Annotated in this window: 52 protein-coding genes, 1 tRNA gene and 2 pseudogenes (2 of these 55 only partly in view); 28 read left to right on the plus strand and 27 right to left on the minus strand. The window is 62.6% G+C overall.

Features of this window, described 5'->3' with window-relative positions:
* The 5 genes from D3227_RS21530 to argH all read right to left on the minus strand — a co-directional run.
* Positions 1–1,762: the 5' portion of a TIGR02302 family protein gene (locus tag D3227_RS21530; protein WP_120016321.1), read on the minus strand. The gene continues 827 nt to the left of window position 1, outside the view; only the first 1,762 of its 2,589 coding nucleotides appear in the window; its start codon is at positions 1,760–1,762; its stop codon lies off the left edge, out of view.
* 113 nt (positions 1,763–1,875) lie between these two features.
* Positions 1,876–2,817 carry a threonine/serine dehydratase gene (locus D3227_RS21535; protein WP_120016322.1) on the minus strand — a complete coding sequence of 314 codons (942 nt, stop codon included), beginning with the start codon at positions 2,815–2,817 and terminating at the stop codon, positions 1,876–1,878.
* Positions 2,818–2,864: 47 nt separating this feature from the next.
* Positions 2,865–4,133 carry a diaminopimelate decarboxylase gene (gene lysA / locus D3227_RS21540; protein WP_120016323.1) on the minus strand — a complete coding sequence of 423 codons (1,269 nt, stop codon included), beginning with the start codon at positions 4,131–4,133 and terminating at the stop codon, positions 2,865–2,867.
* A 52-nt stretch (positions 4,134–4,185) separates the two neighbouring features.
* Complete coding sequence (locus D3227_RS21545) at positions 4,186–4,392, minus strand: hypothetical protein (protein WP_120016324.1); 207 nt, start codon at positions 4,390–4,392, stop codon at positions 4,186–4,188.
* A gap of 88 nt (positions 4,393–4,480) precedes the next feature.
* Positions 4,481–5,881 carry an argininosuccinate lyase gene (gene argH / locus D3227_RS21550; protein WP_120016325.1) on the minus strand — a complete coding sequence of 467 codons (1,401 nt, stop codon included), beginning with the start codon at positions 5,879–5,881 and terminating at the stop codon, positions 4,481–4,483.
* 35 nt (positions 5,882–5,916) lie between these two features.
* Here argH and tlpA point away from each other — a divergent pair, with 35 nt between their 5' ends.
* Positions 5,917–6,603 (plus strand): thiol:disulfide interchange protein TlpA, encoded by a 687-nt coding sequence (gene tlpA, locus D3227_RS21555; protein WP_120016326.1) that lies wholly within the window; start codon positions 5,917–5,919, stop codon positions 6,601–6,603.
* Here the strand turns inward: tlpA and D3227_RS21560 are convergent.
* Entirely contained in the window at positions 6,595–9,030 is a 2,436-nt protein-coding gene (locus tag D3227_RS21560) for a sensor domain-containing diguanylate cyclase (protein WP_120016327.1), read from the minus strand. The two genes, tlpA and D3227_RS21560, sit on opposite strands and share 9 nt — an antisense overlap.
* Before the next feature lie 487 nt (positions 9,031–9,517).
* On the opposite strand from D3227_RS21560, the gene D3227_RS21565 reads away from it, so the two are divergent.
* The 5 genes from D3227_RS21565 (at position 9,518) to D3227_RS21585 (ending at position 14,789) form a co-directional block, all read left to right on the plus strand.
* The gene (locus tag D3227_RS21565; RefSeq protein ID WP_120016328.1) at positions 9,518–10,870 is read left to right on the plus strand and encodes an extracellular solute-binding protein; all 1,353 of its coding nucleotides are present in this window, start codon (positions 9,518–9,520) and stop codon (positions 10,868–10,870) included.
* Between the two features lie 106 nt (positions 10,871–10,976).
* Entirely contained in the window at positions 10,977–11,861 is an 885-nt protein-coding gene (locus tag D3227_RS21570; RefSeq protein WP_120016329.1) for a carbohydrate ABC transporter permease, read from the plus strand.
* Positions 11,862–11,868: 7 nt separating this feature from the next.
* Complete coding sequence (locus tag D3227_RS21575; RefSeq protein ID WP_120016330.1) at positions 11,869–12,783, plus strand: ABC transporter permease subunit; 915 nt, start codon at positions 11,869–11,871, stop codon at positions 12,781–12,783.
* 19 nt (positions 12,784–12,802) lie between these two features.
* The gene (gene ugpC / locus D3227_RS21580; protein ID WP_120016331.1) at positions 12,803–13,903 is read left to right on the plus strand and encodes a sn-glycerol-3-phosphate ABC transporter ATP-binding protein UgpC; all 1,101 of its coding nucleotides are present in this window, start codon (positions 12,803–12,805) and stop codon (positions 13,901–13,903) included.
* An 82-nt stretch (positions 13,904–13,985) separates the two neighbouring features.
* Complete coding sequence (locus D3227_RS21585; RefSeq protein ID WP_120016332.1) at positions 13,986–14,789, plus strand: phosphodiesterase; 804 nt, start codon at positions 13,986–13,988, stop codon at positions 14,787–14,789.
* Positions 14,790–14,818: 29 nt separating this feature from the next.
* Here D3227_RS21585 and D3227_RS21590 read toward each other — a convergent pair whose 3' ends face one another.
* The 3 genes from D3227_RS21590 to D3227_RS21600 form a co-directional block, all read right to left on the minus strand.
* Positions 14,819–15,901, minus strand: a complete 1,083-nt coding sequence (locus tag D3227_RS21590) for an ABC transporter ATP-binding protein (RefSeq protein ID WP_120016333.1) — start codon at positions 15,899–15,901, stop codon at positions 14,819–14,821.
* Complete coding sequence (locus tag D3227_RS21595; protein ID WP_120016334.1) at positions 15,898–17,484, minus strand: ABC transporter permease; 1,587 nt, start codon at positions 17,482–17,484, stop codon at positions 15,898–15,900. The genes D3227_RS21590 and D3227_RS21595 overlap by 4 nt, the downstream gene beginning before the upstream one ends.
* A gap of 175 nt (positions 17,485–17,659) precedes the next feature.
* The gene (locus D3227_RS21600) at positions 17,660–18,667 is read right to left on the minus strand and encodes an iron ABC transporter substrate-binding protein (RefSeq protein WP_120016335.1); all 1,008 of its coding nucleotides are present in this window, start codon (positions 18,665–18,667) and stop codon (positions 17,660–17,662) included.
* 205 nt (positions 18,668–18,872) lie between these two features.
* Here D3227_RS21600 and D3227_RS21605 point away from each other — a divergent pair, with 205 nt between their 5' ends.
* The 3 genes from D3227_RS21605 (at position 18,873) to D3227_RS43800 (ending at position 22,220) form a co-directional block, all read left to right on the plus strand.
* Positions 18,873–19,409, plus strand: a complete 537-nt coding sequence (locus D3227_RS21605; RefSeq protein WP_120016336.1) for a sigma-70 family RNA polymerase sigma factor — start codon at positions 18,873–18,875, stop codon at positions 19,407–19,409.
* A 1-nt stretch (position 19,410) separates the two neighbouring features.
* Entirely contained in the window at positions 19,411–20,049 is a 639-nt protein-coding gene (locus tag D3227_RS21610) for an NrsF family protein (protein WP_120016337.1), read from the plus strand.
* Positions 20,050–20,246: 197 nt separating this feature from the next.
* The gene (locus D3227_RS43800; protein ID WP_120016338.1) at positions 20,247–22,220 is read left to right on the plus strand and encodes a PAS domain S-box protein; all 1,974 of its coding nucleotides are present in this window, start codon (positions 20,247–20,249) and stop codon (positions 22,218–22,220) included.
* A 46-nt stretch (positions 22,221–22,266) separates the two neighbouring features.
* Here the strand turns inward: D3227_RS43800 and D3227_RS21620 are convergent, their stop codons facing one another.
* The 7 genes from D3227_RS21620 to D3227_RS21650 form a co-directional block, all read right to left on the minus strand.
* Complete coding sequence (locus D3227_RS21620; protein ID WP_120016339.1) at positions 22,267–23,145, minus strand: 3-hydroxybutyryl-CoA dehydrogenase; 879 nt, start codon at positions 23,143–23,145, stop codon at positions 22,267–22,269.
* A gap of 120 nt (positions 23,146–23,265) precedes the next feature.
* Positions 23,266–24,195 carry an electron transfer flavoprotein subunit alpha/FixB family protein gene (locus D3227_RS21625; RefSeq protein WP_120016340.1) on the minus strand — a complete coding sequence of 310 codons (930 nt, stop codon included), beginning with the start codon at positions 24,193–24,195 and terminating at the stop codon, positions 23,266–23,268.
* A gap of 24 nt (positions 24,196–24,219) precedes the next feature.
* A complete protein-coding gene (locus D3227_RS21630) occupies positions 24,220–24,969 on the minus strand; it encodes an electron transfer flavoprotein subunit beta/FixA family protein (protein ID WP_120016341.1) in 750 nt (249 codons plus the stop codon).
* Between the two features lie 172 nt (positions 24,970–25,141).
* Positions 25,142–25,945, minus strand: a complete 804-nt coding sequence (locus D3227_RS21635) for a rhomboid family intramembrane serine protease (protein WP_120016342.1) — start codon at positions 25,943–25,945, stop codon at positions 25,142–25,144.
* A gap of 34 nt (positions 25,946–25,979) precedes the next feature.
* Positions 25,980–26,561 (minus strand): cob(I)yrinic acid a,c-diamide adenosyltransferase, encoded by a 582-nt coding sequence (locus D3227_RS21640; protein ID WP_120016343.1) that lies wholly within the window; start codon positions 26,559–26,561, stop codon positions 25,980–25,982.
* 23 nt (positions 26,562–26,584) lie between these two features.
* Positions 26,585–26,776, minus strand: coding sequence for a twin transmembrane helix small protein (locus D3227_RS21645; protein WP_120016344.1), 192 nt, complete (start codon positions 26,774–26,776; stop codon positions 26,585–26,587).
* A gap of 22 nt (positions 26,777–26,798) precedes the next feature.
* Entirely contained in the window at positions 26,799–27,665 is an 867-nt protein-coding gene (locus D3227_RS21650; protein WP_120016401.1) for an SDR family oxidoreductase, read from the minus strand.
* Between the two features lie 57 nt (positions 27,666–27,722).
* On the opposite strand from D3227_RS21650, the gene D3227_RS21655 reads away from it, so the two are divergent.
* Positions 27,723–28,574 carry a YihY/virulence factor BrkB family protein gene (locus tag D3227_RS21655; RefSeq protein WP_120016345.1) on the plus strand — a complete coding sequence of 284 codons (852 nt, stop codon included), beginning with the start codon at positions 27,723–27,725 and terminating at the stop codon, positions 28,572–28,574.
* Here D3227_RS21655 and D3227_RS21660 read toward each other — a convergent pair.
* Positions 28,544–29,446: a DMT family transporter gene (locus tag D3227_RS21660; RefSeq protein ID WP_120016346.1), complete on the minus strand. Its 903-nt coding sequence runs from the start codon at positions 29,444–29,446 to the stop codon at positions 28,544–28,546. The two genes, D3227_RS21655 and D3227_RS21660, sit on opposite strands and share 31 nt — an antisense overlap.
* A 203-nt stretch (positions 29,447–29,649) precedes the next feature.
* On the opposite strand from D3227_RS21660, the gene D3227_RS21665 reads away from it, so the two are divergent.
* A complete protein-coding gene (locus D3227_RS21665) occupies positions 29,650–29,937 on the plus strand; it encodes a hypothetical protein (protein ID WP_120016347.1) in 288 nt (95 codons plus the stop codon).
* A 155-nt stretch (positions 29,938–30,092) separates the two neighbouring features.
* Here the strand turns inward: D3227_RS21665 and gluQRS are convergent, their stop codons facing one another.
* Positions 30,093–30,968, minus strand: a complete 876-nt coding sequence (gluQRS, locus tag D3227_RS21670; RefSeq protein ID WP_120016348.1) for a tRNA glutamyl-Q(34) synthetase GluQRS — start codon at positions 30,966–30,968, stop codon at positions 30,093–30,095.
* A 74-nt stretch (positions 30,969–31,042) separates the two neighbouring features.
* Here gluQRS and D3227_RS21675 point away from each other — a divergent pair, with 74 nt between their 5' ends.
* Together D3227_RS21675 and D3227_RS21680 are read left to right on the plus strand one after the other, a co-directional pair.
* A complete protein-coding gene (locus D3227_RS21675) occupies positions 31,043–31,684 on the plus strand; it encodes a DNA-3-methyladenine glycosylase family protein (protein ID WP_120016349.1) in 642 nt (213 codons plus the stop codon).
* A gap of 128 nt (positions 31,685–31,812) precedes the next feature.
* Entirely contained in the window at positions 31,813–32,370 is a 558-nt protein-coding gene (locus tag D3227_RS21680) for an HNH endonuclease (RefSeq protein WP_006199900.1), read from the plus strand.
* A 154-nt stretch (positions 32,371–32,524) separates the two neighbouring features.
* On the opposite strand, the gene D3227_RS21685 is transcribed toward D3227_RS21680, so the two are convergent.
* From D3227_RS21685 to pstS, 4 genes are all read right to left on the minus strand, one after another.
* Positions 32,525–33,043: a disulfide bond formation protein B gene (locus D3227_RS21685; protein WP_120016350.1), complete on the minus strand. Its 519-nt coding sequence runs from the start codon at positions 33,041–33,043 to the stop codon at positions 32,525–32,527.
* 26 nt (positions 33,044–33,069) lie between these two features.
* Entirely contained in the window at positions 33,070–33,657 is a 588-nt protein-coding gene (locus D3227_RS21690; protein WP_006199903.1) for a YqaA family protein, read from the minus strand.
* A 278-nt stretch (positions 33,658–33,935) separates the two neighbouring features.
* Positions 33,936–35,666: a Na/Pi cotransporter family protein gene (locus tag D3227_RS21695; RefSeq protein WP_120016351.1), complete on the minus strand. Its 1,731-nt coding sequence runs from the start codon at positions 35,664–35,666 to the stop codon at positions 33,936–33,938.
* Between the two features lie 95 nt (positions 35,667–35,761).
* Positions 35,762–36,649 (minus strand): phosphate ABC transporter substrate-binding protein PstS, encoded by an 888-nt coding sequence (gene pstS / locus D3227_RS21700; RefSeq protein ID WP_245451823.1) that lies wholly within the window; start codon positions 36,647–36,649, stop codon positions 35,762–35,764.
* A 753-nt stretch (positions 36,650–37,402) separates the two neighbouring features.
* Here pstS and D3227_RS21705 point away from each other — a divergent pair.
* The 4 genes from D3227_RS21705 to D3227_RS21720 all read left to right on the plus strand — a co-directional run bounded on the left by D3227_RS21705 (position 37,403) and on the right by D3227_RS21720 (position 40,298).
* Positions 37,403–37,487 (plus strand) — tRNA-Leu (locus D3227_RS21705).
* 93 nt (positions 37,488–37,580) lie between these two features.
* Positions 37,581–37,898, plus strand: a complete 318-nt coding sequence (locus D3227_RS21710) for a hypothetical protein (protein ID WP_147377651.1) — start codon at positions 37,581–37,583, stop codon at positions 37,896–37,898.
* Positions 37,899–38,154: 256 nt separating this feature from the next.
* Positions 38,155–38,577, plus strand: a complete 423-nt coding sequence (locus tag D3227_RS21715) for a hypothetical protein (RefSeq protein WP_120016353.1) — start codon at positions 38,155–38,157, stop codon at positions 38,575–38,577.
* A gap of 1,088 nt (positions 38,578–39,665) precedes the next feature.
* The gene (locus D3227_RS21720; RefSeq protein ID WP_245451824.1) at positions 39,666–40,298 is read left to right on the plus strand and encodes an ankyrin repeat domain-containing protein; all 633 of its coding nucleotides are present in this window, start codon (positions 39,666–39,668) and stop codon (positions 40,296–40,298) included.
* 559 nt (positions 40,299–40,857) lie between these two features.
* On the opposite strand, the gene D3227_RS41185 is transcribed toward D3227_RS21720, so the two are convergent.
* A complete protein-coding gene (locus D3227_RS41185) occupies positions 40,858–41,337 on the minus strand; it encodes a cytochrome C (protein WP_147377652.1) in 480 nt (159 codons plus the stop codon).
* 139 nt (positions 41,338–41,476) lie between these two features.
* Between D3227_RS41185 and D3227_RS21730 the strand changes: the two genes are divergently transcribed.
* Complete coding sequence (locus D3227_RS21730; RefSeq protein WP_120016354.1) at positions 41,477–42,367, plus strand: FHA domain-containing protein; 891 nt, start codon at positions 41,477–41,479, stop codon at positions 42,365–42,367.
* Between the two features lie 30 nt (positions 42,368–42,397).
* Here D3227_RS21730 and D3227_RS43805 read toward each other — a convergent pair whose 3' ends face one another.
* Both D3227_RS43805 and D3227_RS21740 read right to left on the minus strand, forming a co-directional pair.
* Positions 42,398–42,520 (minus strand): hypothetical protein, encoded by a 123-nt coding sequence (locus tag D3227_RS43805; protein ID WP_281034931.1) that lies wholly within the window; start codon positions 42,518–42,520, stop codon positions 42,398–42,400.
* Positions 42,521–42,658: 138 nt separating this feature from the next.
* Positions 42,659–43,138, minus strand: coding sequence for an Lrp/AsnC family transcriptional regulator (locus D3227_RS21740; RefSeq protein WP_120016356.1), 480 nt, complete (start codon positions 43,136–43,138; stop codon positions 42,659–42,661).
* Positions 43,139–43,339: 201 nt separating this feature from the next.
* Between D3227_RS21740 and D3227_RS21745 the strand changes: the two are divergent.
* The 7 genes and pseudogenes from D3227_RS21745 to D3227_RS21775 form a co-directional block, all read left to right on the plus strand.
* Positions 43,340–43,516: pseudogene (locus tag D3227_RS21745) on the plus strand (aspartate aminotransferase family protein); the annotation flags it as partial.
* A 56-nt stretch (positions 43,517–43,572) separates the two neighbouring features.
* A complete protein-coding gene (locus D3227_RS21750; protein WP_120016403.1) occupies positions 43,573–44,349 on the plus strand; it encodes an amino acid ABC transporter ATP-binding protein in 777 nt (258 codons plus the stop codon).
* 39 nt (positions 44,350–44,388) lie between these two features.
* Complete coding sequence (locus tag D3227_RS21755) at positions 44,389–45,207, plus strand: transporter substrate-binding domain-containing protein (protein WP_120016357.1); 819 nt, start codon at positions 44,389–44,391, stop codon at positions 45,205–45,207.
* Between the two features lie 58 nt (positions 45,208–45,265).
* Positions 45,266–45,979 (plus strand): ABC transporter permease, encoded by a 714-nt coding sequence (locus D3227_RS21760; protein ID WP_120016404.1) that lies wholly within the window; start codon positions 45,266–45,268, stop codon positions 45,977–45,979.
* A gap of 1 nt (position 45,980) precedes the next feature.
* Positions 45,981–46,673 carry an ABC transporter permease gene (locus D3227_RS21765; protein ID WP_120016358.1) on the plus strand — a complete coding sequence of 231 codons (693 nt, stop codon included), beginning with the start codon at positions 45,981–45,983 and terminating at the stop codon, positions 46,671–46,673.
* 10 nt (positions 46,674–46,683) lie between these two features.
* The gene (locus tag D3227_RS21770) at positions 46,684–47,037 is read left to right on the plus strand and encodes a cupin domain-containing protein (RefSeq protein ID WP_120016359.1); all 354 of its coding nucleotides are present in this window, start codon (positions 46,684–46,686) and stop codon (positions 47,035–47,037) included.
* A 39-nt stretch (positions 47,038–47,076) separates the two neighbouring features.
* Positions 47,077–48,411, plus strand: coding sequence for an NAD(P)/FAD-dependent oxidoreductase (locus D3227_RS21775; protein WP_120016405.1), 1,335 nt, complete (start codon positions 47,077–47,079; stop codon positions 48,409–48,411).
* Positions 48,412–48,818: 407 nt separating this feature from the next.
* Here the strand turns inward: D3227_RS21775 and D3227_RS21780 are convergent, their stop codons facing one another.
* Entirely contained in the window at positions 48,819–49,679 is an 861-nt protein-coding gene (locus D3227_RS21780; RefSeq protein WP_245451825.1) for a DUF1194 domain-containing protein, read from the minus strand.
* Between the two features lie 181 nt (positions 49,680–49,860).
* Here D3227_RS21780 and D3227_RS21790 point away from each other — a divergent pair, with 181 nt between their 5' ends.
* The 3 genes and pseudogenes from D3227_RS21790 (at position 49,861) to D3227_RS42810 (ending at position 54,656) form a co-directional block, all read left to right on the plus strand.
* Entirely contained in the window at positions 49,861–53,538 is a 3,678-nt protein-coding gene (locus D3227_RS21790; protein WP_245451826.1) for an nSTAND1 domain-containing NTPase, read from the plus strand.
* Positions 53,535–53,600 (plus strand): annotated as a pseudogene (locus D3227_RS44350) (hypothetical protein); the annotation flags it as partial. The gene D3227_RS21790 and the pseudogene D3227_RS44350, both read left to right, overlap by 4 nt.
* A 45-nt stretch (positions 53,601–53,645) precedes the next feature.
* Positions 53,646–54,656 (plus strand): WD40 repeat domain-containing protein, encoded by a 1,011-nt coding sequence (locus D3227_RS42810; protein ID WP_245451827.1) that lies wholly within the window; start codon positions 53,646–53,648, stop codon positions 54,654–54,656.
* A 733-nt stretch (positions 54,657–55,389) separates the two neighbouring features.
* Here the strand turns inward: D3227_RS42810 and D3227_RS21795 are convergent.
* On the minus strand, positions 55,390–56,609 hold the 3' portion of the coding sequence (locus tag D3227_RS21795; protein ID WP_120016360.1) for a LuxR C-terminal-related transcriptional regulator. The gene runs 157 nt beyond the window's last position; the window shows 1,220 of its 1,377 coding nt (coding positions 158–1,377); the start codon falls outside the window, past its right edge; the stop codon is at positions 55,390–55,392.

Genomic DNA, 56,609 nt, shown 5'->3' on the forward strand with positions numbered 1-56,609 from the left:
TCTCGATTTCGTCCATCATGCGATCGATGTCGCTCTGGCGCAGCTCCTGGCCGTTCTGCTGCATCTGCGGTGCGTTCGGGTTCTGCTGGGCGCGCTCGGCAAACTCCTGCAGGAACTGGTTCATCGCCTCGCGCAGTTCTTTCATCAACTTGTCGATCTCTGCGTCGCTGGCGCCGTTCTTGATAGCGTCCTGCAACGCCTGCTGTGCCTGGCGCAGCCGCCTTTCGGCCGCCGACAGATTGCCTTCCTCGATGCCGAGCGCGATCTCCCAGAGATAGGACACGACGTTGCGCAACTGGTCGTCGTTGCCGGCCATCTTCAGCCGGCTGTGGGCGCTCATGATGGCGAGGTAGTGTGCCATATTGTCGAAGGTGTCTTCGGGGCGCAGCGTGATGGCATCCATCAGGTCGAGCACGCGCGGCTTGGCATTGGCATCGAGCGCCAGCATGCGGCGCTGCTCGATCACGGCTCTCGCCAGCGGATTGGAGAAGGGCCGTTCCGGCATCACCAGCGTCTTGGTTTCGCTGCTTGCGGTGTGTCCGGCGTCGTCGGTGGCGACGAGCGTCAGCTTGATGTTGCTACCGGCCCAGACGTGCTCGGTCAGGTCCTTGCTGGTCTTGGCGGCATTGCCCTTGCCGCCGCGGCGCGGCAGCACTAGCGGCAGATCGGGCGGGCCATAGAGCGGATGCGCATTCGGCGCCTGCGGGTCGGCGGGCACGAAAACCGCCTTGGCGGAGGCGGCGCCATAGTCGTCGTCGATCTGGTAGTTGAGCTCGAAGGCACCGTTGACAGCACGCTTGGGTTCGCCGACGAAGCGGATCGTCGGCGGTTTGTCCGGGATCACCGCAAAGGCCCATTGGCCGAGGTCGTCCTCGCCCGACTTCAAAGTCAGCGTGCCGTCGCTGGTCAGCTTGCCGGTGAACTGGCGCACCTTGGGCGCCGCCGTGTTCGCCACGGGCTTGGCTGCTTGCGGCCCGGCCGGGTCTATGGCGCGGGCATTGCCATTCTTGTCGGCGTAGGCAAGCGTTTCCTCGCCCGAGCCGCCGGTGACGCGCAGCGAGACATCGCTGCCTTGCGGAACGGTGAAGGTGGGAGCGGCCTGGTTGGCGTCGGCGGTGAGGAAGATCGGCGGCTTGCCGGTATAGGCAGGCGGCGTCACCCAGGCATCGATGCGCGGCGGAACAGTGTCGCGCGCCGCGCGCGCCACGAAGCCGTCACTCAACGTGCCGCCGGAGGGGCCGAAGGAGAAGGCGAAGGCGGTGACCAACAACAGCAACGCCACGGCGCGCAGGCCCCAGCGGTCGCGCTCCGGCACGCGTGTGCGCGGCCGGTCGGCGCCAAGGTTGCCCAGCCGCTCCGCCATGCGTTTCTGGTGTTCGCGCCACAGCGCCTGCGAAAAGATACTATCGCGGCCGCTCGGCCGGTCGGTCTGCACCAGAACCGGGCTGTGCAGAAGCTCGTTGGCCGCTTCGATGCGCCGATCAATCTCGGCGGCGGACGGCAGGCGGAAGAAACGCAGCGGATAGAGGGCGGCAAGGGCAGCGATGGCGAACGCCGCAAGGAGGCCGATGCGTGCCAGATCGGGCAGAAGCGGGAACAGGCCGAGCCATGAAACACTGAGGAACAGGCTGGCGACAATGATCAGCGGCAGAAGTAATGGCCAGCCGCGTTCGACAACCATTGCGACCCGCGTCGCCAGCCGGCTCAAGGCAAGACGCCCGGCCAGTCCGCGATCGCCGCTGGAAGTGGGTCGTTCCGTCATCGGCCCTTCCTGTCCGGGCGGGATAGCCCGAACCTCACGAGTCGAAGTTTACCAGCAAACACGGCAAAGGCGAGGCGGTTCCGAAAACGAGAAGAATTCTTGACCGGTTATGGTCAGAATTTTGCGGGATTGGCGTTCGCACCGCACACCAGAACCGCGACACGCTCGCCCGGCGCTGGCTGGTAGCGGCCGGACAGAACCGCCGCGAAGGCCGCCGCACCGCCCGGCTCGGAGATGATTCGCACCCGATCCCACAGCGCCTTCTGGGCGGCGATGATGTCGTCGTCGCTGACCAGGAGGGAACGCTCGACATAGGCCTCGGCGATCGGGAACATCATTTCACCCACCCGCTTCGGCGCCAGCGAATCAGCGGCGATGCCTTCGGCCGGCGCGTCGACGGGCCGTCCGGCCTCGAAGGCGAGATGCAGCGTCGGCGCGCCTTCTGGCTCGACGGCGACGATCCTGATGCGGCCGGCAAACCAGGCGGCGATGCCGCCGATCAGGCCACCGCCACCGACGGCGACCAGCAAGGTGTCGATCTCGGGCAGGTCGGCCTCAATTTCGAGACCGAGCGTGCCTTGCCCGACCAGCGTCTCCTCCTGGTTAAAAGCGTGGATCTGCAACGCGCCGGTTTTCTCGGCGAAGCTTTCGCTGGCGGCCAGTGCCTCGGCATAGCGGGCGCCGCCGACGATCAGTTCGGCGCCGTAGCCGCGGATGCGGTCGAGCTTGGCCGGCGGGCTGACTTCCGGAACGAAGATGGTGGCCTTGTGGCCAAGCCGCATGGCGGCATAGGCGACCGCCGCGCCGTGATTGCCGCCCGACGCGGCGACGACGCCGGCCGCGGGCACGGGACGTTCGAGGAGGTTGGTGAAGGCACCGCGTGCCTTGAACGAGCCGGAGTGCTGCAGGCATTCGAGCTTGAGGTCGACGGCCAGGGGCGAGCGGCCGAAATCGGCCTTGTCGACGCGCAGCACCGGCGTGTGGCGCACGAAGGGACGGATGCGCGGCTCCATCGCGGCAATGCGTTCGCGGGTGATCAAGATGCCGTCGGCCATGGCTTGCTCCTCGGGATCGAAGCGGACGTTCGTTTCGGGACGACGGCCTATTTCAACCAGTCGGGCACCGAATCCAGTCCGATCAGTTCGTCATAGGTCTGGCGCGGGCGCACGACATGGAAACGGTCGCCGTCGACCAGCACTTCCGGCACCAGGAGCCGGGTGTTGTAGGTTCCGGCCTGGACCGCGCCATAGGCGCCGGCGGTGGAAATCGCGATCAGGTCGCCGGCCTTCAGCCTGGGCAGGTCGCGATCGAGGCCGATATAGTCGCCGGTCTCGCAGACCGGGCCGACCACGTCGACCGTCATGCGCGGTGCCGCCGCCGGCTGCTGCACCACCGGCCTGATGTCGTGGAAGGCGTCGTAGAGCGTCGGCCGGATCAGGTCGTTCATGGCGGCGTCGACGACGAGGAAATTCTTGGCGTCGCCTTCCTTCACGAAGATCACTTCCGAGACCAGGATCCCGGCATTGCCGACGATCAGGCGGCCCGGTTCGAACATCACCTTGAGGCCGAGCTTGGTGACATGCTTGCGCACGATCTCGGCATAAGCGTCGGGCAGTGGCGGCGGGCTGTTGTCGACGCGGTAGGGAATGCCGAGGCCACCGCCGAGATCGACATGCTCGATCGCATGGCCGTCGGCGCGCAGCGCGCCGACCAGATCGACGAGCAGGGCAAAGGCATCGTCGAAGGGCTGCAACTCGGTGATCTGGCTGCCGATATGGGTATCGATGCCGGTGACCTTGATGCCCGGCAGGCCTGCCGCGTGGGCATAGACCTGCCGCGCCTTCTGCCAGGCAATGCCGAACTTGTTCTCGGCCTTGCCGGTGGAGATCTTCTTGTGGGTCCTGGCGTCGACATCCGGGTTGATGCGCAGCGAGACCGGCGCCACCTTGCCGAGTGTCGCGGCGCGGGCGGAAAGCAATTCGAGTTCGGGCTCGGATTCGACATTGAAGCAGAGGATGCCGGCTGAAAGCGCGAAATCCATTTCACGCGCGGTCTTGCCGACGCCTGAAAACAGGATTTTGCTGGCCGGGACGCCGGCGGCCAGCGCGCGGCGCAACTCGCCCTCCGACACGACGTCGGCCCCGGCGCCGAGTCTGGCCAGCGTGCGCAGCACCGCCTGGTTGGAGTTCGCCTTCATGGCATAGCAGACCAGCGCGTCGAGCCCGGCAAAGGCCTGGGCAAAGACGCGAAAATGCCTGGTCAGCGTCGCCGTCGAATAGCAGTAGAACGGCGTGCCGACACTTGCGGCGATATCTGGTATCGCCACGTCCTCAGCGTAGAGCACGCCGTCGCGGTAGTCGAAATGGTTCACGAGAGTGGTTCCGGAAGTTGGAGCACGATGAGATCGGGTGATCTCATCGGCTCTAGAGCAGCGGGTCGAGAATGAACTTCTTGTCCTCGACCGGTTTTTCCGGCTCCGGCGGCACGGGCTGCTTGGCTTTCTCGGCGTCCTTGCGGGCCTGCACGGCGGCCTCGTAAGGGGTGTCGAGGCCGGCCTTCCTGCCGCAGGCCGTCACGGCTGCCATCGCCGCCAGCAACGTCAGCGTCACCAAAATCCTGCTTCCGGTCATCGATCCATCCGTCCGAGAAAAATCCGTTGCCTGCTTCTAGCGAAATTTTTGGGCCTTTGCACCCCGGCAAATCAGGCCGCTGCCGAGGTCACGCCTTGGCCAGCCGCTTTTTCCAGTAGCGGATCTGCTTCCTCACTTCCGATGGCGCGGTGCCGCCGAAGCTTACGCGGCTCTTGACCGAGTTCTGCACGGCCAGCACCGAAAAAATGTCGGCGGTGATGCCGGGATGGATCGATTGCAGATCCTCGAGCGAGAGCTTCTCCAGCCCTACCTTCTTCTCCTCGGCCAGCGCCACCGCGCGACCGGTGACGTGATGCGCTTCGCGGAAGGGGAGACCGAGCGTGCGCACCAGCCAGTCGGCAAGGTCGGTCGCGGTCGCATGGCCGGAGCCGGCCGCCTTCTTCATGGCGGTGGCATTCACCGTCATGTCGCGCACCATGCCGGTCATCGCCGCCAGCATCAGGTCGAGCGTTTCGGCAGCGTCGAAGACGGATTCCTTGTCTTCCTGCATGTCCTTGCCATAGGTCAGCGGCATGCCCTTCATGACCGTCAGCAGACCGACCAGATGGCCGGTGACGCGGCCGGTCTTGCCACGCACCAGTTCGGCGGCGTCGGGGTTCTTCTTCTGCGGCATGATCGAGGAGCCGGTGGAGAAACTATCCGACAGTCGGACGAAGCCGAATTGCGGCGTCGACCAGATGATGATCTCCTCGGCCAGCCGCGACAGATGCGTGGCGCAGATCGCTGCCAGCCCCAGGAACTCGAGCGCGAAATCGCGGTCCGAAACGCTGTCCAGCGAATTGCGCATCGGCTCGCGGAAGCCGAGCGCCTTGGCGGTCTGGTGGCGGTCGATGGCAAAGCTGGTGCCGGCAAGCGCTGCCGCACCGAGCGGGCTTTCGTCCATGCGTTCGATGGCGTCGCGAACACGCGACAGGTCTCGCGAGAACATCTCGACATAGGCCATGCAGTGATGGCCGAAAGTCACCGGCTGCGCGGCCTGCATGTGGGTGAAGCCCGGCATCACGGTTGCCGCGTGCTCCTCGGCCCGCTCCAGGAAGGCCGCGATCAGCCCCTTCAGCGCTTCGGCGACGCGCAAGCACTCGTCCTTGACCCAAAGCCGGAGGTCGACCGCCACCTGGTCGTTGCGCGAACGAGCGGTGTGCAGGCGGCCGGCGGCCGGGCCGATCAGATCGGCGAGGCGAGCCTCGATATTCATGTGGATGTCTTCCAGCCGGGTCGAGAATTCGAAGCTGCCGGCCTCGATCTCTTTCAGAATCGTGTTCAGCCCGTGAGCGATTTTTTCTTGATCGGCCGCCGAAATAATGCCCGTTTCGGCCAACATTTCGCTATGCGCGATCGAGCCTTTGATGTCCTGCGCGTAGAGTTTGCGGTCGAACGAGATCGATGCGTTGATCGCTTCCATGATCGCGGCCGGACCCGAGGCAAAACGTCCGCCCCACATCTGGTTGCTGGCCTTCTTGTCGCTCATCGCTATAACCCGTGCTCCGGAGCAGTTTTAAGAAAATGGCAGACGGCAATAGATTATTCCCGGCCCCGCGTCTCATCCTCGCCGCCTTGGTGGCGGGCGTGCTGGCCGGCGCGGTCGCGGTATATGTCAGCGAGAGCGGTTCTGGCAACAACGCCGCGCACCAAGTCGCTGCCGGCGACGGCAAGGACGATGCCGTCTGCGCGGCAAAGGCCGACCGAGCCAGGAAGGTTGCGGCTGCCGCCACCGGCCAGGTCGCAGCACTTTTGCCGGCCGACCCGCCGCAATCGCTGAAAAGCCTTGCCTTCAACGACCCCGACGGCAAGCCGATGACGCTAGCCGATCATGCCGGAAAGACGCTGCTGCTCAATCTGTGGGCGACATGGTGCGCACCCTGCCGTGCCGAGATGCCGGCACTCGATGCGCTGCAGAAGGAAAAGGGCAGCGATGCCTTCCAGGTCGTCGCGGTCAATGTCGATACCGGCGACGACGCCAAGCCGAAGAAGTTTCTCAGCGATATCGGCATCGAGACGCTCGGCTACTACCGGGATTCGACGATGGGGCTGTTCAACGACGTCAAGAAGCGCGGCCTGGCGTTGGGCCTGCCGGTGACGATGCTGATCGATGGCGAAGGTTGCCTGATCGCGCATATGAACGGGCCCGCCGAATGGTCGAGCCCTGACGCAAAGCGGCTGGTCGAAGCCGCACTTGGCCCGTCAGATTGAGCGCAGCGCCGCGGCCGGCTCCAGCATCAGGATGCTGCCGCCGCGTTGCCTGGCGTCGTCGTTGACCGCTGGCCCGGTCACGCCGGTCAGTTCGCCGAACGTCTCGATCGGGCTAGGCCTGCCAAGATAGAAACCTTGCCCGATCTCGCAGGCTTCGGCGTCGAGAAAGCGCAGCTCGCCCAATGTCTCGACGCCTTCGGCCAGGACAGGCAAGCCTAGGCCGCGACCCAGTCCCAGCACGGCGCGAACGATCGCAGCGACTTGGCCGTTCCTGTCGACGGATTTGATGAAAGAGCCGTCGATCTTGATCTTGTCGAAGGGAAAGGCACGAAGGTTGGAAAGCGAGGAATAGCCGGTGCCGAAATCGTCCATGGCGACGCGGACGCCGAGCGCCTTGACCTGCCGCAATGTCGCCAGCGCGCGGGGCATGTCCTTGACCAGCGCGGTTTCGGTAATCTCCAGCTCGAGCCTGCCTGGCGCCAGGCCGGATCGAAGCAGGACTTCGTGCACCTTGCGGCTGAAGTTCGGATTGTGCAGCTGCACGGCCGAAACATTGACGGCGACGGTCAGCGGGTTCTTCCAGCGGGCGGCTTCCTCGCAGGCCGTCGCCAGAACCCATTCGCCGATCTGCAGGATGGCGCCGCTGTCCTCGGCCACCGGGATGAACACGGCCGGGGAAACCTCGCCGCGCTGCGGATGCTGCCAACGGATCAGGGCTTCGAAGCCGATCATCCTGCCGCTGCTGATTTCCTTCTGCGGCTGATAGACGAGGCGAAATTCATTGCGCGCCACCGCCTGGCGCAAATCATGTTCCAGCACCCGCCGGTCGCGTGCCTCGGCGCCCATCGAGGCCTCGAAATAGCGGTAGGTGTCCTTGCCCTCGGCCTTGGCGCGGTAGAGCGCCGTGTCGGCATGGCTGACGAGAGCTGCCTGTTCGTCCGCGTCGAGCGGGTACAGAGCGATGCCGATGCTGGCCGAGACCAGGCCGCCGCCGGGCGACAGCTTGTTCTCCTCGCGCATGGCGGCAAGCACCGCCTCGGCGATGCGGCCCGCCGCCTGGGGATCGGGAAGGTTCGGCGCGATGATGGCGAACTCGTCGCCGCCGAGGCGCGCCAGCATCTGCCCGTGGCGAAGCACGGCGGAGGCGCATTGCGCAACCCTTTGCAGCATGGCGTCGCCGGCGGCATGGCCAAAGAGATCGTTCACTTCCTTGAACCGATCGAGGTCGAGCAGCAGCAGCGCGAGATTGCCGCCCTTGCCGCTTCGGCCCGCTGCGTCAATTTCGGCTTCGAGGCGGCCCGTGAAGCTGCGGCGGTTGGCAAGCCCGGTCAGCGGGTCGAAATGAGCCAGGCGGACGATCTCCTGCTCGGCCTTCTTGCGTTCGCGTATGTCGCGAACGGCGACCACATTGTGAGGCTTGCCGCAATAGTCGATGCTTCTGGCGATCAGCTCCACGGGTATGTGGGTGCCGTCGTGGCTTCGCAGTTCGGCTTCCTGTGCCTGTCCTTCGACCATGCTCGACGCAGCGCGCTCGCCGAACAGGTCGCCGAGCAGCATCGTGTTCAGCGTGCCGGGCGCGATGCCGGTCAGTGCCGCGATGCTGTCATTGGCGCTGACGATGCGGGTGCCGTCGCAGACGATGAGGCCTTCCACGGCGGCGTTGGCCAGGCCATGCATGCGCTCGGCCTCGACCTTGTGACGGCGGAAGCGCAGATCGATCCAGAGTGCCGCGGCCGAAAGCACGAGGATCACCAGGCTGACCGCCGCGGCGGCGAAGGCCTGCGACATCGGTTCGACCGTGTATTGGGATATTTCGATGGAGCTATCCGGATAGATCGAAACCGCGGCCATGGCGATGAAATGCAAAGTGCAGATCGCCAGCGTCAGAAGCACGGCGGCGGCGATCGTCCCTGATGTCGAGGGCCGGCGCAGCACGACGAGAAGCGAGAGTGCGGCAAGCGTGACGCCAGCTACCAGCGAGACGGCGACGAGGAGCTGATCCCAGACGATCCGGCCCTGCACCTCGAACGCCGCCATGCCGGTGTAGTGCATGGTGGCGATGCCGCCGCCGAGCACAGCGCCGCCGACAAGGTAGTGATCGATGCCGCCGCGCAAGGTGGCGATCCACATGCCGACGGCGGTCAGTATGACAGCGGCGGCAAGCGAAAGCACGGAAAGTTCCGCATTGTATGCGTTCGGTATTCCCGGTGAGAACGCAATCATGGCGATGAAGTGGGTCGCCCAGATTCCGAACCCGGTCGACGTGGCGGCAATCATCAGCCAGGCGTAGCGGTTTCTGTTGGTCGACCGGTCGACATGGCGAAGCAGATTGATCGCGGAAAAGGAAGAGATGCCACAAATAAGCGCCGCCAGTGCAACCAGTCTCAGATCGTGTTCGTGCACGATACAATTATAGACAGTCAACATCTCGCTTCACCTGATCTTCCCGCAACAATCAAGGCAATGGTATTGATTAGGGCTCCACGGTTGAAGAAACAGTTATTGCGCATGCAACCGCAGCGTGCTGTGCCGGGTTGTATCGGAGGGCAATTTCGGTGCTGCTTCACCCGAGCGGTCGGCCGGCCATCCGCCAGCACCGCCGCGAGAACGGCGGGATGGCCGGCCTCGCGCCGCTGGTTAGGCAGGTCGACAGCTCGGAGGCCAGCATTTCATCCATCTAATTAGCTGGATAATCACTCTTTTCCTCGGGCCTTTACGCCGCTCCGCGGCGCCCTAGCTACCTGGAGCGCCGATGTGACGGTTTTCATGCCGGCGTGCCGTCGAGGGGAGGAGAGACTGGCTGTCCATAGGCCTGAAAAGGCACAACAGAACTGTCACATACCTTCTCTATGAGAGCGGCAAAGGACTTGCGCAAAGCCTGATGTCATCAGCCACTCAAGAGGGAATCATATCCATGTCGATCATCAAGCAGGGCTTAGCTGCCCTTGCCGCTGGCGTTCTCGGCCTCGCGCTGGCACAGCCGGCCGCCGCGGAACCGGTCAAATTCGATTTCTGGTTCGGCCTGTCGGGCGACCTCGCACGCGTCGTCGATACGCTATGCAAGAACTTCAACGCATCGCAAGCCGACTATGAAGTCGTCTGCACCAGCCAGGGCAATTACGACGCCACGCTGCAGAACACCATCGCCGCCTTCCGCGCCGGCAAGCAGCCGACCGTCGTGCAGGTCTACGACGTCGGCACCGCCACGATGATGCTGTCGGGTGCCTACAAGCCGGCCGACAAGCTGATGGAAGAAAACGGGTACAAGATCGACTACAGCGACTATTTCCCCGGCATCGCCCGCTACTACGCGACCTCGAAAGGCGAGATGCTGTCCTTCCCGTTCAATTCCTCGACCCCGCTGATGTACTGGAACAAGGACGCCTTCGCCAAGATCGGCAAGTCCGAGGCGCCGAAGACCTGGGAAGATGTCGGCGCCGACCTCAAGGCCCTGAAGGACGCGGGCTATGAATGCCCGATGGCGATCAACATCTCGGCCAACGAAAGCTGGCAGCTGATGGAGCAGTTCTCGGCGCTCCACAACCAGCCGATCGCCACCAAGAATAACGGCTATGACGGGCTCGACGCCCGCCTCGAGATGAACAAGACCAAGTTCGTTCAGTACGTCACCGATCTCAAGAAGTGGTATGACGCCGGTCTGATCAAGATCAAGTCGAAGGATCTCGGCCAGGACATGGTGCAGGCCTTCGCGTCCGGTACTTGTGAGGTCATCATGACCTCGGTCGGCGACCACGGCACGGTCGGCAAGACGCAGAAGGAAGGCATGAACTGGGACGTTGCCGAGTTGCCGGTCTATGCCGGCACCGAGCGCAAGAATTCGCTGGTCGGCGGCGCCTCGCTGTGGGTGCTGTCCGGCAAGTCGGATGCCGAGTACAAGGGCGCGGCCGCTTTCCTCAACTTCATCCACGATCCCAAGACCGCTTTGTTCTGGTCGACCAACACCGGCTATATTCCGGTGACCAAGTCAGGCTTCGATTACATGAAAGCCCAGGGCTTCTATGACAAGGCGCCCTACAAGGGCCGCGAAACCGCGATCGCCAGCCTGACGGCCTCGGAGCCGACCGAAATCACTCGTGGCATTCGTCTCGGCAATTTCACCCAGATCCGCGCTGAATTCGGCACGCAGATGCAGGCGATCTTCGCCAACAAGGTCAGCGTCCAGGAAGGCATCGACACGCTGGTCAAGAATGGCGACGCGATCCTCGACCGCTTCCAGCAGACCTATCCGAACAAGACGCTGCCCTGATTTCAGGTATTGCCGCGGCCGCCCGCCGCGAATCGACGGGCGGCCATTTCAAATCTAGTCTCATCTCGGGAAAGCGGGCTGGCGGTTCAACGGCGTCGGCGGATCGATGGAAAAACGCGTCACTTTCAGCAGATGGTCGATCGGCATCCTGTTCGCAGTGCCGCAGCTGATCCTGATCTTCACCTTCTTCTACTGGCCGGCCGGCCAGGCGGTCTACTGGTCGCTGACGCTGCAACAGCCCTGGGGCGGCGGCAACATCTGGGTCGGGCTCGATAATTTCCGGTCGATACTGTCCAACGCCGACTACTGGAACTCGATCACGGCCAGCCTGACCTTCGCCGGGATCAGCACCGGTCTTGCCATGGTGATCGCCCTGGTGCTGGCCACCTTGACGGACCGGCAGCTTGCCGGCTCACGGCTCTATCGCGTCGTGCTGATCTGGCCCTACGGCATCGCCGCGCCGGCACTGGCGATGGCTTTCCGCTTCATCCTGGCGCCGGAAGCAGGCTTCATGGCGGTCGTCAACCAGGTCTGGCCCGGCTTCTGGGACCCTGGCCTCGACGGCACCGATGCCATGGCTTCCATCATCGTTGCCTTTTCGTGGAAATATGTCGGCTACAATTTCATCTTCTTCCTCGCAGCCCTGCAGGCCATCCCGCGTTCGCTGATCGAGGCGGCGGCGATGGACGGGTCGGGTGTCATTAGGCGGTTCTGGGATATCCAGTTTCCGCTGATCACGCCGACCATCTTCTTCCTGCTGGTCATCAACATCACCGAGAGCTTCCAGGATTCCTTCGGCATCGTCGACATCATGACATCGGGCGGACCGGCCAACGCGACGAACCTGATGGTCTACAAGATCTATTCCGACGGCTTCAGGGGCCTCGACTATTCGGGCGCGGCCGCGCAGAGCATCATCCTGATGCTGCTCATCATCGTGCTGACCATCTTCCAGTTCCGCTTCATCGAGCGGCGCGTGCATTATCGCTGAGGCGGCCATGGTCGAGCGCACCCCGATCCTCAATTTCCTGACGCATGTGATCCTGTTCCTAGGCTTCGTGTTTTGCGTCGCACCGTTCGTGATCGTGGTGATAGCCGCGTCGCACAATCTAAAGGACGTCAACGATGTGCCGATGTCGCTGCTGCCGGGCAGCGATTTCTGGATCAACATCAAGACCGCGTGGACGACAGCCGACCTCGGCCCCAAGCTGTTCAACAGCTTCATCATGTCGGCCGGCGTCGCGGCGGGCAAAGTCATCATTTCGGCGCTTACCGCCTTCTCGATCGTCTACTTCCGCTATCCCGGCCGCATGCTGATCTTCTGGCTGGTCTTCATCACTCTGATGCTGCCGCTCGAAGTGCGCATCGTGCCGACCTACGCGGTCGTCGCCAATGTGCTGTCCCCCTACCAGACCATCCTCGACCTGACCGGGCTCAGCTGGCTGATCGAAAAAATCTCGGGCGTCCAGGTTTCGCTCAGCCTTGGCCTTCTCAACTCCTACACCGGACTGATCCTGCCGCTGATCGCCACCGCCACCGGGACCTTCCTTTACCGGCAGTTCTTCCTGACGGTACCGGATGAGCTGACCGAAGCCGCGCGCATGGACGGCGCCGGCGCGGTGCGGTTCTTCATCGACATCCTGCTGCCGCTGTCGCGCAACAACATGGCGGCGCTCGGAACCATCATGTTCCTGTGGGCGTGGAACCAGTATCTGTGGCCGCTGCTCATCACCACCGATCAGTCGCATGCGACGGCGGTGACCGAACTCAAGCAGCTGATCCCGAATGTCGGCGGCATACCGGAATGGAACATCGCCATGGCCGGCACGCTCATCGTCATGCTGCCGCCACTGGTGGTCGTCGTGCTCATGCAGCGCTGGTTCGTGCGCGGCCTGATCGCCACTGAAAAGTGATTTCACAAGGAGACGGTCGATGGCCTCCATCACCATTCGCGACGTCTACAAAAGCTACGCCAAAATGCAGGTCGTGCATGGCGTCAACCTCGACATCACGTCGGGCGAATTCGTCGTCATCCTCGGCCCATCCGGCTGCGGCAAGTCCACGCTGCTCCGGATGATTGCCGGGCTGGAGGAGATCTCCGGCGGCACGATCGCCATCGACGGCACCGTGGTCAACAAGCTCGAGCCGCGCGAGCGCGGCTGCGCCATGGTGTTCCAGAACTATGCGCTCTATCCGCATATGAGCGTGGCGCAGAATATCGGCTATTCGCTGAAGGTCGCCGGCGTTCCCACCGCCGAGCGCACCCAGCGCATCCAGGCAGTCGCCCGCATCCTGGAGCTCGAACAGCTGCTCGACCGCAAGCCGATGGCGCTGTCGGGCGGCCAGCGCCAGCGCGTCGCCATGGGCCGCGCCATGATCCGCGAACCCAAAGTGTTCCTGTTCGACGAACCGCTCTCCAACCTCGACGCCAAGCTGCGCGTGCAGATGCGCTCGGAAATCCGCAAGCTGCACCGCCGGCTGAACGCCACCTCGGTCTTCGTCACGCACGACCAGGTCGAAGCAATGACGCTTGCCGACCGGCTGGTGGTGATGAATGGCGGCCGCGTCGAACAGGTCGGCACGCCAGGCGAGATCTACAGCCTGCCGGCCAGCCGCTTCGTCGCCACCTTTGTTGGCGCGCCTGCGATGAACATGCTCGAAGGCAAGGTCGTGCTTGACGGCCTGTCACTGCTCGGCGGCAGCCGGCGCCTGGCCGTTTCGCGCGCCGGCCTGCCAGTCGGCACCAAGGTCGCGGTCGGCATCCGGCCGGAAGCCGTGCGCCTGGTCGCTCCCGGCACGCCGGGCGCGCTCAATGCCACCGTCGATCTGGTCGAGGAACTGGGCGCGGGTCGCGTCGTCTATGTCGATCTCGACGGCGCGGCGTTTTCCGTGATGACGTCGGAGGCTGTCCATCCGGCGCCTGGCAGCGCGGTCGGCCTGCAGTTTTCCGAGGCCGACCTGCACTTCTTCTCGTCGGAGACGGGAAGCCGCCTCGACGTCTTCAAGGCTTCGGTGCCGGTCCCCGCACTCTGATCTTCGCGGCAGTTCGCAAGCTCATTCCCGCCCTCTCCGGGCGTTCAGAAAACTCCCTGTCGGATCGAAGAAGGGCCGCGCAATGAAAATCATCCAGGTCACCGACGTGCATCTCGGCCGGCGGGGCGAAATCCGCTACGGCGCGGATCTGCATGAGCGGCTCGACCGCTGCATCGCGCATATCAACGCCCGTCAAGGCGATGCCGCGCTTTGCGTCCTCACCGGCGACCTGACCGAAACCGGTGCAGCCGAGAGCTATGCCGATCTCAAGGCGGCTCTGAGCAGGCTTTCCCTGCCTTACCGGCTGCTGCCGGGAAACCACGACAGGCGCGCCAACCTCGTCGCTGCATTTCCTGAAAACCCGGTCGACGACAATGGCTTCGTGCAGTCGGTCTTCGAGACGCCTGAAGCCTCGCTGCTGTTCCTCGACAGCCTGGCCGAAGGCCGCGTCACCGGCGAGCTATCCGACCAGCGGCTGGCCTGGCTGGATGCCAGGCTTGGCGAAGCGGCCGGGCGGCAGGCCTACATCTTCCTTCATCATCCGCCGGTCGAGCTCGGCCTGCCGCTGCTCGATCCGCTCGGGCTCGAACGGCCCGGGCGATTCCTCGATCTGCTCAGGCGCCACGGCAATGTCGGCCACATCTTCTTCGGCCATGTCCATCGCGACATTGCCGGCACCGTCGCCGGCATCCCGTTTACCGCGCAGCGCGGGCTGCATGCCCGCTTCGTGCTCGATCTGGTGGGGGAGGAGGTGGTCGAGCAGGCGCCGCCCACCTACGCAATCGTGCTCATAGACGCTGCCGCCCGACGGGTGGTCGTGCACAATTGCGATTTCCTCGAGCAATGGCCGACCTATTCGACGGCGACGGGCAAGCTCGTCGCCTAGCAGTGCCGGCCCCAGCCGGCGCAGGACAGTCAGGCAAACACATGCGCCCTGCCTGAAACCGTCAGCCGGACGATCTCGCCAAGGGCCGGCGCGTCCATGCCGGGCTTGCGCAGGATCAGCGGCGTGTTGCCGATCGCGGCGGCGTCCGGCGGATCGGGGCTGTTCAGGAGCCGCACGGCGATGGTGCACATCGAGCCGGCGAATTCGGATTCCGTCACTTCGCCAAATAGCATGTCCGGCGTGCCCGACATGCCTTCGCGCGACGTCCTTTTCAGCAACACCTGTTCCGGCCGCAGCATGATACGAGCGACGTCGCGCTTCTCTGCCGTGTCGACGGCGATGCGGCCGAGTGGCGAGGTGGCGAAGCCGTCCGCAATACTCGCCGGCAGGATGATGGCGTCGCCAAGGAACTCGGCGATCATCCTGTCCTTCGGCTGGAAATAGAGCTCGCGCGGCGTGCCGACCTGCGAGAACAGGCCGTCGCGCATCACCGCGACCTGGTTGGCGAAGGACAGCGCCTCGGCCTGGTCGTGGGTGACCAGGATCGTGGTGATCCCCGCGGCTTCCAGAAGCTCGGCCACGGCCTTGCGCATCGAGGCGCGCAGGCCGGTGTCGAGGGCCGAGAACGGCTCGTCGAGCAGCATCAGCCTGGGCTTCATCGCCATGGCGCGGGCCAGCGCCACACGCTGCTGCTGGCCGCCGGATAGCTCGTGCGGGCGGCGTTTTAGGATCGCCTTGTCCAGCCCGACGATATAGGCAAGCTCGACGATGTGCTCGATGCGCTTGTCGGCGCCGCGCGCCATGCCGAAGCCGATATTGTCGGCGATGGTCAGATGCGGGAACAGGGCGCCGTCCTGCGCCACCACGCCGATGCCGCGGCGATGCGCCGGCACGGCGGCACCGCCATTGGCCAGCACCTCGCCGTCGAGCACGATGCGGCCCTGGTCGGGGGGCTCGAAGCCGGCGATCAGCCTGAGCAAGGTCGTCTTGCCGCAGCCGGACGGTCCGACGATCGCGGTGCGGCTGCCGCTGGCGACGCTAAGGTCGACGCCGGCAAGTGCTGCCACCGGGCCGTAATGCTTTTGCACGCCGCTGAGTTCGAGAAAGCTCATCGTCCAGCCATCCTTTTCGACTGGACGTAAAGCAGCCAGGTCAGGGGCAGCGACATCGCCACCATGATGAAGGCGTAAGGGGCGGCCGAGGCATAGTCGATCTCGCCGCTATAGGACCAGAACGCCATTGCCAGCGTGCGGGTGCCGTTGGGCGCCAGCATCTGGGTGGCGGTCAGTTCGTTGGTGATGCCGAGCGCCACCAGCGCCATGCCTGCGGCGGCCCCCGGCGCCGACAGGCGGATCGTCGTTGCCCACAGCGCCTTGAGCGGCGGCCGGCCGAGGCTCGAGGCCGCGCGTTCGAGTTCGACCGGCGCCTGTGCGATCGACGCCCTGAGGCTGATCAAGGCGCGCGGCAGGAACATCAGCGCATAGGCGAAAAGAATGGTGAACAAGGTCTGGTAAAGCGGCATGGCGATGCGCACGGTGATGGTGACCAGCGCCAGCGCGATGACGACGCCGGGCAGCGAGCCGACGATGTAGTTACAGCCTTCGAGAAGCCGCTGCAGCGGACCCGGCGCGCGGATCGAGACCCACGCCATCGGCATGGCGGCTATCGTTGCGAGCAGCGCGCCGCCAACCGCCAGGAACAGGGTCTGGCCGAGCGCCAGGCCGATCTCGTCGAGGCGCCAGACATCGGCGCCGCCGGCGATCAGCCAGCGGCTGATGGTGACGAAAGGCACGCCGAGCGAAAGCAGCGCGGTGACGGCAGGCAGCGCCAGGCAGGCAAGCGCGGCGCGGCCGAGCCTCGTGCGCTGCTGCTGGCGCGCCGCACCAGAGCCGACGCGGGCATAGCGCTCCTCGCCGCGCACCAGCACCTCCAGGGCGAGCAGCACGAAACAGCACGTCACCAGCACCGCGGCCAGCATGTTGGCGGCCGGTCCGTTGAAGGTCGACTGGAACTGGTCGACGATCGCCGTGGTGAAGGTGTCGAAGCGGATGAAGACATAGAGGCCGTATTCGGCAAGCAAATGCAGGCCGACCAGCAGCGAGCCGCCGCAAATGGCTAATCTCAGCTGCGGCAGCACGACGCGGGCAAAGACCCGCCATGGGCCGAGGCCGAGGGCGGCCGCGGCATCCTCAAGCGCGGGGTCGAGACGACGTAGTGCGGCCGCGATCGGCAGATAGAGGAACGGGAAATAGGCAAGGACCGAAACCAGCACCCCGGCCCACAGGCCGTGCAGCCCCGGCACAAGGCTGATCCAGGCATAGGAGTGGACGAAGGCGGGGATGGCGAGCGGCGCCACCGACAGCCACGCCCACAGGCGTGCGCCGGGCAGGTCGCTGCGTTCGGTCAGCCAGGCCAGCGTCACCGACAGCACGATCGAAATCGGAACCGCCACCGCCACCAGAAGCACGGTGTTGACCAGGAGCTCGCCGACGCGTGGACGAAAGACCAGCGCCGATGCGGTTTCCCAGCCGTTCTGCACCGCGACCCACACGATGAAGGCAAGCGGCAGCAATGCAAGCAGCGAGACAAGAGTGGCTGCGAGCAGGATCCAGGAGAGGGATCGACGGCGCGTTCCATGCCCGGCCTTGGGGCCGGCCGGCAGGCCCGGACGCGAAAGATCGACCACAGACTGCATCAGGCCGGACGCCGCGCCGCTTCCACCTGACGGCGGAGGTCATCGAAGGCACGCCGAACGCGGCCGGAAACGCAGCTTGTCGTCATCGACGAATGCCACCTCGAAAACAGAGCGCTCCCGCGGAGAGCGTATCCCGCGGGAGCGCAGTCGGTTGCCCTTTTAGGACGAACGCGAACTAAAGCAAGCCGGCTGCCGTCATCAGGTCGGTGACCTTCTTCGAGTTCAGCGTCGCCGGATCGACCTTCGGCGCCTGCAGATCGGCCAGCGGCGTCAGTTTCGAATTGGAATCGGCGCCCTTGCCGACCGCATATTCGAAGGACGTGCCGTCCTTCAGCACCTCCTGGCCACCCTTGCCGGTCACCCACTTCAGGAAGGCCTGGGCTTCCTTCTGGTGCTTGCTCGAGGCCAGCACGCCGCCGCCGGAGATCGAGACGAAAGCGCCGGGATCCTGGTTCTTGAAATAGTGCATGGCGACGTTCTTGCTGTTCTCGCCGGTCTTGGCCTGATCGCCGAAATAATAATAGTGGTAGATGACGCCGCCTTCGATCTCGCCGGCATTGACCGCCTTCATCACCGTGCTGTTGCCCTTGTAGGCGGTGAAATTCGTCTTCATCGCCTTCAGCCAGTCGGCCGTCGCGGCCTCGCCCTTCAGCTGCAGCAGCGCGCTGACGATGGCCTGGAAATCGGCGCCGGAGGGGGAGGCGGCCCAGCGGCCCTTCCAGCTCGGATCGGCGAGCTCAAGCAGCGACTTGGGCAACTGGTCTTCCTTCAGCTTGGTCTTGTCGTAGGCAAAGACGGTGCTGCGCGCGGCGACACCGACCCATTTGCCGGTGGTCGGCTGGTATTCCTGGGGAACCTGCGCCAGCGTGTCGGCATCGACCGGCGCGAACAGACCGGCGGCCTCGACCAGGGCCATGGCCGGCGAGTTTTCGGTCAGGAACACATCGGCCGGCGAGGCAGCGCCTTCAGCGACGATCTGATTGGAGAAATCGCTGTCGCCGCCATTGCGCAGCGTGACCTTGATACCGGTTTCCTTGGTAAAGCCCTCGGCCCATTCCTTGGCCAGGCTCTCATGCTGGGCGTTGTAGACGACGATGCCGGCATCCTCGGCCATGGCGGGGGCGGCGAGCAGGCTGACCGCCAGCGCGGTGGCGCCGGCGAGGGCGGAAAGGGCGTATCTCATGGGGCGTCGTCCTCGATCTTGTTGGTTGGTCTTGGCACGGCTGCACCTACCAATACCTGATTGTCCGAGTCAACATTGGTGAACTGGTTCAATCGGCAGCGGGGCGCAAACTTTCGTGATTCTCCGGCAGTTTGGCTTGGACATTATTTCGCCGGCCACGTAACAAAACAGCGCCGAGACGCGAACATCGGGGGAGTGAACTCTTGTGACCGGCAAGGATGAGGCCGAGCTTTCCCGGCTGCTCAAGGCCGCAATCGCCGGAGATGAAAGGGCCTACGCCGACTTTCTGCACCGGACGGCTGCTCTCGTTCGCGGCTTTGCCCGGCGCAAGATCGTACAGGGGGGGGTCGACCCCGAGGATGTCGTGCAGGAAACCTTGCTGGCCATTCATGTGAAACGGCATACTTGGCGCGACGATGCGCCGGTGTTGCCATGGGTCTATGCCATCGCGCGCTTCAAGCTGATCGATGCCTTCCGGCGGCGCGGGCGGCGTGTCGAGATAGAGATCGACGAAATCGCCGAAACCTTCGCCGAGCCTGAGACCGAGACCGTCAGCGAGCGCGACATCAACCGGGTGCTGGACAGCCTGCCGCCGGCGCAGCGTTCGGTGGTATCGGCGGTGTCGGTCGAGGGCCGTTCGATCGGTGAGACGGCGGCGAAATTCGGCATCACGGAGACGGCGGTGCGGGTGTCGCTGCATCGCGGGCTTGCCGCCATTGCCAGGCGTTTCGGGCGGGAATGACATGAGGACCGAGGATCTCATCAAGGCATTGGACGCCGACGCCCGCAGCAAGGCGATGCCGCTACGCTCGGCCTGGTGGATGGCCACCGCGGTTGCGGCGGTGATCGCGGTGGTGGTCTTCTGGTTCACCATCGGTCCACGTTCCGACATCATGATCGCCATGCACACGATGCGCTTCCTGTCGAAGTTCGTCTTCACCATCGTGCTTGCCGGCACCGCCTTCGCGCTGATCCACGCTTTGTCGACCCCCGGCGCGTCGACGGGAAAGGCCGCGGCCTGGATGGCCGCAGCGCCGCTGCTCGTCCTCGTGGCTGTGGTTCTGGAACTCTTCGCGGTGCCTGAGGCACAATGGGGCACGCGGCTGGTCGGCTCCAACATGATGATCTGCATGGGCTTCATCCCGCTGATTGGCATCGGCCCGCTGGCGATTTTCCTGTGGATGCTGCGCTACGGCGCGCCGACGCGGCCGGTGCTTGCCGGCGCGGTTGCGGGCCTGCTTGCCGGCGGGCTGGCGGCGACCTTCTATGCCGCGCACTGCGTCGACGATTCGCCGCTCTTTGTCGCCACCTGGTACACGGTCGCGATCATCATCCTTACGGCGCTGGGGGCCCTGGGTGGGCGGCTTTTTGTGCGCTGGTAGGGCAACACACACCGATCCTTAATCATGCCGGCAATTGTTTGCCGGTTAGCATCGTCGCCGGGACCGCCAGCGCAACCTTTCCTTAAAATCGATCCGCCAGGGTTGCAGCAACGTGCAATTGCGCAACGGGGTGGATCCGCATTGTGACGTGGACGTGGAAAGGCCTGCGGGCCGACAGACATGCTGCGCTGGTTTTGATGGTGGTCGGCCTTGTCGCCGCCCTTGCGTCGATCCTGTTGTCGCGCCTGGAGCTCGGTGCCGAGGCCCTGAAACTTTGCCTGCAGATAGCGGTCGCCATGATCGCGGCGTCGCTTTTCCTCACCGCCCTGTTCGTTCGCCAGATCGTCGCGGACCGCCGGCAGATCGGCGAGAGCGAGCAGCGTTTCCGCCGCGCCATGGAGGATTCGGCAATCGGCGTCGCCATTGTCGGCCTCGACGGCCGCATCCTGCAGACCAATCCGGCTTTCGCCACCATGCTTGGCTATAGCCGCGAGGAGATCGAGGCACTGACCTTCTTCCAGATCACCCATCCCGACGACCTGCAGATCGGCAGGGACACGATGATCAACCTGAAGGCAGGCAAGATCGACGCTTTCCATTTCGAGAAGCGTTACCTGCGAAAGGACGGGACGCCGGTCTGGGCGCAACTTGCCGGTTCGGTCATCCGCGACGAAGACAGCGGCCGTCCGCTCTACCTGGTTTCGCAGATAGAGGACATCGATGCCCGCAAGCAGTCCGAGGCGCGCATCGCGGAGGCCGAAACGCGTTGGAACTTCGCGCTGGCCAGCGCCGGTCAAGGCGTCTGGGATCTCGACATGCGCAAGGGTGGCACGACCTACTCCGGCACCTGGGTGAAAATGCTCGGCTATGCCGATGGCGAACTGGATGGCGACCCCGACCGCTGGCTGACGATGATCCATCCCGACGATCGCGAACTCGTCGCCGAGGCCGACCGCGCCCACCTCGCCGGCGAGACGCCGTTTTTCGAAGCCGAGTTCAGGATGCGCCACAAGGACGGGCACTGGGTCTGGATCCTCGACCGCGGCAAGGCCATCGAGCGGGACGCCGTAGGGCGGCTGATCAGGGCCATCGGCAGCCTGACCGATATTACCCAGCGCAAGGAGGCCGAAGCGCGCCTCATCGTGTCGGCGGCGATGCTGGCCGACGAGAAGGAACGGCTGCGCGTCACGTTGCAGTCGATCGGCGATGCCGTGATCTGCACGGATGCCGCAAACCGCGTCACCTTCATGAATCCGGTGGCCGAAAAGCTGACCGGCGTGACCAGCGGCGAGGCGCTCGGCAAGACGCTCGGTCATGTCTACTGGACGGTCGACGAAGAGACCGGGCAAAGGATCGGCGTGGCACGCGCTTCGACCGGCGGCACAGGCCCCGCCGAGCAGAACAGCCGCGCCGTGCTGGTCCGCCGCGACGACACGCGCTGCAGCATCCGTCAGGTCGTGTCGCCGATCATGAACGAGCGAGCTGAGTTCTGCGGACTGGTCATCGTCTTCCAGGATTTTACCGATGCGCGCGCCCTGCAGCGCCAGCTCGCTTATGCCGCCGCCCATGATGCGCTCACCGGTCTCGCCAACCGCTCGAGCTTCATCCGCACGATGGAGGAACTGGTCAATCGGAGCGGCAAGGCCGGCGTGGCCGACACGACGGGGTCGGTCGGCGGCACGACGAACTCGGCCTTCGATACGACAGGGTCGATCGGGGAGCATCAGTTCATGTTTGTCGACCTCGACCATTTCAAGCTGGTCAACGACACCGGCGGCCATGCCGCGGGCGATGCCCTGCTGAAGCGGGTCGCCGAGGCGATCCGTGGCGTGCTTGGCCCAGAAGACATCGTCGCCCGCCTCGGAGGCGACGAGTTCGCCGTCATCCTGAAGTCGGGCTCGGCCGCCAGCGGCATGATTGCGGCACGATCCATCATCGATGCGATACGCGGCCTGAATTTTACCTGGGACGGACGAGACCATTCGATCGGCGCCAGCATCGGGCTGGCGCCGATCCGCGCCGGCTGCGGCGAAGTGGACGAGATCATCGCGCGGGCCGACGCCGCCTGCTACGCGGCCAAGGCCGCCGGAAGGGGCTGCGTTTCGACGGCGGACGAGGACATCAAAGCCGACGAGACGGTATCGCCCAAGCCGCTTGCCGCAGCCTCCTGAAAGGGCCTTGCCGACTTTGTGAGTTCGTAGAGCCGAAGTCTTCGGATTAGCGCGTCGGAACCGGATGCTCGCCGCGATAGTCGTAGAAGCCACGCCCGGTCTTGCGACCGAGCCAGCCGGCCTCGACATATTTCACCAGCAGCGGGCAGGGGCGGTACTTCGAATCCGACAGGCCGTCATGTAGCACCTGCATGATCGACAGGCAGGTGTCCAGGCCGATGAAATCGGCAAGCTGCAGCGGCCCCATCGGATGATTGGCGCCGAGCTTCATGGCGGTGTCGATGGCGTCGACCGATCCGACGCCCTCGTAGAGCGTGTAGATCGCCTCGTTGATCATCGGCAGCAGGATGCGGTTGACGATGAAGGCCGGAAAATCCTCCGAGACGGTGATCGTCTTGTCGAGTTGCTTCACATAGGCCTTGGCCGCCTCGAAGGTCTGGTCCTCGGTGGCGATGCCGCGCACCAGCTCGACCAGCTTCATCACCGGCACCGGGTTCATGAAATGTATGCCGATGAAGCGCTCGGGACGGTCGGTCTGCGCGGCAAGCCGGGTGATCGAGATCGACGAGGTGTTGGTTGCCAGGATCGCCTCGGGATTGAGCTGCGGGCAGAGCTGGGCATAGATCTTGCGCTTGACCGTCTCGTCCTCGGTCGCTGCTTCGATCACCAGATCGGCACCGGCAAGATCGGCCATGACGGGGGCGGCGGAAATGCGCGCCATCGCTTCGTTGCGCAGCTTTTCCTCAAGCTTGCCCGAGCCGACCTGGCGGGCCATGTTGCCGCTGACGGTGGCGATGCCCTTCTCGATGCGGTCGGGCGAGATGTCGTAGATCAGCACCTTGTAGCCGGAAAGCGCGGAGACATGGGCGATACCGCCGCCCATCTGGCCCGCGCCGATGATGCCGATCGTCTCGATCTTGCTCATTACACCGATCCCGTCGAAGAAAGGCCTTTGCGGCCTGCCTTTTGTGCGGTGCAAACTAAAAGGGCGGGGCAGCTTCGTCTACCCCACCCTTCACAATTTAATACGCTTAGGCAGATAGCGTCAAAGCGCCTTTTGCAGTTCCGGCAGAATGACGAAGAGATCGCCGACGAGGCCGTAGTCGGCAACCTGGAAGATGGGCGCCTCCTCGTCCTTGTTGATGGCGACGATGACCTTGGAATCCTTCATGCCGGCAAGGTGCTGGATGGCGCCGGAGATGCCGACTGCGATGTAGAGGTCAGGGGCCACGACCTTGCCGGTCTGGCCGACCTGCCAGTCGTTCGGCGCGTAGCCGGCGTCGACTGCCGCGCGCGACGCGCCGACCGCGGCACCAAGCTTGTCGGCAACCGGCAGGATGACTTCCTGGAACTTTTCCGCCGAACCCAGCGCGCGCCCGCCCGAGATGATGATCTTGGCTGAGGTCAGTTCCGGACGGTCGGTCTCGGACAGCTTGTTCTCGACAAAGGAAGACAGGCCGGGATTGGCCGCCGCCTTCGCGGTCTCGACTGCGGCCGAGCCACCTTCGGGCGCCGCCTGGAAGGAGGCGGTGCGCACCGTGATCACCTTCTTGGCGTCGGTCGATTGCACGGTCTGGATGGCGTTGCCGGCATAGATCGGCCGCTTGAAGGTGTCGGGCGATACGACTTCGATGATCTCTGACACCTGCGCGACATCGAGCAGGGCCGCCACGCGCGGCGCGACATTCTTGCCCGACGAGGTCGCCGGCGCGATGATCGTGTCATAGGCGCCGGCTATGCTGACAACCAGCGCCGCCATCGGTTCGGCGAGGCGCTCAGCCAGTTCGTCGGCCTCGGCCAGCAGCACCTTGCTGACGCCCTTGAGCTTGGCAGCGGCGTCGGCTGCGGCCTTGGCGCCCTTGCCGGCCACCAGGACGTGCACGTCCGAGCCGATCTGCAGGGCCGCCGACAGCGCCTTGGCGGTCTGGTCGGAAAGGGTTGCGTTGTCGTGTTCGGCGATGAGGAGAATTGCCATTTGTCTCGTTCCTTTCCCGATCGCTTACAGCACGCCGGCTTCGTTCTTGAGCTTGTCGACCAGTTCGGCGACGCTCTTGACCTTGACGCCCGCCTTGCGGCCGCCCGGCTCCTCGGTCTTGAGCACCTTGAGCCGCGGCTTGACGTCGGCGCCGTAGTCGGCGGGCGATTTCTCATCGAGCGGCTTCTTCTTGGCCTTCATGATGTTGGGCAGCGACGCATAGCGCGGTTGGTTGAGGCGAAGGTCGGCGGTGACGATCGCCGGCATCTTCAGCTCCACCGTCTGCAGGCCGCCGTCGACTTCGCGCGTCACCTTGGCCTTGTCGCCGTCGATAACGACCTTGGACGCAAAGGTGCCCTGCGCCCAGCCGAGAAGGGCTGCCAGCATCTGACCGGTCTGGTTGGAATCGTCGTCGATCGCCTGCTTGCCGAGGATGACAAGGCCGGGCTGTTCCGCCTCGACCACGCCCTTCAGCACCTTGGCGACGCCAAGCGGCTCGGTCTGCTCGTCGGTCTTGACCAGGATGGCGCGGTCGGCGCCCATGGCGAGTGCGGTGCGCAGCGTTTCCTGCGCCTGCTGCGGGCCGATCGAGACGACGATGATCTCCTCGGCCTTGCCGGCTTCCTTCAGACGGATCGCCTCTTCGACAGCGATCTCGTCGAACGGGTTCATCGCCATCTTGACGTTGGCAAGCTCAACCGCCGAACCGTCAGCCTTGACGCGCACCTTGACGTTCGCATCCACAACCCGCTTCACGGGCACAAGGATCTTCATTTCCTGTCACCTCTTTCAAGAATATTTGGGCGCGCTATAGCAGCGTGTGCCTCTTCTGAGTTGTCGAAAGCCGACATTCCGGACGGAATTCTGCTCTTCAAACGCCTTGCAGTGGCGCTTCCGTAGTTGCGACAACCCGGCGCGTCAATATGCGTGACGCAGTCAAATCGGTTCAGTTCGGACTGGAAGCGCCGCCACGGCCCCATTGCGGTGCCTGCTGGGCTGCAGGCAGATCGCTGGCGACCTGCTCGGCAGCACCGGGCGCTTGATCGGCTTCCGCCGCAGGCTCGCCGTCGGCGCCGGCAAGCAGCGGCACGCCGCGGCGGCGCAGCACCAGCACCAGCACCGCGCCGGCGATGATGCCGCCGATATGGCAGGCCCAGGAAATCTGGTCCTCTCCGCCGGCGGCGAACATGACGATCTGGAAGACGATCCACAGGATGAGCGGGATAAAGGCCGGGATGCGCAGTGGGATGCGGGCGAAGGCGAGAACCCACACCTTCACCCGGGGATAGAGGATCAGATAGGCGGCGACCACGCCGGCGATGGCGCCGGACGCACCGATCAGCGGCACCTGCGAATCCCACGCCACCAAGCCCTGGAAGAAGGCGCCGGCAATGGCGCAAAGCAAGTAGAAGATGAGGTAGCGGATATGGCCGAGCGCGTCCTCGACATTGTCGCCGAACACCCACAGGAACAGCATGTTGCCGCCGAGGTGGAAGATGTCGGCATGCAGGAAGGAATAGGTCAGGTAGCTCAGGCTTTCGGGGATCACGACGAATTCGGGCGACAGCTCGACCTTGTCGTGCACGACAGAGGGTATGTAGCCGAGGCCGAGCACCGCGGCGTTGGAGAACTGCTCGCCGCCGAGCGCGGTGGCGAAATAGATCAGCGTGTTGGCCGCGATCAGGCCAATCGTCACATATTGCAGCCGGATGTGCCGCAGCCTGTTGGTGTCGTAGAGCGGGATGAACATGAGGTTTGACTTGCCCCTTCCGCTTCGGCCGATTTCAGCGGTTCTTGCCGGGCACCCATAACACGTCGGCGTTTCCGTTGTCATTGACCGCGCGTGCGGCGACGAACAGAAAGTCCGAAACGCGATTGATGTATTTGATCGCCTCGCGGTTGACGTGCTCGCGGGGATCCTGCGCCAGCGCCACCATGATGCGCTCGGCCCGCCGCGCCACGGTGCGTGCGAGATGAAGGGCCGCCGCAGCCGGCGTGCCGCCGTTCAGCACAAAGGATTTGAGCGGCTGAAGGTGCTTGTTGAGTAGGTCGATATCCTTTTCGACGCGGTCGGTCTGCGAGGCGATCATCCGCAGCGGCTCGTAGCCGACCGGCTTGCCGTCGTCCGGCACGGAGAGATCGGCGCCGAGGTCGAAAAGGTCGTTCTGGATGCGGGACAGCATCGCGTCGATCGCCGGATGGGTGGCGCTGGTGTGGATGCGGGCCATGCCGATGCAGGCATTGGCTTCGTCGACCGTGCCGTAGGCGTCGACGCGCAGGTCGGACTTCAGCCGCCGCTCGCCCGTGCCTAGGCCGGTGGTGCCGTCGTCGCCGGTGCGGGTGTAGATCTTGTTGAGCTTGACCACGCATAGCCTCCCCGAGAGTGCCGTCACTTGCGGGTGAAATACACCGCCAGCAGGATCAGCACCAATGCCACGAACTGCAAGAGCACGCGCGCTTGCATCAGCTTGTTCGAGGTCATGCCATCGCCGCCGCGCATCATGTTGATGAGGCCGCGGATCAGCACGATCACCACGGCGACCATGACGAGGACGGCGAGGACGTTGAAGACGGTTGCCATGTCTGTTCCAGTTCGTTTTCGTTCAGGCGCGCCTGGCAAGCAGGCGGTAGAGCATCGATGCGGGCAGAATACGTTTGAGCGTCGCGCCGATCCTGGCCGGCACTGTTACCACATAGTGCGGTCGCGGGCGCCGCGACAGAAGCGCATGGCGCAAGGCCGTATGGACCACTTCCGGTCCTGGCTTCAGCCTGGACGTGCTGCCGCCGGCCCTGAGCCGTGCCAGCTGCGCCTGATAGTCGGCGCGGTGAACCGAGTTCTCGTGGTCGATATTTTTCAGGAACCAGAACAGCCCGTTGCTGGCGATCTTCGACGTCACCGGTCCAGGCTCGATCAGCGAGACATGGATGCCGCTGCCCGCGAGTTCCTGATGCAGGCACAGCATCAGGCCTTCCAGCGCATGTTTGGAGGCTGAATAGGCGCCGCGAAAGCGCACCGGCGTCAGCCCGAGGATCGAGGAACAATGCACGATGCGGCCATGACCCTGGCCGCGCATCACCGGCACGATGCGGCGCGTCAAATCGTGCCAGCCGAAGAGATTGGCCTCGAACTGTTCTCTCAGCGCCGCCACCGGCAGATCCTCGACGGCGCCCGGCTGGGCATAGGCGCCGTTGTTGAACAGCGCGTCGAGCCGCCCGCCCGTGCGTTCCAGAACCGAGGCGACCAGCGCCTCGATGGAGCCGGGCTCGCGATAGTCGAGGTAGAAGGTCTCGATGCCGTCGGCTTCGAGCGCGGCGATATCTTCGGGCTTGCGCGCCGTGGCGAACACCCGCCAGCCTTCCGCCTTGAGCGCCCTGGCGCAATAGGCGCCTATGCCGGAAGAGGCACCGGTGACGATGATGGTGCGCAATTGTCTCGCGGCGGGCATCGTGGTTTGAGCAAGGGTTGCCATTTGCCGCATTCCCTTCCCATATTCGCGGCGTCGAGACAATCGAAGGGAACGCGGGACTTGTTGCGGAAAATCGTCGTCCTGCGCCGCGTGCTCTATGACGCGATCGGCCATTTCAACACCGACGACGGCTGGGCGATGGCCAGCCATCTGGCGATCACCTCGCTGATGGCGCTGTTTCCGTTCCTGATCTTTGCCACGACGCTGGCAAGCTTCCTCGGCGCGCAGGCTTTCTCCGACACCGCCGTGCACCTTGTCTTCGACACCTGGCCCGAACAAATCGCCAAGCCGATCGCACGCGAGGTGCAGAACGTGCTCACCGTCCGGCGCACCGACCTTTTGACCTACGGCGTGCTGCTTGCCGCCTATTTTGCCTCGAACGGCATAGAGGCGCTGCGCACCTCGCTCAACCGCGCCTATCGCGTGTCGGAGACGCGCGGCATCATCTACCGCCGGGTGCAGAGCATCATCTTCGTGCTGATCGCCACGGCGTGCTTCCTGGCGATCAGCGTGCTCCTGGTGTTCGCGCCGCTGCTGGCGCGGCTGGCCGAAGCGCATCTCGAATGGATCAAGCCCTATATGGGTACGATCACCCTATGGCGTTACATCATCGCCTCGGCGGTCATTGTCTGCGGACTGTTCGCGGTGCATTTCTGGCTGCCGGCGGGCAAGCGCCGCTTCGTCTCGATCGTGCCGGGCATCATCTTCACGCTGGCGGCATGGCTTGCCGGCTCGACCATCTTCGCCACCTATCTCGATCATTTCTCGTCCTATGTGACGACCTATGCCGGCCTCGCCTCGATCATGATCGCGGTCGTCTTCCTCTACATGCTCTCGGCGATCTTCATCCTCGGCGGCGAGCTCAATGCCGCGATCAGTCGCTACCTCGAGGCACGCGCCCGCGTTGGCTGATTCCTGGTTGGCTGGGCGGTGGCAAGGCCGACACCAAGCGTGGCGATCGCCATGCCGACGATCTGGACCAGGTTGAGCTGTTCGCCGAACAGCGCCCAGGCGATGACCGCGGTGACAGCCGGAACGAGGTAGAACAGCGAAGCGACCTTCGACATTTCGCCGTCGCGGATCATCACCATCAGAAGGAAGATGGCGCCGATCGACAGCACCAGCACCAGCCATGCCATGGCGAAGATCAACTCGCCATTGATGGTGACGGTGCGCGTCTCGAAGGCGAGCGAGGCGAGCGCCATCAGTGCGGCGCCGCCGACATATTGCCACATCGTCGCCGCCACCAGGTCGCCGCCGGAGGCGAAGCGCTTTTGCCAGATCGTGCCGGCGCTCATGCCAAGCACCGAGACAAGCGAGGCGGTCAGCGTCGCTGCCGTCACGCCGCCGCCGAGCGCTCCAAGTTTCGGCCACAGCACGATGACGACACCTAAGAGCCCGACGGCGAGGCCAGCCCAATGGCGCGGCAGGATCGCTTCGCCGAGAAACCGGCCGGCAAGCACTGCCGTGATCAGCGGCTGCAGGCCGACGATCAATGCCGAGAGACCGGCGGGCATGCCCCTATGGATCGCCCAGAACACGGCGCCGAGATAGACGCCGTGCATCAGCACGCCGGCGCCCATCGCGTGCAGCGCTTCCGCGCGGGTGGCTCCTTTGGAGCCGAGCATGATCGTCAAGCCGCCCAGCAAGATAGCGGCCAGAACGAAGCGCACGGCCAGGAAGGTGAACGGCTCGGCCCACGGCATGGCATAGCGCGCACCGATGAAGCCGGTTGCCCACAGGACAACGAAAGAGGCGGGGATGAGCCGCTTGATGCTGTGCATTTTTCCGGGAGCCGTCCGTGAACCGGGTGGAGACGTATTCGATGAAAAACTGACTACGGCGATTGCTCTAATGCCGTTTAATCCGGCAAGCAAAATGAAACGATTGATCCATAAGCTCATTCGAATTCAACAATCGGCGTCAGGACAATCGTTTCAATCGATTGATCCCCAGGGGCATGGCGGTTCGGTCGCCATGGGTAGTCATGCTTTTGAATCTCGACACCAGCTGGCTGCTGATGACGGTCGCGACGGTGGCCGTTTTCGGCTTCTTCTTCGGCACCGCGCTCGACGCCATCATGCGCGACGACGGTTTCGGCTCGACCGGCAACACGCTGCTGTTCACGCTCGGCTTCTTCGTCGCGGTGATGGTCGCCAACGAGCATGGCGTCAGCCTGCGGGATCTCAAACTCGCGATCGCCTGGGGTCTGGGCGGCGCCTTCACCTTCATCAGCACGATGGCGTTTATCAAAGCCGGGCTGGCCCGCTGGTAGCTGGGAATGCTGATATTCAGGTGATGCCGGCCTGCAAACGGCGGTTCCCTGCGCTTCAGGTGCTCACGTACTTTGAGTACGCTCCGCTCCGGTTCTCGGGAACCACCGTTCTCGACTCGGCCTGACCTGAATCTCAACATTCCAGATCGAAAACTCTAGAGACCGACCAGCCGCGTGACGTCGTCCGGCGAGGCTCCCGCGTTCCTGAGTTCGGCAAGGCAGGTATCACCAAAACTCTTTGACAGCTTGCGCCCGTCCGGGCCGGGGATCAGGCGATGATGCAAGTATCCCGGCTGCGGCAGGCCAAGCATGTCTTGAAGCAGGCGTTGCACGCCGGTCGCCGAAAACAGATCCTGGCCGCGCACGACATGGCTGATGCCTTGCAGGGCGTCGTCGACGACGACGGCCAGGTGATAGCTGGTCGGGATGTCGCGGCGCGCCAAGATCACGTCACCCCAGTCCTGCGGCCGGGCTTCGACCTGCCTGGTGCCGGAAAGCGTCTCGTCGGTGAATTCGGTCCATGACAGGTCGGCCGAGGCGCGCGCCATCGCCGCGTCCATATCCAGCCGCCAGGCGAAGGGCACGTTCTCGGCGATCCGCCGCTGGCGTTGCCTCACCGGCACTGCCTTGTCCACTGCGGGATAGAGCGGCACGCCATCCGGGTCGCGCGGCCAGTTGCGACCGCGCTTTTCGCTGCCGGCGATGAAGGCGCGGATCTCACTTCTGCTCATGAAGGCCGGATAGACAAGCTCGTCGGCAATCAGCCGGTCGAGCACTGTTTGGTATTCGGCGAAATGGTCGGACTGGCGGCGCACCGGTTCTTCCCAGTCAAGCCCGAGCCATTTCAGGTCGTGAAGGACGCCGGCTTCGAATTCCGGCGTGCAGCGTGTGGTGTCGATGTCCTCGATGCGCAGCAGCAGGCGCCCGCCAACCGCGGCCGCCAGTCTCTGGTTCAGCAGCGCCGAATAGGCGTGGCCGAGATGCAATTGCCCGTTCGGGCTCGGCGCAAAGCGGAATGTCAGGAGCGTCATCTCTCAGGCGGCTCGTCGGTTGTCAGGCGCTTTCGCCGATTGCTACCTTGCGCCCGGTCCAGCCGGAAGGGAACATGCAACGCATCGCCAATCTCGACGACATCGCGCAAGGGCTCGATGCGCTCTGCCTCATCGACCCGCGGCTCGAAAAGGTGCGTGGCATGGCCGGCGAGGTACCGCTCAGGCTCTCGGAGCCTGGGTTCAGGAGCCTCGCCTCGATTGTCGTTTCCCAGCAAGTGTCCCGCGCCAGCGCCGATGCGATTTTCGGGAGGTTGACGACGCTCCTCGACCCGCTGACGCCGCAGGCGATCCTTGCCGCCGGCGAAGACGTCTTTCGCGAGGCCGGGCTGTCGCGGCCGAAGCAGCGCGGCCTGATTGCCGTGGCAACAGCCGTGGCCGATGGGCTCGACCTCAACCATCTCTGTCTACTCGACGCCCCCCAGGCGATCGCGGCGATGACGGCGGTGCCGGGCATCGGCCCATGGACGGCGGAAGTCTATCTGCTGTTCGCCGCCGGCCATCCCGACATCTTCCCGGCGCGAGACGTCGCGCTGCAGAGCGCCGTCGGCCACGCGCTCGGCATCGACCCGCGTCCGCCGGAGAAAACGCTGATCCGGCTCGCCGAATCATGGAGCCCGTGGCGAGGTGTCGCGTCGCGACTTTTCTGGGCCTATTACCGCGAATTGAAGGGCAGGGACGCTGCACCCCCCGCGTGAATCCACAAAAAAGCCTGAAAATCAGGCGTTTTTGACGTTTCTGGCGAGCGACAATCCGCTTCACATCCCTGTCATGTCGGGCTTACAGTATCCGCGCCGATCGGTTCGCGAACCAAGGAGGTCGACGCGTGACGATTGCCGTATCACCGGATGGGCTTCCAGCGCTGGTGCTGAATGCGGATTACCGTCCGCTCAGCTATTACCCGCTGTCGCTCTGGTCATGGCAGGACGCCATCAAGGCGGTGTTTCTCGACAGGGTGAACATCGTCGCCGAGTACGAGCACGCCGTGTCCTCGCCGACCTTCTCGATGAAGCTGCCCAGCGTCGTCAGCCTGAAGGCCTATGTCAAGCCGTCCAGGCATCCGGCCTTCACCCGCTTCAACGTCTTCCTGCGCGATCGTTTCCAGTGCCAGTATTGCGGCACGCCGGAGGACCTGACCTTCGATCACGTCATCCCGCGCCATCGCGGCGGGGCGACCACCTGGGAGAATGTCGTCGCCGCCTGCTCGCCCTGCAATCTCAGGAAGGGCGGCATGATGCCGGCGCACGCCAAGATGTGGCCGCTGCAGAAACCCTTTCAGCCGACGGTGCACGACCTGCACAACAACGGCCGCCTGTTCCCGCCCAACCATCTGCATGAAAGCTGGATGGATTATCTATACTGGGATGTCGAACTGGAACCCTGAGATCGTTCGATAATTCGGGAGGCTGGCCGCCTGAAGCGATTTTCTGCGCTTCCGGTGCTCGCGGACTAATGTCCGCTCCGCTCCGGTTCTCGAAAATCACTTCATCCGACTCAGCCTGCCGAATTCTTGAACGATCTCGCGCCGGCTCAGCCGCTCAGTCGCGGGCGAAGGCGCTGCGGAAGGCGACGGCGGCCAGGATGAAGCTGGCGATGGCGTTCCAGCCGGCCAGCGACAGGCCGAGGATGCGCAGTGCCGCCTTGTCGCAGGACGGCGGCACGAATTTGTCGAGCGCGTCGAGCACGCCCTTTCCGCCGGTGTCGACCGGGCCGGCACCGGCGGTGCAATCGGCCGGACCCTGCCACCATGCCCATTCGACGCCGGAGTGATAGACGCCGAGATAGAGGCCGTAGAGCATCAGCAGGCCGCCGATGGCGAGCAGGCCGCGCGTCACCCAGGCTGGCGCGCCCAGCACCGAGGCAAGCGCCGCCAGCAGCATCAGAGGCGCGCCGATATAGTAGGGCGTGCGCTGCTCCAGGCAGAGATGGCAGGGGATGTAGCCGCCAATGTACTGGAAGGCGAGCGCCGAGCCGACGGTAGCCGCCATGACGACGGCAAGAAAAAGCGCGGCCCGCGTGCGCTGGCGTACGGTATCGGCATTCATTGTCGCTGTCATCGATGGGTGGTCCGTGTACTTCGTCGCTAGTGGGCGTATCTGACCGCGATATAGAGCAAAATCAGGGCGGCGGCGGCAGCACTTGCAATCAGGCCGAGACGCTTTTCGATGAACTCGCGGATCGTTTCGCCGTAGCGGCGCAACAGCCAGGCCAGCAGCAGGAAGCGGGCGCCGCGCGCGACGATCGCCAGCGCGATGAACAATAGCAGATTGACGCCGATGACGCCGGACAGGATGGTCACCACCTTGATCGGCGGCAGATGGGCGGCGCCCGAGGTGACCAGCATCAGGATGATGAAGCCGATACCGGACGAAGTGCGCAGCGCCTCGAACTCGTCATATTTGCCGTAGAATTCGAGAATCGGCTTGGCCACCGCTTCATAGGCATAGTGACCGATGAACCAGCCGGCGATGCCGCCCAGGACCGAAGCGGCCGTGGCGATCAGCGCATAGCGGTAGGCGCGGTCGGGCCGCGACAAGGCCATCGGCAGATAGAGCACGTCGGCCGGTACCAGGAACACCGAGCTTTCGACGAAGGCGATGAAAGCCAGCCACCATTCGGCGGATTTCCGCGCCGCCAGCGACAAGGTCCAGTCGTAAAGTCCGCGAAGCATCGGCTCTCCTAATGCATGCCGCCCAAAATGCGCAGCGGTTTTGGGAAAACGACATGCATGAAAACAAAGACCAGAAGCACGCCGCATCCATCTCCCGGGCGCGAGGCGCTTCAACGCGCCGTCTGTCTAGAAAGATTTTCCGCGCTGCACAATGGCTGAAGCTTCACGAAACAGAAAGGTGAGGTTTGGTCGCGGGCTGCCCGAAAGCGAGGACGCGGCATCGCCTGATAGCGATGCCGCTTCCATTGTTTCGGTGGAGCGAGGTTCGGACGCTGTCCCTACTCAGCCGGGACAGGGCTGAGGCCGGTATCGCCGAGCGGACGCTGCTTGTCCTGCCTGCGCGCCGATGCGCGGGCAACCACTCCGGCGCGATTGACCGACTTGCGCTCGGCATCGATGCGGCGGATCAGGATCTCCGCCCGCTCGATCGAACCGAGAAGGGCCAGGATCGTGCCGCGCTCGGCAGCACCGGCATTGGGTCCAAGAGCCAGGGTCCGCGCACGCAATTCCTCGACCTCCGGGAAGCTGGCATGGCCTGCCGGCATTTGCGGCTCGGAGATGCCATAGGTGGGCAGGATCTCACGCAGCGAGGCATCGAGCTTGTTCAGCGCGGCCTCGACAATGGCTTGCGCCGGATTGCTGAACGTCTCGCGTTTGACGCGGCGGGCCACCTGATGCATCGATTCCGTCAAGGCGGCCGTGAAGTCCGCTTCCTCGATCAGGCTGGCGATCAGGTCGAGCTGTTCATAGGGCAAGTCTTCCTTCATCAGCGAAGCCGTGTAGGAGCGGATGTCGCGGCTGAGGATGTCGGTTGCAAGATAGTGCTCGCCCGGATCGGCCGGCGCTTTCTTTGAGCCGCGCGCGATATCGAGGAACATCGCGCCGGCCTCGAGGTGACGGGCCGTCTCCTGCTGGACAGCGGGAATGGCCTTGGCGAAATCGCTGGCCAGCTTGCGGTCGAGGAATTTCGGCGTCGAGAAATCCTCCGCGTCCTCGGCATCCGTGTGGCCGACACGCGATAGCACCCGCTCGAACACACCGATAAACGGAAACAGCAACAGCGTGTTGAAGACGTTGAAGAAGGTCGAGTAGAGGCCGACCGCCACCGGCACCAGGGGGAAGGTCTCCTTGCCGTCGATGATCATCGGAACGGCTGGATCACCGCCGAAGAACTGCATGGCCCACTCCAGCACATGGATGGAGACGAAGAACAATGGGATGGTGATGCACACGCCGATGATGTTGAACGATATGTGCGCATAGGCGGTCCGCTTGGCGTTCTTCGAAAGATTGAGCGAAGCCATCCACGACGTGACCGTGGTGCCGAGATCGGCGCCGAGCGAGAAGGCAACGGCGGTGGTCCAGTCGAGAATGCCGGCAGCACCCAGGCCCATCACGATGCCGATCGTCGCCGAGGACGAGTGGATCGTCGCGGTCACTCCCGCCGCGATGAACACGCATTTCAGCAGGTTGAGGTAGGAATCGGCCTTGAGGGTCTGCAGCAGCGACATGACTTCGGGCAGGTTGCGAAGCGGGCGCAGGCCGCCGGTCATCAGGTTCAGGCCGTAGAAGATCAGCGCGAAGCCCATGCAGGCGAGCGCGATGTTCTTGATCTTCTCGCTGTTGGCGAAGCAATAGACCAGGGCCGATATGCCCGCGAGGATCAATCCGAGCGGGCCGAGCGGCAGGGCGATAAGTCCGTTGCCGAGCGTGGTGCCGATATTGGCGCCCATGATGACGCTGATCGCCGGCCGCAAGGCGATGACACCGGCATTGACCAGACCGACGACCATGACGCTCATCGCGGTCGACGACTGGATCACGCCCGTGATCAGCGTTCCCGCCAGCACGCCTTTGATCGGCGTTCCGGCTGCCTTGGCAAGGAAGTCGCGCATCCGGTTGACCGAGAGCGCCTGGATGCCGTTGGCCATGAAATCCAGACCGAGCATGAAGATGCCCAGTCCGCCGATCACCGGCACGAGGATGTCCTTGAAGATATCTATGTCCATTTCACGCTATCCCCAACAGATCGCCGCTGCGACGCGACACGAAGTTCAGTTGCTGCCCGAAATGGCCTGGCGTCGAAGCGCCCGGCGTTTCGTTCTCAGTTTGCGAGAGGCGGCTGCCCGGCCCAGTACCGCTCGACCTGCTCGACGAGCGCTTTCGGCAGCGGCACGTAGCCGAGTGCTGCGGCGTCGCCGGCGCCGGGCTCGGCGAAGGCCAGCCTGAAAAGGTCGTGCACGCGGCGGTAGCGATGCTCCGAACGCCCCGAAACCTGGACCACCGCGAACACCGCCGTACTGATCGGATAGGCGGCCTCTCCCTCGCGATCCGTCAGGGAGGCGAAGAAATCGCTCGTTTCCCCCCAGGCGACGGATGCGGCCGCCGCTTGCACGCCCTCGGGACCTGGTCTGACGAAATTGCCGGATCTGTTGGCGACCGCCGCGACAGGCAGGCCGGCGCGAAGCGCCTGGCCGTATTCGGCATAAGCGATCGCGCCCTTGGTCGCGGCCACGGCACGAATGAGAGCCTGCGTGCCTTCGGCTCCGGTTCCAAGCGGCCATGCGATCAGCGTGTCGGCGCCGAACCTGGTCTTCCATGCTTCGCTGCCGGACGACAGGAACTCTGTGAAGACATGGGTCGAGCCCGAGCCGTCTTGTCGGTGGAAGACACTGATGGCGAGGTCAGGAAGGGCAATGCCGGGATTGAGCGCCTGGATGGCGGGATCGGACCAGGTCTTGATCGCTCCAAGATAGATGTCGGCGAGGATCGGACCGGAAAGGCGCAAGCCACCTTCCGGCAAGCCTTCCAGATTCGTGACCACCGCGATGCCGCCCATGACGATCGGGAATTGTTTCTGGCCGTTCCTGGCGAGATCGGCCGGCGGCACCGGAACATCGGTGGCGGCGAAATCCAGTTCGGGTGCCGCCCATGACGATCGGGAATTGTTTCTGGCCGTTCCTGGCGAGATCGGCCGGCGGCACCGGAACATCGGTGGCGGCGAAATCCAGTTCGGGTTGCTTGAGCCGCATAAGGCCGGCAAGCGAGCCGACCGGCTCATAGTCGACAGTCCAGTCGAGTGTGAAGAAATCGCCGCCGTCAGCGCGCGCATTCTTGTAGGCCTTCGCCCATTTGGCGATGATCGGTGCGGCCAGCGTCGATCCCGCACCACGAATGGGCTCAGCCTGGGCCGCGGGACCGGCTGTGATGGCCAAGGAAACACCAAGAGCGACGACACCTGCCAACCCCGTGACCATCGACCACGCATGGCGGAGTGACGCAATATTTGTGCGACTTCCTGAAAACATCTCTGTATCCCGCTTGAATTTCCGAAACAGGCAACTGCGAATATCGGCGGAAGAGTCAGCAATTCATGCGACCGGCACGACAAAGATCGCCAGCCAAAGAAGACAAGATCACTCTTGTTTCTTATTAACTTTTCTTAACGATTGGATGACAGCGGTCCGCGCGGCCGGATATTTCAGGCGCCTTTCCAATCGGGGTGAATTGACCGCTCGCCAGGAGAATTGTCCGGGCCGTCCGGAGACCGCATCGCCTCGACATGCTGGTGTCCATCAGCGGGACGCCTTTGGAGATCTCACGGATTTTTGCGAACCGGAGGTCAATGCGGCAAAAGCCGGACCTGGCTCGGATCATGCGCCAGCGTGCGGCAGTCGAGAATTGGCCAGTTGACGAACAGGCCTCCAACCGTATAGTCCGCGCCCATCCAGGCCGCCCGGCCTGAGCCCCTATGGCGGAATTGGTAGACGCGCTCGACTCAAAATCGAGTTCCGCAAGGAGTGCTGGTTCGATCCCGGCTAGGGGCACCATTGACCGCTGACAAGCCCAGTAATTGCAAGGCTTTCAAGGGCTTAGACGTCCCCCGAGGTACATCGTTGAGGTACATTAGGGGGTCCAACATAATGGGCAGCGTGATCGTGGAACACTGGCAAGAGCGCAAGAGCAAGAAGCTGGGCAGTTCCAGCTATCGCTACCGGCGCGTCGTCAAACCTGAGCTTCGATCTACCTTAGGGAAGGGTGAAATCACTATTGCCTTGGGGAATGCCAAGGGTGACGCGCTCGTCAAATACCGTCAGGTGGTCGAGCAGATGCTGGCGGCGGCGTGGGATGAGGTGCGCGGCATCAGTCGCCCCAAGTCCGCGCGCAAGTTGTTCCCAACAGACCGTCGAACGGATGAAGGCGCTGGGGCTCAATCCCTACCGGCCGCCGACCGACGATGACGAGGGCGGCAACGATGACGACGAGACGCGTGACTGGATCGAGCGTAGCGTTGTGGCCCAGGGCATCGCAGCTAAGTACCCGCGCGACCCCGAGACGGATCATCCGATAGGGTGAGCGCTGAAGACACGCGGCTTGTGCGGATGCTTCATACAGCCATCCCCAAGATACAGTCGAGCGGGCAGTTGCGCCCTACGGCTACGGGTCTTTCCGTTAAGCTCAATCGTCCCAGAACAGCCTTCGGGGGAAACCCCGGAGGTGGCGGTTGAGCAGGATGATGACGATCAGGACCTTGATGAGGACCAGCGCCGGGAGAAAGCGGAGCAGAAGGAATACGACGAAATGGTCGCAGCCTCAGACAAGGTCCTGAATGACTGGATGGCAGCTCATCCTGAGGATGCGAGGCAAGCGGTGATCGACAGCTACATCGAAGGCGGCGAGATCGACGCGGCGACAGCCGGAGTTCAGCATGTTGAAGTCCAGATCATCGAAGCGAGCTTCACCAAGCACATCGAACGCAGCATCCTCTCTCCGCTGGGCCTGACCATGGCGCAGTGGCAAGAGCATATGGATGAAGCCGAGTTGCCAGCCTTTCGCAGGGCGGTCGTCAAAGGCGACTGGCAGGCACTGATCGACCATGCTCGGGCCGCTGCAAAGATGCGGCTGGATTTGGGCATCTGACAACAGCATGACTTCCAAGGCGGGGCACCATTAGTCCACTCCGGAAACGACCTGAATTTGCTCTTGTGGAGCGATTTCGGTCGAGCTAAATATGGGTTGGGCTTAGGGGTTTGAAGTGACTGACATCATCGCAGATGTGTTTGCTGGCGCGTGGGCGGCAGGGGTGCTGATCGTCTTTTGGTGCGTCAGATTGATGCCACCCCCGCCTACCGCTAAGGGTCACGAGGACCGCGATCTGCGGGAATGGCTTGATGGGCAGATTTAGGCCCCAAGCTCAAAGCTCTGCCCGGCCTTCCTTCAAACACCTCAGAACGCTGCGCGGGACCACCGCCGGAGGGCGTTTGAGGGTTCGCTCAGCGAGCCTGTGAGGGGAAGGCCCCGCTAAGGGAGACCCCGATGACCTGACAACAATCCATCCAAGAAGAGGCGCGCTCCCTTGTCTCGCGCCGTCTCCCCCATCTAGCCTGAACAACTTTCAGTTGAGGGGGCGGGTATGAAACAGAATCAGGAAGGCACTCGGCGGTCATCCGTAGGCAGCGCATTCGCCATCGGGCTTTTGATATCGAGCATATCTCTGGCAGGGTGCACTACAGTTTCAACTAGCCGTGCGGATCGATGGCTTACGAAGCCAAATTTTGACGGGGTTAACGACGCAATGGCTAAGAAAGGCATGATGCCCGCAGCGATCGACTGCCGGTTCGATAGTACAGCTCCGGGCAAAGCGGCCTATGGATCAAAAGTTACGTGGAAACCTGTCCCCAGAGACATTCGCTGGGTAATGCATGTCGGCACTCCCGATTACGTTGCGAGCAGTGAAGCTAAATCACGCGCAATCGGCCTTCATCGCGTGTTTTCGAAAAAGGTTCGTGACAAGGCAACGGGTCAAGTAGTTCAGTGTTCGATCTCGACGAATTGATCCTCTCAGCGGTGCCGACCATCTGGAAGGGACTAGTCCCTACGGCGCCAATGGTGGGAGTCATGGTGGGCGAGGCGCGGGTGGCTTGACCCGAGGTACAGCGCCTGATACCCGTTGAGGTACATTGAGGCTATCGGACCTCAGGGGGCGAGAAGCCCGTAAAGTCTTGTGATTGCTGATAGATTGTTCGGTCTGGACGTCAGTTCGATCCAGCTTTGGGACCCCGGCTAGGGGCGCAAATCCAAATTCGCGCCGCAACCGCGAAAACGCCCTCCACATCGCGGTCGTATCCGGTTGCCTCGATTGCGTGAAGGCACTGGTCGAGGCCGGCGCGGACGTGAATGCGAAGACAAAGGACGGCAAGACACCGCTCCATCTGGCAAAATTCAAGGGGCAACGCGAAGTTGCCGACTATCTCTTGTCGCACGGCGTCGTTTTGCCAGCACCTGCTCCGATTTCGATGAAGTTGGCTACTGCCGATGTCGAGAAAGGTCGAACCTACTTCACCAGCGTGTGTGCCGGTTGCCACAATGCCGCGCCACAGGGAGGGAGCAAAGCGGGACCCAACTTGTGGAGCGTCGTCGGCCGCGACAAGGCGTCTGTGGCAAAAATGCGTTACTCCGAGGCTTTGCTCGGCTGGGAGGGTGTATGGACGTACGAGGATCTGAACAGATATCTCTTCGGGCCCATGCTCACCACGCCGGGCGTCTACATGGAGACGCCTGGTGTTCCGGACGAGACCGAACGGGTCAACCTGATCGCGTACATGCGCACACTCAGTGACAAGCCGATCCCGCTGCCCTAGGTCGACGATCTTTCGGGCCTGCGTCGGCTAGTTTGCTCAATATCCACCTTTGGTGATCCTTGCGTGGTCTTAGACCGTTGCTGTAGCCTCAGGTATCGGCAGGCCTGGCACCCGGTGGTCAGGACCGAACGGGCTGCTTCTACGGCTGTTTGCCAGCTCTTTAGTGGGAGCCATGGGAGGCCTCATGACGGTCTTGGACAACGTGAGAGAGTTCATCCAGGGGACAGCGCCCCACGCCGTTTGCGACGACTGCATTGCGAATAGTCGCAAACTGTCAATTCGCCAGCACGCCAATCACAAGACGCGGGAGCTTGCTAGCGCATTCGGATTCAGCCGACGAGAAGATGTCTGCTCAATGTGCAAGAACACAAAGAAGGTCATTAGCTACGCCCACAGGACCGGCTAGACCAACCACCGCACTGGTCCTTCAGTCTGATGCACCTGGACATAAGGCTGTCGCGTAGTTGGCAAGCGTTGCCGTTGGGTAGTGGGTCAGTTTGGAATCTGACGCTGCGCTTTTTGCCGGGCGCCGTTCTTCGCTCAGCTCTGGGCATATCTGTCAGTTGTTCGGCATTTGGGGTGGCACAAGTTGAACGTATGGCGTCGTCGGTTCCTTATCAGGGTGAATGCGGCTGGGGGCCGGCTTCCCGGGTTTGCCCAGCGATCTAATGTATTGATAGAGCGATTGCGTATCGCTCTCCTCCATCGCTCGAAGATTGTACCAAGGCATCGGTGGAAACGTTCTAATGCGCTTCAGCATCCCTACGAATCCACGCTCGCTCATTACCGCAGCATCTCTCCGAAGATTGGTCGCATAGGTCGTGCCCCAGGGACCGCGCCAACCGACCGAGCTGCCCATTAAAGCCTTTTCAGGATCAATCTTGCCTTCTGTTTCGCTGTAGCCTTCGGTATGGCAATCATGACACCCGCCGATGATTGATACCTGCAACCCTCGTTCGACCGATACTTCGCCTTGAGCGAAGGCTGCAATTGGCATCGTGAGGCCGGCTAATAGGAAAAACAGGCTTGTGACGCGCATCCTTCCCTCCCATGCGTTCCGCTAAGCATATATGAGCCAACGTCCGAAGGCGACGGCCGCGTCAAGGCGCGCAAGTGGATAGGTTAAAGGCACTTTGGTGTGTTATATACGCTGCGTTCTCGGGGCGGATACGAGATCAATGGATCAGGAAAGACTTCTAGCCGCAGTCCTCTTAGCTGATGTCGTGGGCAGCACGCCCCTTTATGAGCGCATCGGCGACGATGCCGCTCTGCAGCAGGTCTCGGATTGCCTGGACGCGATGCGCGAGATCGTCGCCCGGCACGGCGGTGATTTCATTCATTCGAAAGGCGATGACGTACTCAGCCTGTTCGAGAGCCCGGAGGCGGCGCTGAGGGCCGTCTGCCAAATCAGCCGCCAACTGACGGAAGGGCCGTTGAGCGCCCGTATAGGATTGCATTTCGGGGCGGTCATTCGCGCACGGGGCGAGGTCTTCGGTGACGTTGTCAATGTCACCGCAAGGTTGTCCACTACGGCCAACCCCGGGGAGGTGCTGATCAGCCAGAGCTTCTGCGAAGCCCTTTCCGCGGGGAGCCGCAGTGGCTTGCGGCTCCTCGACAAAATGGCCTTGAAGGGGAAGCAAGAACTCTTCGATGTCTATACCCTGTGGAGCGACGATGGGGCCCTCAGTACGCAGATCACCGGCCGGGGCACCATTACCGGCAGGCGCTCCCTCCCGCCGCGGCTGGTCAAACTGGTCATCCGCTATGGAGATCAGTTGCGATCCTGTCGAAACAACGAATTCGTGACCTTCGGCCGATCTCCGGAATGCAATATTGTCGTCGAGCGGCCCTGGGTTTCAAGGCACCACGCGACCTTTACCATTTCGAATGGCAGGGCCCGGCTTGTCGAACGAAGCTCGTCGGGCACATTTGTATCGATGGGACCCGGCCATGAAGTATTCGTACGCCGCGAGGATATTGTCCTCTTTGGCTCCGGCGTCATCTCGCCTGGACTGAGGTCGTCCCTCGGCGACGCCCAGGTCCTTCGCTACGAAATTGTCTCAGACTGACCCGGACGGACTCGTTAGCCGCGACCGGCTTCAAGCGGCCGCGACGATCTCTTCGGCAATTCTGCTTGCGCGTAGCGCTGGTTCGCTGACGCCGCCAATGTTCGCGTTAAGCCTTTTCTCTGGCGTCTCGTCCGGCAGGATCGCAACGATCAAGCCCTGCGGGCCGGCTGCCTGACCGCCTTCCTCGCAGGCTTTGCTGCTGTTTTGCGCCCGAGCCCGCTGGACTTCCCCAGCGCCGATCGCTGGGCGGCGTAGTACTATCGGCACCTAGTAGGAATCCGACGTAAGATATCACATATAAAAATCGTCGAAATTGATCGGTATGGAGAATCCGACCTTCACACGATCCATGATGACCATCGTCTTGAATCCCTTGATGTCCGGATTCTCGTAAAAGAATTTCCGCGTGAAGGCCTCGTAGTCTTCCATGCTTCGGGATGTCACGATGAGGACGAAATCCGATTCCCCTGTTACATAGTATCCGTTCATCACTTCCGGCGTCTGGCGGATCGATTGCTTGAAACGGTCGACAATGTCAGCCCGTTCGCGCTCAAGCGAAACCAGCACTAGCATCGCAACAGGCCGGCCGACCATTTTAGGTTTCACGATCGAGACGTCGGCTTCGATTGCACCTCCGTCACGAAGCCGCTTGAGACGACGCTGGACGGCTGTTGCCGAGAGTCCCACCATTTGGCCAAGCTCTTCTGTGCTGGAGCGGTTGTGGGTTTGCAGGATGTCGAGCAACCGGGAATCCAGCCGATCGAGTTTCATGGATCTCCGCATATTTTCCTCGCTTGGGCCCAAAGTAAGCAGAAATGCTCCGAAATTTCGTCCGAATAAGTCGAACATGCTCGTCACATGTACATAGCCTTAACTCATGAACGCAATCGTCAAGAGGGGAAGGCAAAACACTGCAACGAAAGCGCACCCAGCGCTCGCCCAATTCAATGTCCCGGGACTTCGCTCGCAGCATTCGACCCGGCCCTGAAGGTCGGGAACCGGATCTCGCAGGCGGCGCGCAACCGCAATCTTATTGCCCGCGCCATGCCACATGCGCCGCCTCTTGTTATGACGGAATCCGAAATTGATGAGATGGTCTCGATCTCCAAGGCGGCCGTAAACGAGGTCGCGCAAACGATCGAAGGCTAGAGGCGCGGAGCAACGTTGGAGTGGTGGAAACGACAAGTATGGAAGACGCCTCGACAATGTCCCCTGTTCTGAAAGTTCATGAACTTCGCAAAGCCTTTGGCGCGACCAGCGTTCTCAATGGAGTGAGCTTCCAGATGCGGCAGGGCGAAGTCATTTCCCTCGTTGGCTCGTCCGGGTCAGGAAAGAGCACCGCTCTACGATGCATTAATTTCCTGGAGACCCCGAGCTCGGGTGAGATCGAGGTGATGGGCGATGCGATTTCCGCAGTGCAGAACGGACGTCACGAAACGGAAATCGTCAACGCGGCCAACATCAGAGTTTTTCGCCGCCGCATCGGCATGGTGTTTCAGAGCTTCAATTTGTGGCCCCATCGTACCGTGCTCGGGAATGTAACCGAAGCATTGATCTACGTTCTGCGGAAGGACAAGCGGGAAGCGGAAGAAACAGCGCTTTCCGCGCTCTCGAAGGTGGGCATGGCCGACTTTCGCCACCGATATCCAGGCCAGCTTTCGGGCGGCCAGCAGCAGCGAGTGGCAATCGCGCGTGTCCTAGCGATGCGGCCCAAACTGATTCTTTTTGATGAACCAACCTCCGCGCTTGATCCCGAACTGGTCGGCGAGGTCTTGAAGGTCATCAGAACGCTTGCCGGCGAGGGGGCGACCATTCTCCTCGTCACGCATGAAATGAGGTTCGCACGAGAGGTGTCGAACCGAATGATATTCCTGCACAAAGGTACCGTTGAGCAGGATGCCGTGCCGGAAGAACTGTTTTGCAATCCCGCCTCCGAGGCGGTGAATCGGTTCCTTTCCAGCGTTATCTCAACCGCCGCCTGATTGGCGGCAATCAACCAAAAAGCAAGAAGGGGAAATAGCATGCGCACTAAGAACACACTTCGCTCAGTTTTCGTATCCTGCCTTGTCCTGACGGCGGCAATAGGGTTCGCACGGGCCGACGATGGCGTTTTGCGCGTCGGCACCGAAGGCGATGCGCCGCAATTCAGCATGGCCGATGCCAACGGCAACGTCACGGGGTTCGACGCCGATATCGCCAACGGCATCTGCGCCGAACTTAAGGCTAAGTGCAAATTCGTGGTTCAGACGTTCAGTTCGCTGGTTCCGTCGATGGACAAAGATCGCTTCGATATCATCATCTCGGGTCTTGGCATCACCGACGAGAGAATGAAAAAGATCGACTACTCTATTCCTTACGCAACCACGCCCCAGTATTTTGTGGTTCCCAAGGACTCTCCTCTCGTGGGGCTGAAGAGCCTTCCGGAAATTGAAAAGGCGCTGGCAGGAAAGATCATAGGTGTAGTGAACGGCACCACCTACGCAAAGTTTATCAAGAAACATATTCCGACCGCAGACTTGAAGACCTACGACGCCACTACCCAGCAGAATTCCGATCTTGCAACAGGCCGGCTCGACGCCGCCTTTGGGGATTCCCCGACCTGGGTTGACTTTCTCGGCTCCCCGGACGGAGCCAACTTTGCCCGCATCGACGTCAAGGTCACCGGGGCCGACGATCACGAAGCGCTAGGTTATGGTATGGGCGTCGGCGTGCGCAAGGGCAATACCGAGCTCAAAGCCAAGCTGGACGCTGCGCTCTGCGACATGATCAACAACGGCAAGGTAAAGGCGGCCTCGGAAAACTGGTTCAAGGACGACTACACCATCCCGTGCAAGAAGTGATCATTCGACAGTCAACAGATCGTCGCGGCAATGCCGCGACGATCCCAGGATGTTTTTCATGTTCTACGATATCTGGGTGCTGATGGTGGAGAAGGGCTGGACCCTTGCACTGCTGCGCGGCGCCGGCGTTACGATCCTGATTGGTGTTCTTGGCGTGGTTATAGGGCTGGCGGCGGCAATACCGCTTGCCATTCTTCGTTGGCGCCGACTGCCTGTCCTGTCTCAGCTTGTCGATGCCTACAGCATCGTCATTCGCGGCGTTCCGGGACTGCTGGTCATCTATCTCCTGTTTTTCGGCTCGGTCGATTGGGTGCAGAAAGTTGCCTCCGCATTCGGCTATGCGGACAGCGCCGAAAACGCCTATCCATTCATTGTCGGCATCATCGCAATCGCCGCCATCTCATGCGCGTACTCGGTAGAAGTCATACGAGGCGCACTGCAGGCCGTTCCCCTTGGTCTGCTGGAAGCGGCACGATCGCTTTCGTTGACGCCACGCTTGACCTTTTTTCGGGTGACGCTGCCGCTCGCCCTCAGGTTGGCGTTGGGGGGGATCAATAACGTATGGCAGATGACGATCAAGGATACGTCGCTCGTATCCGTCGTCGGCATGCAGGAATTGATGCGCACAGCAGCGATCGCCGCAGGCATCACGCGTTCACCGCTTCTGTTCTATTGCCTGGCGGCAGCTATGTTCTTTGGCATGACCGCCGTGAGTCAAATTCTGTTCAACCGCGCTGAAAAATACTTCAATCGTGGCTTCAGCAGGGGGTAAAATGGATTTGAGCATCATCACGTATGCGGTTCCATTTCTCCTCATCGGCGCGAAGACAACCCTGCTGATTGCACTTCTTGGGGTCGGCCTCGGATTACCGTTCGGCATTCTTGTGGCAATAGCCCGCACATCTAAAGTCGTCATGATCCGGAGATGCGCCGATTTCTATTGCGCGGTGTTCAGGGGCACCCCGATGCTCGTGCAGATCTTCGTCATTTACTACGGCCTCGCTCAGATTGGATTCATACGCCATAACGCGATCCTCTGGTGGTTGATCGGCGACAGTCTGCATGCAGCCGTCCTCGCCGTCATTCTCAACACGGGTGCCTATACGGCGGAAATTTTCCGCACTGCTCTCCTCTCGCTGTCGCGTGGGCTTATCGAGGCGGGGGAGGCTTGCGGCATGTCCCCGTGGGTGATCTTCCAGCGTATCAAGTTCCCCCTGGCGCTGCGGCAGGCCTTGCCTTCCTACAGCACTGAGGTTGCCGTTATCGTCAAGGAATCGAGCCTAGCCTCCACCATAACGGTGCTTGAAATCACCGGCCATGCCAAACGGCTGATGAGCGAGACATTCGCCATCATGGAGATCTTCGTCATCACCGCTGTCTTTTATCTCGTGATCAACGTCGTCTGTCTGACTGCTCTGAATGTCATCGAAAGACGCCTGTCTTTCGAGCCGCGTTCCGCACGCTGAAAGGGTACCCATGTCAAAGCTTACCTTTGTCGACCAGAAAAATCTCCCCGAACCCAGGAGAGGGGTACCCCTGCCGGAACGACGTGTGGACGGCGATCCCCGTTTTCTGACTTGGGATATCGCACAAACTGCCGATGGCCAGGTGCAGGCCGGAGTATGGGAAGTCACGCCTGGCGCCTATCGTTCCGTCAAGGGCGAGACCTTCGAATTCTGCTACATCGTTTCGGGGGTTTCGGAACTCATTGAGGACGGATTCGAGCCCCGTCGAGTCGTAGCGGGCGATGCCTTCGTCATGCATCCCGGATTCACGGGGGTCTGGCGGGTGATCGAAACGACGCGAAAGCTCTGGGTCTCCCGCGATTGAGCGGAATACGTCCGAGCTGATTGAACCAAGATGCACACCATGAGTATCGAAGATACCGCGCGCCAATTCAAATCCGTGCCATATTGGTGGGACGACTGCGCGTTTTCTCCCTTGCCGGTGCGACCGGTGGTCCCTCGATGCGACGTCGCCATCGTCGGGGGTGGCTATGCGGGCCTATCCGCAGCCATTGAGCTTGCGAGGGCCGGGCGCAGCGTTCAGCTTTTCGACCGGCTACCGATAGGACAAGCCGCATCCAGCCGCAACGGCGGCATGGCGAGCGGCAGCATAAGGCCGAGCCGCAAACAATTGATCAGGAGGTTTGGAGAAGCTCGCGCCAACGGCATCTTGATGGAGGGAAAGGCTGCGCGAGAGGATCTTTGGAGCTTTCTTGAAGAGGAGAAGGTGGACTGTGACTTTTTCCTATCTGGCCTTTTTGATGGAGCGTTAAATCGTCACGAATGTGACGAATTGAGCCGCTACGCCGAGCTGTTGCAACGTTATCTCGGAATTGAGGCGTTTTCAGTCGCCCGCGCGGAAGTTTCGCGTTACATCGGAACTGACTTCTACGCTGGTGGCTTCGTGCGCAAGGATATTGGTGGGCTTCACCCCGCCAAGCTGCTTTCCGGCATACTGCGAGTCGCCCAGGCGACAGATGCGGTCATCCATGAGAACACCGCGGTTCTAGGGACGAGTGCGGAGGTGGGTGGCGTGCGCGTGGCCACCTCGCGCGGCGAGGTGCTTGCGAAGAAGGTGCTGGTATGCACCAATGCCTATACTGATGGCTTCGATCCCTGGCTTCGCCGTCGACTCGTGCCGGTGCGAAGCCGCATCGTCGCCACTGAGCCCCTGGGTGACGGCGTTATGGAGCGCCTGATGCCGAAGCGGATGATGTACGGCGACACGAGGCAGCTCAGCTACTACTACCGTCCATCGCCAGACGGCTCGCGCATTCTGTTTGGCGGCCGCGACGGCACGACGGAAGGCGACCCGCTTGCCCCCACCACACACCTGCGCTCCGAACTTGGCCGCATATTCCCCGAACTGGCGGATATTGGTCTTACACATAGCTGGTTCGGCCAGGTTGCGATGAACCGAGACATGATTCCACGCATGTTTACTTTGGGAGACACGGTTTACGCCACCGGCTTCTGCGGCTCTGGCGTGGTTTGGGCGCGCTGGCTCGGCAAGAAGGCAGCCTTCAAACTTCTTGGCGAGACGGAGAAAGCCCGATCGGCCTTCGACTTCGATCCAGGGCCGAAGGCAGTGCCCTTTTACCGGGGCAGGCCTTGGTTCATCCCGATCGTCTATTCACTCTACGAGTGGAAGGACAAACGCGCCATGTTCCGACGGAATGGAAGGCAAGGGCGGACTTGACCTTTCTTTCCCCTGTGATCGCACGAGCGGGGGGATTTTCGCCAAGGCCTGATTTCGACACAAGCCGGGTTATTCGAACTAACATTGAGCGCCGATGACGACCTACAACGCCTGCGGTATGAAGGGCGGCTTCGCGCCGCATCTCGGTCATATCGACAGATCTTGCTGGTGCCCGGAAGCAGACATCGCGGGGGATCATTGTGGAGGTCGTGGTCACGCCATTTCCAGACCTACGCGGGGACAAGCGCTAACCTCTCGTCTCGACCTTCGACTGCGTTCACCGTTGCTGAGGGTAATGGCTGGCCTTGGGGTCCGCAAGCAGAGTCAATTTGACTGTAGGCAGCGGTGCGCGAAAGGAATTCCGTTGCTGCCCGCCCTCTACATCGCCGTCACCCCATCGCCTATCGTTACCGACCCGGCAACTGACCGATCACGTTGCAATCGACCGTGCGGTCTGAACGCGCAGTGTAGGCGGCGTAGATCACCTGACCCATGTTCATGGAGATTTCACGCACCAGCTTTCGACGGACCGCGGTGGCGAACATGGGGACCTCGGTGACACCGATTGCAAATGCGTCTGGTCCGCCAATGACGCAGCGTTCGAAATAGGATTGCAGGTTGGAAGGGTCGTACATCGCAAACCCGTCGGTCCCGCCAAAGCGGGGCAGTGCAATAGGCAGCCCGTTGATCGTCACACCTTCCGCGAGAAGAACCTGCCGGATGGGGTCAAGGAGCGCTCCGGCATTGTTGGGTCCGTCGCCCGATACGTCGATAACCCTGCGCGGGCTGCGCAAGCCACTCTTCGCGAACAGATCATTCGCGGCCGACAAGGCGCCGGAAATCGACGTTCCGCGGCCTTCAGTCAACGGCAGCGCCGCGAGCCTGTCTGCCAAAGTCAAAGCGTCGTCGAGGCTTTCGACAATTGTCCACGGCATAATGACTGTTTGCTGACGTGGCCCTGCCCACTCCAGATAAAGCACTGCGATTCTGCCCCGCTCTCCCGACTTGATTGCCCTCGCGATGTCCGCGTGGCGGAAGGCACCGACGTAGCCGTCGCGTTGCACTCTTTGCTCAACTTTGCTCATCGAGGGCGAGACGTCCACGGCAAGGATCAATTGCAGATCGACTTCGGCCAGGTCGTCCGCGGGACGGTCGGTCGAGTGAGCCTGTGACGCCATCGCGAAGAACAGAGTGAGCACGCAGACGCCCGTGAGCCGTAGCGCCGGTCTTGCACCCGCACATCGAGCAATCTGGACCAAGTAGTCCATGGCGAGCCTCTCGCTGACAATGCAATTGTCGGTCCGAGGCGTCTCCTGGGTCACGAACGGCTTCCGATCATTCGCCGAAATCTGCGCTCCCCGCCGGTCTGGATGGTGATGACTCTTCGCAGCCCGAAACCGTGCTAAGATCGAAGAATTGGACTGCGGCTTCGTGCTTGAGGGAACCGGCTTGGATAGCTCGCCGCCCACGACGTTCGTACTCAACGGCGTTACCGCCGATCTGAGCAGCGAGACCTTGCGCGACAAGTCCAACAGGACAATCGCACTTCGCCACCAAACCTTCGCGGTGCTTCGTCACCTTCTGGAAAACGCTGATCGCGTCATCACCAAGGACGACCTGATGAAGGCGGTCTGGAACGGGATAGCCGTGACCGATGACAGCCTGGTGCAATGCATTCACGAGATCCGTGCGGCGCTCAACGACAGTCGGCAGGCCGTCGTGCAGACAGTGCCGAGGCGCGGTTACAGGCTGGTCCTTCCCTCAAATGCCGGACCGAGAATGGCCACCATCCTGGCCGCCGAAGTGGCCGCTGAGGGCCGGCCGACAGGCAAGGATGAGCGGATCTCTGCTGCAACTTTCCGGGCGTACAGGCAGATCATCGATCGGCTGCTGGTTCAACATGCGGGTCCCGTGTTCTGGAGCGCCGAAGAGAGCGTGGTCGCCGAGTTCACCGGCCCTGTCGAGGCGATGCAATGTGCGAGCGAGATCCAGCATGACGTCGATAGGCGGAACTGCGAAGTTCCCGAGACAAAGCGCCTGCGCTTCCGCATAGGCGTGCACATGGGTTATGTCGTCACCGAGGGCGACCACCTCGCGGGCGAGGCCGTCGAGGTCGCCACTCATCTGCAAACGTTGTCCCGACCGGGCGGGATTTGCGTCACGGAAGCGGTCCACGGCCAGGCTCAAGACCGACTCTCGCTGGAATTCGCCGATCTCGGTGAGTACAAGCTGAAGAACCTCGCACGCGCCTTGCGCATCTACCGCGTAAACCTTGCTTCGGAGGAACCGGTCAGGTCGCCATTTCGCGGTCTCGATGTCTTCGAATTCGAAGATGCCGACCTCTTCTTCGGCCGAGCGCGGGCGATTGCTGCCTGCACTGCGAGACTGGAGCAGCAGGCAGCCAGCAGTACGGCATTCCTGCTCATCTACGGAATGAGCGGTTGCGGCAAGTCTTCCCTCCTGCGCGCTGGCCTGCTGCCGTCATTGACCCGGCCTGGAGCCGTGGCGGGCATATCCTTGTGGCGCCGCTGCCTGATCCGCCTCTCCGAAGGACCGGATGCATTCGCTGTGCTGGCTGCGGCACTGCTTAGCGAAGCTGGTGTGCCGGAGCTGTCCTGCGAAGTGACAGCTGCGGAGTTTGCTCTGCTCTGCAGGAGCGCGCCGGATCGGGCGCTGGCGATGGTCCGACAGGCACTTGGCAAGGCCGCCGGGTCGGCCCGCTCGCAGATCAGATTGCTTGTCGCCATCGATCAGCTGGAGGAGCTATTCACGACAGAGAAGCAGCCGGCGACGCGCGAGGCCCTTGTGCGGCTCATGGCGGTGCTAGCCGGGAGCGGACTGGTCTGGGTGATCGCGGCGATCCGTTCGGACTTTTTTCACCGCTGTGGTGAGGTCCCGGGTTTCTCGGCGCTCAAGGACGGCCTCGCCAGCTACGAACTCCTACCGCCGACTGGCCCAGAGATCGCGCAGATCATCCGCGAACCGGCGGGCGTTGCCGCGCTCCGCTTCGAGGAGAGTGCCGAATTGGGGCGGCTCGATGATGTGCTGCAGGAGGCAGCAGCTGCCGATCCCGGATCATTGCCGCTTCTCGAGTTTGTGCTCGACGCGTTGTACGAGGCCGGCCGCGAGCGCCGAGTTCTCACCTTTGCGCACTATCGCGCGCTCGGCGGTCTCGAAGGCGCAATCGCGCGCCGCGCCGATGAAGTCGTAGACTTGCTCGCGCCTGAGATCCAGGAGGCCTTACCCGCGGTGCTGCGCGCACTCACCACGGCAAGTCCGGGCGATGAAACGGTGACGGCACGCCCAGCCCTGCTCACTGAAGTTGCAGGCACTCCCGCGCGATCGGCCCTCGTCAGGGCCCTGATCGACGCACGGCTCCTCGTCAGCGATGAGGACGCCGGAGGGCATGTCTTCGTCCGCGTTGCACATGAAGCACTGTTGAGCCGTTGGCCGCGCGCCGGTGACATTGTGAATGCAAACCGGAACTTCCTCGAGACGCGCTACCGCCTCGGGGCCGACGCTCACAGATGGCACCTGGAGAGCAGGAATCGAGAGCTTCTTCTTCCGTCCGGCAAACGTCTCGCGGAGGGCGAAGAACTGCTGCTGTCAAGACGGGAGGAGGTCGACGATGACGTCCTTGAATACATCGAGGCGTCCTTGCGTGCCCATCAGCAGAAAGAGAAGAAGGAGCGGCAGGCAGAGCTGGCGCTGATCGAGGCCGCCGAAGAGGCAAAACGCGAGCGCCTGGAGCGCGAGGCCGAGCGCCGGAGCCTCGCGGCAGCCGCGGCAACCCGGCTTGCCCGACGTACGCGCAATGCCGCGATTGTGGCGATAATGCTCGCTCTCATGGCGGGCGCAGGTGCACTGGTCGCCTTCAGGGCGCAGCAGGAAGCAAGGTGGCAACGCGACCAGGCGCTGCGCAACCAGTCTCTTTCGCTCTCGTTGCTTTCGCAGCAGTCCACGGCGACAGGTAACACCGAGGCTGCGACCCTCTTGGCGCTCGAAGCACTGACCTCGAAAGACCAGTCAGAGCGGCCATATCTCTTTGAAGCGGAGGCAGCCCTCTACAAGGCTCTGTTGGCGCACCACCAGATCAAAGTCTTCCGGCATGGCGCCGGCGTTGCCGATGCGGCGTTCAATCCGAACGGAGATCACATCGTCACTGCATCCTACGATAAAACTGCAGGCGTCTGGGACATCTCCAGCGGTGCCGAAACTGCAGTTCTAAAAGGTCATGAAGGGGCCGTGGAGAGGGCTGAATTCAGCCCAGACGGGAGCCGTATCCTGACGGCCGCGAGAGACGGGACTGCACGCCTCTGGAACGCCACCTCGGGAGAACAGCTCTTCATCCTGCAGCCGGTAGGTAATTATCCAACGGCAATCTTCAGCCCGGATGGCAACCAGGTGCTGACGGCGGGGGAGAACAGCGATGCAGCGCTCTGGGACGCTCGGACAGGAACGAAAGTCCTGAGTGTAAGCAGCGACGGATATGCGCGGGCTGACTTCAGTTCGGACGGTCGCAGCTTCGCGACGGCACGCAAGCACTTTGTCTCGATCTGGAATACCGCAGATGGCGCACTGACGCGGTCAATCCGGCTGAACTGCTTGCCCTACAGCCTGGCATTTAGCCCGGACGGAAGCCGGCTGCTGGCTGGGGCACCGCTTTCATACGGCGGCGGTACTTCCAGCCTCTACGATGTGTCGAAAGGAACCGAGATCGCAAAGTTGGCCGGCCACAAGAGCGACACGCAATTGAATGGCGTGATTTTCAGTCACGGGGGTCTGCGAATCGCCACGGTATCACTCGATGGCGCTGCCCGGATTTGGGATGGAGCGTTAGGAACGCTGCATGACCTGCTCGGCCAGGAGGTTTCGGGTTTGAAGCTGGCTGATATGGGTGCGGATGAACGCGACGAGGAGATGAACGGTGCTTTCACCCCGGACGACCGTTTCCTGGCGACCGCTTCAGTCAATGGGCCGATCCGGATCTGGGACGTTGAACGCGCCTCGTTGGTTACGACGCTCGCCGGTCATGAATCTTTGGTCGAGCATCTGGAATTCAGCCCGGTTGACAGCAACATTCTTCTCACTGCTTCGCTCGGCTGTGGGATGTCGACGGCGCCCTGACGGCCACGCTCTCTCATGAGTATAGGCCGACTTTCGCGGTCTTCAGTCCCGACAATGTCCACCTGCTGACCGGTGGCGGCGACAGCGCGGCGCATCTGTGGGATGTTGTGAGCGGGCGCGAGATAATCCGGCTCGATACCCATGAGATCGTTCAACGCGCGACGTTCAGTCCCGATGGAAGGCGCGTCGCAACGGCATCTCTTGGGGGCCAGGTCCGAATTTGGGAGGTTGCCAGGGGATTAGAGATCGCCCAATTCCGATCGCATGGCGGACTGATCCAGATCCAGTTTGATCGCGATGGCAAATCGCTGGTTTCCGCATCGATCAACGGTACCGCGCAGCTGTGGGACGCGGCTACCGGTACCGAGCTGGCCGCGATCAATACAAGCAGCAAGCTGCCGCAGGCCATTCTTAGCCCTGACGGACGTCTGATCCTCGCGGCCAGGGAAGACAATGCGGGCCACCTCCTGAAGGCGGGCGGGGCTGAGCTTAAGGCTCTTCTGGGGCATCAGGATCGCATCACGGCAGCGGCCTTCAACCCGGACGGTCGGCTGGTCGCCACTGGCTCGCGCGACCACACGGCCCGAATTTGGTCGACCACGGACGGAGCAAACGTCGTAACGCTAGAGGGACATACCGACGAGGTGACGGTGGTCGCCTTCAGCCCCGACGGTCGGTCGCTGCTGACTGCCTCACGCGACGGAACCGCCCGGATCTGGAGCGTCTCTGGCGGACGGGAAAGGGCCGTTCTTAGGGGCCACGGCGGCGCGGTGGACAGCGCCCAGTTCAGTCCCAGTGGTTTGTATGTCGTGACCGCGTCGTCCGAAGATCGCACGGTCCGGCTATGGGCGACGCAATCGGGGCGCGAGATTGCCGTCCTTGCCAGCCAGGACGAAGCGGCCGTTCGACCGGGCCTTACACGCGTAGCTTTCAGTTCCGACGGGACCCAGGTCGCAATTGTTTCCGGCGAAGAAAGGGTCCGTATCGTTCGCGTCTTCCAGACACCCAACGACCTCATTGACTTCGCCCGGCGCACCGTGCCTCGCGAACTCACCTCTTGCGAGCGGCGAAGCTTCTTCCTTCCTGAAGACCCTGCAACTGGTACTTGTCCGGGTTGATGTGGGCAACGGGGTCAGATTTTGCCGCTTGAGCCGGCCGCTGCAACGGGCAACTTAGCGCTCATGTCGGTCGTTCAGGTCTGCACCGTCGGCTCCTGAAAGCAGACCTCGTCGCTGACGGCATTGGAAGTCTTCGTTGCGCAAAGCGGATGTGGATGCGCGAACGGCTTCCCATCTGGACGTCGACAGAACCAGCTACGCGTGAAAGCTGGACATCGACCTGCAGCGGCTCGGACTATACAAAGTCCAACGAAGTTGCAGCTATAGTCACCTTTTCGACCGGCGCCAACCATCCGCGCGCGCCTCATCTTCTGAACAGAACATTCGCGCAACCTTGGCAGGACTGATCACTGTCTCGTCATAGAAACGCTGGCCGGGGAGGTGGGTAGATGCGAACGCCCTTGTTGCTGATGCTGCCCTTGATGTCGTATGAGCCGGAGTTATTCGTGGTTTCAGGCTTAGGCGCCTGCTGTGCAACACGCCATTCCCAAAGAAGCTGAAACTCGCCTTGCCAGATCCCGCGCTTGGCCAGCCGAGCTTCGTCCTGGTGGCCCGCGTAGGCGCCGCCCGAATGCTGCGGCCAAGTCCATTGCGTGGCCGGCGTTGACCAGCCATCCTGCCACCGCCGTGCCGTCGCAGGCCATCACCCGTTCCCGCCGTTCGGGTTGGAGCCCGCCATGACGCAAGTTGACACGGAACCGGACCTTATGCGCCAAATGTCATCCTCGATGGGTCACTTCCACGGCAGTCCTGCTGCGCTGAGGCGTGACAACAGGTTATTTCTGAACTCCGGACCGCGCGCTTGCTGCAATTGATCGACATGCTTGCCGGTCAACGTGGGCGACTCGCGCGAGACGAACGACACGTCATTCCGCGCAGACTTGAGATCGCCCATCCCGATGTATGATGCAGCCCGCAGGAGCCGTGCCCAGTGGTATTCAGGCAGGACCATCAGAAATCGATCAAACGAGGCAGTCGCGGCGTTATAGTTCCCCGCGGCGTATTCGGCATCGCCCCTGAACAGAAAGATCGGATGATAATTCGGACTGAGAAGGTCGGCCCGCGCGAAAGCTGCCTGTGCACCTTCGAGATCTCCGGCGTAAGTCAGCCCGATTCCCAGCCAGGTACGGCACTCTGCATCGTTCGGATTGAGTGCGATGGCCCGCCGCAGGCAGCCAAGGCCCGTCTGCAAGTTTCCGAGATAAGTCTCGGCCAATCCGAGAGCACTGTGCAGAGATGCTTCCCGGTCATGGCAACAAAGTCCGGCCCGCGCCTCATCACCAGCCCGGCGAAAGGCCTGGATGGGTTCACTGGACCATCCGTTGAAGCAGGAGTGGAAATCGACCCAGGCAAGAGTCTCCCTTATCAAGGCATGCTCTGGCTCGGCGGCGAGGAGCCTTTCACAGAGACGCCGCGCTACGACCATGCCTTTCGCCGTCGGCCGTTCGACGTGGTAAAACGCCTTCAGATAGAGCTTGTGGTGCTGAATTGCTTCCTCGAGGGCGGGCGGGCCTGCCGCATGCTTCATCAACACCTGGAAGAGGTTTCCGCTGATCACGCCTGTCAATTCGCCATGCGATGACGTCTGGGCGAGATCATATCTTGCGCTCCAGACCTCGACTTCCTCCTCGGCGTCCACGAGATGCGCGAAGGCGTGCGTGGCCTTGTCCTGGCTATGGACCGCGACTTCCAGGACATAGTTGGCTCCCGTGGTCCTGCCGATTTCCTTGACAGTGAGATGCCGCTTCGCGAGCGCGAACATTGTGGCCGCTGCGACGATTCCGATCTGGGAGAAGCGGCCGAGCTCTGCGGTCAACGCGCGCGTCAACGCATCCGCATCGGTCCTTGTTTTGCCGAACTGACCCTTAACCGGCATCACCGCCAGCCGCGGTTTTCCGCTTTGATGGGGTGACAGCCCGCCCGGCCTAGCGCCGGAAGCGCCGGCAAAGTACG

The organism is Mesorhizobium waimense (assembly GCF_003601975.1).
GTDB lineage: Bacteria > Pseudomonadota > Alphaproteobacteria > Rhizobiales > Rhizobiaceae > Mesorhizobium > Mesorhizobium waimense.

What these genes read in the sequence shown, in the direction of transcription:
- D3227_RS21535 (WP_120016322.1), bottom strand. Translation starts at nt 2,817, where the DNA reads ATGGCCGACGGCATCTTGATCACCCGCGAACGCATTGCCGCGATGGAG.
- D3227_RS21545 (WP_120016324.1), bottom strand. Translation starts at nt 4,392, where the DNA reads ATGACCGGAAGCAGGATTTTGGTGACGCTGACGTTGCTGGCGGCGATG.
- argH (WP_120016325.1), bottom strand. Translation starts at nt 5,881, where the DNA reads ATGAGCGACAAGAAGGCCAGCAACCAGATGTGGGGCGGACGTTTTGCC.
- tlpA (WP_120016326.1), top strand. Translation starts at nt 5,917, where the DNA reads ATGGCAGACGGCAATAGATTATTCCCGGCCCCGCGTCTCATCCTCGCC.
- D3227_RS21560 (WP_120016327.1), bottom strand. Translation starts at nt 9,030, where the DNA reads ATGTTGACTGTCTATAATTGTATCGTGCACGAACACGATCTGAGACTG.
- D3227_RS21565 (WP_120016328.1), top strand. Translation starts at nt 9,518, where the DNA reads ATGTCGATCATCAAGCAGGGCTTAGCTGCCCTTGCCGCTGGCGTTCTC.
- D3227_RS21570 (WP_120016329.1), top strand. Translation starts at nt 10,977, where the DNA reads ATGGAAAAACGCGTCACTTTCAGCAGATGGTCGATCGGCATCCTGTTC.
- D3227_RS21575 (WP_120016330.1), top strand. Translation starts at nt 11,869, where the DNA reads ATGGTCGAGCGCACCCCGATCCTCAATTTCCTGACGCATGTGATCCTG.
- ugpC (WP_120016331.1), top strand. Translation starts at nt 12,803, where the DNA reads ATGGCCTCCATCACCATTCGCGACGTCTACAAAAGCTACGCCAAAATG.
- D3227_RS21585 (WP_120016332.1), top strand. Translation starts at nt 13,986, where the DNA reads ATGAAAATCATCCAGGTCACCGACGTGCATCTCGGCCGGCGGGGCGAA.
- D3227_RS21590 (WP_120016333.1), bottom strand. Translation starts at nt 15,901, where the DNA reads ATGAGCTTTCTCGAACTCAGCGGCGTGCAAAAGCATTACGGCCCGGTG.
- D3227_RS21595 (WP_120016334.1), bottom strand. Translation starts at nt 17,484, where the DNA reads ATGCAGTCTGTGGTCGATCTTTCGCGTCCGGGCCTGCCGGCCGGCCCC.
- D3227_RS21600 (WP_120016335.1), bottom strand. Translation starts at nt 18,667, where the DNA reads ATGAGATACGCCCTTTCCGCCCTCGCCGGCGCCACCGCGCTGGCGGTC.
- D3227_RS21610 (WP_120016337.1), top strand. Translation starts at nt 19,411, where the DNA reads ATGAGGACCGAGGATCTCATCAAGGCATTGGACGCCGACGCCCGCAGC.
- D3227_RS43800 (WP_120016338.1), top strand. Translation starts at nt 20,247, where the DNA reads ATGGTGGTCGGCCTTGTCGCCGCCCTTGCGTCGATCCTGTTGTCGCGC.
- D3227_RS21620 (WP_120016339.1), bottom strand. Translation starts at nt 23,145, where the DNA reads ATGAGCAAGATCGAGACGATCGGCATCATCGGCGCGGGCCAGATGGGC.
- D3227_RS21625 (WP_120016340.1), bottom strand. Translation starts at nt 24,195, where the DNA reads ATGGCAATTCTCCTCATCGCCGAACACGACAACGCAACCCTTTCCGAC.
- D3227_RS21630 (WP_120016341.1), bottom strand. Translation starts at nt 24,969, where the DNA reads ATGAAGATCCTTGTGCCCGTGAAGCGGGTTGTGGATGCGAACGTCAAG.
- D3227_RS21635 (WP_120016342.1), bottom strand. Translation starts at nt 25,945, where the DNA reads ATGTTCATCCCGCTCTACGACACCAACAGGCTGCGGCACATCCGGCTG.
- D3227_RS21645 (WP_120016344.1), bottom strand. Translation starts at nt 26,776, where the DNA reads ATGGCAACCGTCTTCAACGTCCTCGCCGTCCTCGTCATGGTCGCCGTG.
- D3227_RS21650 (WP_120016401.1), bottom strand. Translation starts at nt 27,665, where the DNA reads ATGGCAACCCTTGCTCAAACCACGATGCCCGCCGCGAGACAATTGCGC.
- D3227_RS21660 (WP_120016346.1), bottom strand. Translation starts at nt 29,446, where the DNA reads ATGCACAGCATCAAGCGGCTCATCCCCGCCTCTTTCGTTGTCCTGTGG.
- D3227_RS21665 (WP_120016347.1), top strand. Translation starts at nt 29,650, where the DNA reads ATGCTTTTGAATCTCGACACCAGCTGGCTGCTGATGACGGTCGCGACG.
- gluQRS (WP_120016348.1), bottom strand. Translation starts at nt 30,968, where the DNA reads ATGACGCTCCTGACATTCCGCTTTGCGCCGAGCCCGAACGGGCAATTG.
- D3227_RS21675 (WP_120016349.1), top strand. Translation starts at nt 31,043, where the DNA reads ATGCAACGCATCGCCAATCTCGACGACATCGCGCAAGGGCTCGATGCG.
- D3227_RS21685 (WP_120016350.1), bottom strand. Translation starts at nt 33,043, where the DNA reads ATGACAGCGACAATGAATGCCGATACCGTACGCCAGCGCACGCGGGCC.
- D3227_RS21690 (WP_006199903.1), bottom strand. Translation starts at nt 33,657, where the DNA reads ATGCTTCGCGGACTTTACGACTGGACCTTGTCGCTGGCGGCGCGGAAA.
- D3227_RS21695 (WP_120016351.1), bottom strand. Translation starts at nt 35,666, where the DNA reads ATGGACATAGATATCTTCAAGGACATCCTCGTGCCGGTGATCGGCGGA.
- pstS (WP_245451823.1), bottom strand. Translation starts at nt 36,649, where the DNA reads ATGTTCCGGTGCCGCCGGCCGATCTCGCCAGGAACGGCCAGAAACAAT.
- D3227_RS21710 (WP_147377651.1), top strand. Translation starts at nt 37,581, where the DNA reads ATGGGCAGCGTGATCGTGGAACACTGGCAAGAGCGCAAGAGCAAGAAG.
- D3227_RS41185 (WP_147377652.1), bottom strand. Translation starts at nt 41,337, where the DNA reads ATGCGCGTCACAAGCCTGTTTTTCCTATTAGCCGGCCTCACGATGCCA.
- D3227_RS21730 (WP_120016354.1), top strand. Translation starts at nt 41,477, where the DNA reads ATGGATCAGGAAAGACTTCTAGCCGCAGTCCTCTTAGCTGATGTCGTG.
- D3227_RS21740 (WP_120016356.1), bottom strand. Translation starts at nt 43,138, where the DNA reads ATGAAACTCGATCGGCTGGATTCCCGGTTGCTCGACATCCTGCAAACC.
- D3227_RS21750 (WP_120016403.1), top strand. Translation starts at nt 43,573, where the DNA reads ATGTCCCCTGTTCTGAAAGTTCATGAACTTCGCAAAGCCTTTGGCGCG.
- D3227_RS21755 (WP_120016357.1), top strand. Translation starts at nt 44,389, where the DNA reads ATGCGCACTAAGAACACACTTCGCTCAGTTTTCGTATCCTGCCTTGTC.
- D3227_RS21760 (WP_120016404.1), top strand. Translation starts at nt 45,266, where the DNA reads ATGTTCTACGATATCTGGGTGCTGATGGTGGAGAAGGGCTGGACCCTT.
- D3227_RS21765 (WP_120016358.1), top strand. Translation starts at nt 45,981, where the DNA reads ATGGATTTGAGCATCATCACGTATGCGGTTCCATTTCTCCTCATCGGC.
- D3227_RS21770 (WP_120016359.1), top strand. Translation starts at nt 46,684, where the DNA reads ATGTCAAAGCTTACCTTTGTCGACCAGAAAAATCTCCCCGAACCCAGG.
- D3227_RS21775 (WP_120016405.1), top strand. Translation starts at nt 47,077, where the DNA reads ATGAGTATCGAAGATACCGCGCGCCAATTCAAATCCGTGCCATATTGG.
- D3227_RS21780 (WP_245451825.1), bottom strand. Translation starts at nt 49,679, where the DNA reads ATGGACTACTTGGTCCAGATTGCTCGATGTGCGGGTGCAAGACCGGCG.